Here is a 56,902-nt window from a genome sequence, read left to right as displayed (position 1 = left end):
CGATGACGTGCTGGTGACAGGAGCCTCGGGTTTCCTCGGGTCGGCGATAGTGCGGCAGGCCCTGGCGCAGGGTTTCAGCGTGCGCGTGCTGGTGCGCCCGCAGAGCCCGCGCACCAACCTGGCCGGCCTGCCGGTGACGGTGGCCGAGGGCGACATGCGCGACGCCGCCGCCGTGGCCGCCGCGCTGCAGGGCGTGCGCTACCTGTTCCACGTTGCCGCCGATTACCGGCTGTGGGCGCCCGATCCGGAGGAGATCGTGCGCACCAACGTCGATGGCACGCTGGCGGTAATGGAAGCCGCGCAGCGCGCCGGCGTCGAGCGCGTGGTCTATACCAGCAGCGTTGCCACGCTGCGCGTCGCCGGCGCGCAGGCGCCGGTGGACGAGACCGCGCCGATGCACCCGCACGAGGCCATCGGCGCCTACAAGCGCAGCAAGGTGCTGGCCGAACGCGTGGTCGAACGGCTGGTGGCCGAGCATGGCCTGCCCGCGGTGATCGTCAACCCGTCGACGCCGATCGGGCCGCGCGACGTCCGGCCCACGCCGACCGGCCGCATCATCGTCGAGGCGGCGGCCGGCAAGATCCCGGCCTTCGTAGATACCGGGCTGAACCTGGCGCATGTGGACGACGTCGCCGAGGGCCATTTCCTGGCACTGGAGCGCGGCCGCACCGGCGAGCGCTACATCCTGGGCGGTGACGACGTGATGCTGCAGCAGATGCTGCGCGATATCGCCGAGCTGTGCGGCCGGCGTCCGCCCACCATGCAACTGCCGCGCTGGCCGCTGTATCCGCTGGCGCGTGCGGCGGAAGCGGCGGCGCGGGTGACCGGTAAGGAGCCCCTCATTACCGTCGACGGGCTCAATATGTCGCGCTACCGGATGTTCTTCACGTCGGCCAAGGCGCGCCAGCAGTTGGGCTATGCGCCGCGCGCTTACCGCGAAGGGCTGCGCGATGCGCTGGCATGGTTCCGCACGCAGGGATATCTTGGCAAATGAGCGGCAGGTGAGCGGCAGGTGAGCGGGTGAGTGCTGCGCCTCAGGACCGCACCGGCGCCTGTGCCCGCCCCTTCCACTGCCCGCCGCGGCGCAGCCAGTAGCGCCGCGCCGAGTCGATGGTGGCGCCGAGGTAGAACAGCGCCGTCACCGGCAGCAGCGGCGCCAGCCATGCCGGCTGGCGGTACTCGCGCAGCATCGGCAGGTAGGCAAACGCCATCGCGCCCCATGCCAGCCACGCCGGCCACAGCCGCCAGCCGCCGGCCAGCGCCAGCAGCGGCGGCGCCAGGTAGGTCAGGGCCATGCCGGCCACCGCGCCCGCCAGCAGCAGCGGCGAATAGCGCAACTGCGTATAGGCGCTGCGCGCGATCATGTCCCACAGGCTGCGCCAGTCGTCATAGGGACGCAGCGACAGGCTGTCGTCGGCCAGGTCCAGCCGGATCGCGCCGCCGGGCTTGATGCGCGCCGCCAGGCTGCAGTCGTCGATCAGCTCGCCGCGGATCGCGGCAAAGCCGCCGATGCGCGCCAGCGCCGCGCGCCGGGCCAGCATGCAGCCGCCCGCCGCCGCGGCCACGCGCGAGCGCGGGTCGCGCACGCGCGCGAACGGGTAGAGCTTGGCAAAGAAAAAGACAAACGCGGGCACGACCAGCCGCTCCCACGCCGATTCGCAGCGCAGCCGCACCATCAGCGAGACCAGGTCGCGCCGCTCGTGCTCCGCGCGCGCCACCAGCGATGCCAGCACGCCGGGGCCATGCCAGATGTCGGCATCGGTCAGCCAGACATAGCGGGCGCGCGCAGCGATGCGGTCGGCTTCGGCCAGCCCCTCGGACTGGGCCCAGACCTTGCCGCTCCAGCCGGGCGGCAGCTCGCGCGCGCCGGACACCGCAAGCGCTTGCGGACGCGCGGTCGTCGCGGCAGTGGCGCGGGCGAGATCGGCGGTGCCGTCCTGGCTGTGGTCATCGACCACCACCAGCGAGAGCTGCCCCGGATAGCGCTGGCCGAGCACGCCCGCGACCGCGCGCGCGATCACCGCGGACTCGTCGCGGGCCGGGATGATGGCGACCACGTCCGGCCATTGCGCCGGCGCCGGTGCGGCGGCCGGCTTGTGCACGCGCCAGAAGCCGGCGCGCAGCCACAGCAGCCCGCACCAGATCGCCAGCGTCAGCAGCGACAGCGCCAGCGCGATATCCATGGCGATTTCAGCAAGTGGCGCGCCGGCACGCCTTGGCGGCGAGGCGGCGTGGTTGGCGCGGTGCGGCGCAGGTGTCAGGCGTCTCGGACATTCGGCCCCCTGGCAATGGATTGCCCGGGGCCATTGTAGCGAGGTGCGCTGTCACGCGCACCTCGCGCGCACTCGCGCTCGTTCAGGCGCGGTAGCTGACCGGCCCGCGCGAGCGCATGTCCAGCGCGTAGTAGCAGATTGTCAGCAGCACCAGCCAGCCCGGGCCCACGTACAGCGCCACGCGCGTTTCCGGGAAGTAGGCCATCAGCGCCACCACCAGCGCCAGGAACGCCAGCGCGATGTATGAACCATACGGCCAGAACGGCATGCGGAAGGCCAGCGCCTTGCGCTCGGCCGCCGACAGGCCGCGGCGGAAGTTGATCTGCGTGACCAGGATGATGGCCCAGGTCCAGACCGCGCCGAAGGTGGAGATCGCGGTCACCCAGACGAACACCTTTTCCGGCACCAGGTAGTTGAGCAGCACGCCGCACAGCAGCGCGGCGATCGACACCAGCAGCGCGCGGCGCGGCACGCCGTTGCGGTCTACCCTGGCGAAGGCCGCCGGCGCCTGGCCCTGCAGCGCCAGGTTGTACAGCATGCGCCCGGTGCTGAAGATGCCGCCGTTGCACGACGACAGCGCCGCGGTCAGCACCACGAAGTTGATGATGCCGGCGGCGGTCTTGATGCCCAGGCGCTCGAAGGTCAGCACGAACGGGCTGCCCTGCGCGCCGATCTCGCTCCACGGGTACAGCGACAGGATCACGAACAGCGCGCCCACGTAGAAGATCAGGATGCGCCAGAACACCGAGTTGATCGCGTCCGGGATCGACTTCTTCGGGTTGCGCGCCTCGCCGGCGGTCAGGCCGATCATCTCCACGCCCAGGTAGGCAAACATCACCATCTGCAGCGACATCAGCACGCCCGAGGCGCCATTGGGCATGAAGCCGCCATGCGCCCACAGGTTGGAGATGCCGGTGGCGACGCCGCCGTTGCCGAAGCCGAACACGATCATCGCGCCGCCGCCGAACAGCATCAGCACGATGGTGACGATCTTGATCATGGCGAACCAGAACTCGAACTCGCCGTAGGCCTTGACCGCCATCAGGTTGACCGAGCCCATCGCGGCCAGCGCGGCCAGCGCCCAGATCCAGCGCGGCACGTCGGGGAACCACATGCCCATGTAGATGGCCACCGCGGTGATCTCCGCCACGCAGGTCACCAGCCACAGGAACCAGTAGTTCCAGCCGGTCAGGTAGCCCGCCAGCGGGCCCATGTGGTCCTGCGCGTAGCGGCAGAAGGAGCCGGCCACGGGGTTGTGCACGGCCATCTCGCCCAGCGCGCGCATGATCAGGAAGATCATCGCGCCGCCGATCAGGTAGGCCAGCATGATGGCGGGGCCGGCCATCTTGATGGCGCTGCCGGCGCCCAGGAACAGGCCCACGCCGATGGCCGAACCCAGCGCCATCAGGCGGATGTGGCGTTCGCCCAGGCCGCGTTGCAGATGCTCTGCGCTTGCACTCATGTCTCGTTGTCTCCGTGTGATCAGAATGGCCGCGCCGGCCCTTGTGGGGCTGGCGGGGAGCAGCATATCTTCGCGTTCGCTACGGGCCTGCGCCGAGCCGGCAATACGCCACACCGCGCAATCCGCGTGCGCCGGTGAGGTAGCCGCCGTCAGGAAATGTCCAACAAGAGGTCTGGCCGCAAACGGAAAATAGCGGGCAGGTTAATAAGATCACGGGGGAATTTGTTGCTGAATTGCCGTAGAAATTTAAGAAAAATTGCTATGCCTGCTGTGGTAAATGCTTGTTGCGCAACACCGTGTCGGTACGTTGCACGGCGTTGGGCGCCCATTCCACGCCGCCGTTTGCGCCCGGCAGCATGCGCGCGCCTTGCGGGGTGGGCAGGGTCCACATGTTCTCCTGCGGGATCATCGCCTGCGAATAGCGGATCAGGCGGCCATCGCGGCGATCATGCACGTAGACGTGCCCGGTCTTGCCGCCGTGGATGACGCCCGGGGTCATCTGGCCCTTTTCATCGCGCACGTCGACCAGGATGGCCGCCGAACTGAACGCCACCGACCGCGTCAGCAAGACCGCCATGATCTATGCAGCGGGAGAGGGTCGCACGGTGGTGGTGAAGCAGTTGCTGGACGCCGGCGTCGACAGCAACGCGCGCTATGCGCATGGGCTGACGGCACTGATGTGGGCGGCCGGCTATGACAAGAGCGAGGTCGTGCAACTGCTGATTGCACGTGGCGCCGATGCCTCGTTGCGCGATGACCGTGGGCTGACCGCACGCGAGATTGCCGAGCAGGCTGGCGCGAAGAACGTGGTGTCGATCCTGTCGGGCAGCCCTACCGCGGCGGCGCCGGTGAAATGACGCCGCGCCGCTTACGGCGAATCGATCGAACCCACGCTTTTCGGAAAGGTCACGATGCCCCAGCTCAGCGGCAGCCCGTCGAACTGCTTCACCGGCTTGTAGGTGCGCGCGTCGAAGACCAGGACCGCATTGGAGCGGCCGCACGCCACCAGCAGCCGCGCATCGTCCGGCGTGAAGCTGAAATGCCAGCAGCGCTTGCCGACCGGGATCTCGGTCAGTAGTGCGAAGGTCTGCGCATCGAACACCTGCAGGGAGTCGGCGCGCGACGCGGCGACGAACAGCCGCGCGCCGGCGCGATCGAACGCCACGCCGTAGGGACCGGTGCGCGTCGGCACGGTGCGCTGCACGCGGAAGTCCGTGGCGTCGAGCACCACGAAGGCGTTGGTGTTTTCCAGCGTCACCACGTAGCGGGCGCCGTCGGGGCTTGCCTTGATCCCGCGCGGGCGCGAGCCGGCCGGCATCGGCAGCAGCTTCACTTGCCTGCCGCTGGCTTTTTCGTAGACCGTGACGGTGTCGTCGCCTTCGTTGGTGACCAGCATCAGCTTGCCATCGCGCGAGAACTCGATCCCTTCGGTTTCCAGCCCGCTGCGGATGGTCCGGCTCACACGCCAGTCTTTCAGGTCGATCACGGCGATTTCAGCCGGCAGCGGCTTGTCGTCAGTGCCCTTGCCCTTTGCGGGCGGCGTCGGCGCGGCGCCGGGCGGGCCGGAGCGCTCGCCCGGTTCGAACGTGACGAAGGCCTGGTCGCCCGCCATGCGCACGAACTCCGGGTTCTGACCGATCGGCACGCGCCGGACCGGCTGGCCGGTGGCCAGTTCGATCACCGACACGTCGCCGGTGTCCTTGTTGGCCGCCAGCAGGTATTTGCCATCGGCGGTCACGCCCAGCCCGCGCGGGCCCTTGCCACCCGCCGGCAGACTGGCGACGGCTTCGAGCCGCTCCAGGTCGATGACTGCGATACCGCCGCCTTCGGTCGATACGTAGGCCTGCGCCGCGTGGGCTACGAGCGGGCACGCCAGCGCAAGCAAGGCGGCCGCGAAGCTGCATGGCGTACGGCGTAACAGATGCGAGAGCATGGCGATTCCTCCTCGCCGTCGGTGACTGTCTGGATTGGCGGGAAAAGCCTGTGGCTCGATGCAAGCCTGGCAACGGGGTCGGGCGTGGGCCATGGGGTTCCCCTTTCCCCTCTCGCGCCGCATCGCGCGGGCGGCTGTAACGCAGACTTCGTGGCGTGGCGCAAATGCTACCTAATCTAGTCCAGCGCGCAGGCAGTGCCAAGCGCGATGGCCCGGCAAGCCATTTTTTCGCCTAGAGTTCGTTGGGCGGCCGGTGTGCGGCAGGAGATGCGCATGGTGGCCGCGCGGGCAAGCAATCATCCTGGGAGCGCGCGATGCAAGAGCCGGCCAATGTCTTCAATCCCGAACGTCGCCGCATGCTGCGAACGGGGGCAATGGCCATGGTGGCGCTGAGCTTGCCGCCGTTGAGCGCCTGTGCCCGGAAGCCGGCTGCCGCCAGCGACGCGGGTCCGGGGCGCATCGGCGTGATCGGCTCCGGGCGCATTGGCGGCACCATCGGCGGCCTCTGGGTCAAGGCGGGGCACCCGGTCCTGTTCTCGTCGCGGCATCCTGAAGCGCTCAAGCCGCTGGTCGACGGCCTTGGCCCGCTGGCGCGGGCGGGAACGGTCGCCGAGGCAATCGCCTTTGCCGACGTGCTGTTTCTCGCCACCCCGTACAACGCCTTGCCGCAGCTAAGCCAGGAGAATGCCGGGGCATGGTCGGGCAAGATCGTGCTGGATGCCACCAATGCCTTCGCCCAGCGCGACGGCGCGATTGCCGACGAAGCGCAGCGCAACGGCATTGGCATCACCACGGCGAAATACCTGCGCGGCGCGCGCGTGGTGAGGGCGTTCAACTTCATGGGCGCGACCAACTTTGCCAATGAACATCACCGGCCCGGCGGCCTGATCGCCGTGCCGATCGCCGGTGACGACGAGGCGGCGCTGCAGGTGGCGGCGCGGCTGGTGCGCGACGCGGGGTTCGAGCCGGTGGTGGTGGGGCCGCTGGCCAGCGCGGACAGGTTCGCGCCAGGCGGACCCCTGTTTCGGCAGATCGGCACGGCCGAAGAATTCCGCAGGAAGATGAGCGGGCAATAGGGCTGGTCGCCGCGACCTTACCGCGCGCACGTACCGATCAGCGCTGCCGATCGTGCAAGGCAGCCGCCCGCCAAGCGCCCATGTCAACGGAAACGCGCTTGCCCCGTAACATTGACAGTGGGCATGACAAGGAGGCGGGCATGGATGCGGCGCAACAGGCGGGGCATGGCAGGATGCCGCGGCGGCTGGCCGCCTGGCGCGCCGGCGCAGCGGTGGTGCTGGCCGCCTGCGCAGGCGCCTGTGCCCAGATGCCGGACGCCGGCAGCGACAGCGCGACCGACCTGCGCTGGCTCAATACCGTCAGCTTCGGCGCCGACCAGGCCAGCCTGGCCGAGCTGCGCCGACTGGGACGCACAGCCTATCTGGAGCGCCAGCTCGCCATGCCGCTGGCGGATCCGCCCGAACTTGGGGCCGCCATCGCCGCGCTGCCGGCCCTGCAAGGCGACCCCGGCACGCCGCTGCTGGCTGCGCGGCAGGCGCGCGAGCGCATCGACGCGCTGGCCGACGCAGACAGCAAGCAGCAGGCCCGCCAGGCCCTGAACGAAAAAGGCCGCGAGCTGGTGGCCGATACCGCGCGGCGCCACCTGCTGCGGGCGCTGTACTCGCCGGCGCAACTGCGCGAGCAGATGACGTGGTTCTGGATGAACCACTTCAATGTCTATTCGGGCAAGGGGCAGGTGCGCTGGCTGCTGCCCGACTATGAGGAACGCGCGATCCGCCCCCATGCCCTGGGCCGCTTCCGGGACCTGCTGATGGCCACCGTCACCGCGCCGGCGATGCTGCTCTACCTCGACAACGCGCAAAGCAGCGCCAACCGCATCAACGAGAACTACGCGCGCGAGCTGATGGAGTTGCATACGCTGGGCGTGGCGGGCGGCCCCAGCGGCTCGCGCTACACCCAGCAAGACGTGCAGGAACTGGCGCGCGTGCTGACCGGCGTCGGCGTCAACCTGCGCGGCACGCCGCCGCGGCTGCCGCCCGCGCGCGCGGCGCTGTACCGCAGCGACGGCGCGTTCGAGTTCAATCCGGCGCGGCATGACTTCGGCGCCAAGACGCTGCTGGGCCAGCGCATCGAGCCGGCCGGGTTTGCCGAGGTCGAGCGCGCGGTGGCGATCCTGTCGCGCGAGCCGGCCACGGCGCGATTTATCAGTGCCAGGCTGGCCGCTTATTTCATCGCCGACAACCCGCCGCCCGCACTGGTCGACCGCATGGCCCAGACCTTCGCGCGCACCGATGGCAATATCGCCGCGGTGCTGCGCACCATGCTGCTGGCGCCCGAGCTGGACCGGCTGCCGGCTTCTTCCCCGCGCAAGTTCAAGGATCCGGTGGTCTACGTGGTGTCGTCGCTGCGGCTGGCCTACGAAGGCCGGCCGGTCGCCAACCTGCGCCCGGTGCTGAACTGGCTGAACCAGCTGGGCGAGCCGCTGTATGGCCACGTGACACCCGACGGCTATCCCGCGGCGGAGAGCGCCTGGGCCAGTTCCGGGCAGATGGTGCGGCGCTTCGAGATTGCGCGCGCAATCGGCTCGGGACCGGCCGGATTGTTCGCCGGCGATGCGGGCACGCCGCGCGGCGCGCGCTTCCCGGTGATCGGCAACAAGCTCTACTACGACGGCATCGAAGCCACGCTTGGCCCGGCAACGCGCGCGGGGCTGGCGCAGGCGGCCTCGCAGGCGGAGTGGAATACCGTGCTGCTCAGCTCGCCCGAATGGATGCAGCGCTGACGCGCACGGGAAAGGAAGGAGCTCGCCATGCGACGCAGACAATGGCTCGGCACGATGGGCGCCACCGCGCTGGCGTGGGCGCTGCCCGCCACGGTGTCGCGCGTCTACGCGCTGCCGGCGCAGGCCGACGCCCGCTTCCTGCTGGTGTTCCTGCGCGGCGGCTATGACGCCGCCAGCGTGCTGGTGCCGGCCGGCAGCGACTTCTATTACGCGGCGCGCCCCAATATCGCGATCCGGCGACCGCCCGCCGCCGGAGCGGACCCCGACCCCGGCGCCGCCGTCGCGCTGGCGCCGGCCTTTGCCGCCGACAGCGCCGCGCGCGGCATCGGCGGCTGGGCGATGCACCCGGCACTGGCGCCGGCCATGCTGCCGCTGTGGCAGCGCGGGCAGCTGGCCTTCGTGCCGTTTGCCGGCACGCATGACTTGTCGCGCAGCCACTTCGAGACGCAGGACACCATCGAGGCAGGGCTGCCGGGCGCGGGCGACGATCCACGCGACCACAACCGCAGCCAGCTCGCCGCGCTGCGCGGCAGCGGCTTTCTCAACCGCCTGGCGCAGGTGATGGGCGGCCAGGCCGCGCCGGTGGCCTTCACCGATGGCCTGCCACTGGTGCTGGCGGGGCCGCGCGGCGTGCCCAACGTCTCGCTCAAGGGCAGCGGCCGCACCCCGTTCGACGCGCGCCAGGAACAGATGCTGGCGCAGATGTACCGCGGCACGCGCTTCGAGTCGCTGATCGACGAAGGCTTCGAGCTGCGCCAGGCGGTCGCACGCCAGGCCGAGGCGGCCGCAGGGGACATGGCAGGTGGCAGCAACATGGCCGCGCGCCAGCAGGAGATGCAGGCCGCCAACCGCCGCTCGCTCAGCGCGCGCGGCTTCGAAATCGAGGCGCGGCGCATGGCGGGGCTGATGCGCGAGCGCTTCAACCTCGGCTTTATCGACGTCGGCGGCTGGGATACCCACGTCAACCAGGGCGCGGCGCAGGGCCAGCTCGCCGGCCTGCTCGACAACCTCGGCCGCGGCCTGTCGGCCTTCGCCGACGGTATGGGGCCGGCGTGGGGCAATACCACGGTGGTGGTGCTGTCGGAGTTCGGCCGCACGTTCCGCGAGAACGGCACCCGCGGCACCGACCATGGCCATGGCACCGTCTATTGGGTGGCCGGCGGCGCGGTGCGCGGCGGGCGCATCGCGGGCGAGCAGGTCGCGGTGGAGCGCGCGGCGCTGAACCAGGACCGGGACTGGCCGGTGCGCAATGAGTATCGGGCGGGCTGGGCGGGCTGCTCCAGCGGTTGTACGGCTTGGATGCGGGGCGGCTGGAACAGGTGTTTCCAGGGGGGCGGGCCGGTGATCTGGGACTGATTTGAGTCGTCGACGAGGCACTGCGGCGATTTGAGCCGGCTCTCATTGCAGTACCCCGGCATTTGGCATATGCTTTGGCATATGCGAAGGAGGTTCGATGACGACAACCGACGAAATCCGCCATGTCAGGCTGTTCCGCAACGGTCGCAACCAGGCAATCCGCATCCCGCGCGAGTTCGAGCTGCCCGGGGACGAGGCCATTCTTCGCCGCGAAGGCAACCACCTCATCATTGAGCCGGTCGCGGCCACGCCGTTGCGGGCGCTGCTGTCGCAATGGGAGCCGATCGACGACGATTGGCCGACGATCGACGACTTGCCAGCCGAGGACGTCAATCTCTGATGGCCTTGTTCCTGCTCGACACCAATATCATTTCCGACGCCATTCGCAATACTCGTGGGGCTTGCGCGGCCCGGATCGAAGCGACCGACCCCGATAGTCTCTGCACATCGATCATCGTCGCGGCCGAATTGCGCTTCGGCGCAGCAAAGAATGGCTCATCGGCGCTCAGCCAGCGTGTCGGCCAGGCACTGGCCGGCCTGCGCGTCCTGCCCCTCGGCGGTGACGCGGATCACTGCTACGGCGAGTTGCGTGCAGCACTGGAGCGCAAGGGCACAGTCATCGGAGCCAATGACATGCTGATTGCCGCGCATGCGCTCTCGCTTGGGGCTGTTTTGGTCACCGACAACATGGGTGAATTTTCCCGCGTGAACGGACTGCGCTGCGAGAACTGGATGGCGTAAGCCCGCCAGTGCCTGCTTTAGCCGGGCGCGACGCTGCTCTGGTTATTGCTTTCCGGCGTCACCGGTGCCGGCGGTATTGGCGCTGCGGGTACGGGCGCAGCCGGCGCCGGCCGCCCGGCCGGATACGCAGGCGCCGCAGGCGCATTGGAGCCTGCTGGATCGGGCGGCGGGGCAGGCGGCGTCGCGGGCGTGACCGGTGCCTGCGATGCCGCTGGTGCCTGCGCTGGACTTGCCTCAAAACCCGGCGGCACCGCCATCACTGTTTCCCCCTGATCCAGCGCCAGGCTGGACTCTTCCCCGCCACTGCCCCCACCGCTCCCCGGCGCTGAGGCCGACGCCATCGGCGTGCTCGCCGGCGGCGCCACATCCGCCTCGGGCGCCGGCAGCGCCGGACGGCGCGGTGCCGGGCGCGGCGCGGTGGCGTCGTTGGCCTTGTCGCGGCTGAACAACTGGGCCCACCAGCCGCGCACCTGGTTGCCGAGCGAGGCGAACACATGGGTTTCCTCGTACTCGGCAAAGCGAGCGCTACCGTCGATGATGCGGCCGCGCAGGGCGCGCTGGTAGAAGTCGCCGACCATCGGCAGCGCGCTGTGCGCGCCCTGGCCCCAGTAGTCGCTGCGCAGCGTGACGCGGCTGTCGTTGAAGCCGACCCAGGCGCCGGCGACCAGCTCCGGGTGCATCATGATGAACCAGCCGTCGGCGTTGTCCTGCGTGGTGCCGGTCTTGCCGGCCACGTCGGCGCGGATGCCGAAGCGCGAGCGGATGCCGGCGCCGGTGCCGCGGTCGATCACGTCGCGCATCACGTCGAGCAGGGTCTGCGTGGTGGCGTGGGGCAGGGCGTGCTCGGCGCGCGCCGGGCGGAATACCTGCAGCACATTGCCGTTGCGGTCTTCGATCCGCGTGACCATGGTCGGCGCGATGTAGTTGCCGGCGTTGGCGATGGTGCCGTAGGCGGCCACCATCTCCTTGAGCGTGACCGGGCTGGTGCCCAGCGCCAGCGACGGCACCTCGTCGAGCCGGCTTTCGCGCACGCCCATCTCGCGCGCCAGCCGCGCCACGCGCGCCGGGCCGACCTGCTGCATCAGCTGCGCGGTGATGGTGTTGCGCGAGTAGACCAGGCCGTCGCGCAGGCTCATCGCGCGCCCGGTGGGGCGGCCCTCGTCGGACGGGCGCCAGATCTCGCCGCCGGCCAGCTCGATCTCGACCGGCTGGTCCATCAGCGTGTCGTCGGGCGACTTGCCTTCCTCGAACGCCGCGCCGTAGACGAAGGGCTTGAAGGTCGAGCCCGGCTGGCGGCGCGCCTGCTGCACATGGTCGAAGGCGTCCTGCGTGTAGTCGCGGCTGCCGACCCAGGCGCGGATCTCGCCGTTGCGCGGATCGATGGCGAGGAAGCCCGCCTGGATCCGCGTCTTCTGCTGGTGCAGCGCGCGCATGAAGGCGCCATTGGCCAGCAGCTGCTTCATCGCGTCTTCGGACGGCGTGCCGGCGGCGGTGGCGGCACGGTATTCCGGCGACTCGCGCACGAAGGCCTGCACCAGCGCGCGGTCCGCGGCCCAGCCCGCGCGCGGCGCCCAGGCCGCGTTGGCGATCGCCTGCAGGCGGTTGCCTTGCTGCGCCACCGCCTGCGTGGCCATGGCCTGCAGGCGCGCGTCGATGGTGGTGCGCACCACCAGGCCGTCGGCGTAGATGTCGTAGCCGTTGCGGTCGGCCCAGCCGATCAGCCACTTGCGCAGCTGCTGCGCGAAATGCGGCGCGGGGCCGGGCGGCTCGGTCTGGCGCTCGAAGTCGATACGCAGCGGACGGCGTTTGAGCTGCTCATAGCGGGCCGCGTCGAGCTTGCCGCGCTTGACCATCTGCCCCAGCACGATATTGCGCCGGTCCAGCGCGCGCTCGGGGTTCAGCACCGGGTTGTAGTAGCTGTTGCCCTTGAGCATGCCGATCAGCGTGGCGCTCTGCAGCACATCGAGCGAGCGCGCCGGCTTGTCGAAGTACGTGCGCGCGGCCATCTCGATGCCGAACGCGTTGTACAGGAACGGCACCGTGTTCAGGTAGGTCTCGAGGATTTCGTCCTTGGTGTACAGGGCCTCGATCTTGAACGCGGTGATCGCTTCCTTGAGCTTGCGCGTCAGCGTGGGCGCGCGGCCGATCTCGTCGGGATAGAGGTTGCGCGCCAGCTGCTGAGTGATGGTCGAGCCGCCCTGGCGGTCGCCCGAGAAGGTATGCACCGCGGCCGAGGCAAGGCGGCGCCAGTCGAGCCCGTGGTGCTCATAGAAGCGGTGGTCTTCGGTCGAGATCAGCGCCGCCACCACGTTGGGAGAGATCTGCTTGAGCGGCACCCAGTCGCGGTTGGCCCACTTGAAGAGCGCCAGCTCCTTGCCGTCGGCCGAAAGCACCTGCGCCGGCTGCTCGGACTTGGCCTTGCGGATGTCGCTGATGCCCGGCGTGAACGGCACCAGCACCAGCACGTACAGCAGCAAGGCTGCCGGCACCGCGGCCATGCCCACCAGCACGCCACGTCGCGTGGGGCGCAGCGAGCCGGGCCGGGTCAGGCCCAGGCGCGCGCTGCGCGCGCACAGGCCGGAAAGGCGTTGCTGGATCGAGGCGGGGAGCGGAGCCTGCAGCGAGGCTAGCCGGGTCTTGATCTCTGCCAGCTTCATGACGCGAAGCTGTCGAGGCAAGGGCACATGGCGGCAAGGAGCACTGGCATTACCGTCGTCGGAAAAGCCTGCATCCTACCAAAACGATCCCGTCGGTTGCAGGGAAAACCCCCATGCGAGTGCTATTCGGCACTTTGTGCTGCGTACTACTCGTCACAACGCTTTCATATTGCGCCAGCACAATGCGCCGGCCGCACTTGTGCGGACGTGCGCCGCCGCCGGGTCCTGCGCGGCCAGCCAGCTCAGGCCAGGATGGCCGACCGGTCCCGGTCGGTCCGGCGCGGTGTCATGGAATCACCATAAAACAGAGAAATCACAGTGAAGAAAGCTCTCCTTGCAATGGCGGCAGCAGTGGCCGCTACCGCGGTATCCGGGGTGGCCTCGGCCCAGTCCGCATCGAACATAACGCTGTACGGCATCGCCGATGCCGGCCTCGAAGTCATCAGCCACGTGCCCGGCACCAACGGTGCCCAGGGCACGGCCACCCGCCTGAACTCGGGCAACCTGTCCGGCTCGCGCTGGGGCGTGCGCGGCACCGAAGACCTGGGCGACGGCCTGAAGGGTATCTTCGTGCTGGAAAGCGGTTTCGATATCGATACCGGCACCTCAGGCCAGGGCAACCGCCTGTTCGGCCGCCAGGCCTACGTGGGCCTGCAGGGCGGCTTCGGCGCCGTCACGCTGGGCCGCCAGCAGAACGCGCTGTACGACCTGTTCGGCGCCTTCGACCCGATGGGCGTGGGCCCGCGCTACTCGCTCAACAGCGTCGACTCGGCCTTCAACGGCCGCGCCGACAACACCATCAAGTACACCGGCAAGTTCGGCGGCCTGACCGCCACCGGCTTCTACAGCTTCGGCCGCGACAACAACGGCGAAGTGCCGGGCGAACCCAAGGTCGCGCGCAACTTCGGCGGCGGGCTGACATATGCCGCCGGCGGCTTCTCGGTCGGTGCCGCCTACGACCAGTACCAGGGCGCCACCGTGGCGCTGCAGGACCGCAGCGCCAAGCGCGCCGCGGTGGGCACCGCCTATGCCTTCGGCGACGCCAAGGTGTTCGCCGGCTACCGCTGGCTGAAGGACGATGGCGTCTCCAGCGCCACCGCCGCCGCGACCCGCAGCAACGTCTACTGGGCTGGCGCGCAGTACCGCTTCACGCCCGCCTTCCTGGTGACCGGCGCCGCCTACTACAACGACACCCGCAGCAGCGATGCCGATCCGTGGATGTTCGTGCTGTCGGCGGACTATTCGCTGTCCAAGCGCACCGACGTGTACCTGAACGTGGGCTACGCCAAGAACAAGAACGGCTCGGCCCTGGGCCTGAATGGCGTGGGCACCGTGGTCGCGGGCGAGAACCAGACCGGCGCCACCATCGGCATGCGTCACCGCTTCTGATCACCGCCGCCTGATGCCCGCCCGCGATGGCGCTGCGGCGCCGCGCACGGGCGGGCGCGTGATGTTCATATCGACACCTTGCCTGTGCGGGGTTCGTTGGGCCGGTTCCTCGATCGGCCTTTTTTTCTTGCGCGGCCTACCGGTAGGCCGCGGCACTGATGAATTGCCCGAACCGCTCGCACCAGATCACTACCGCACGGTGCTGGCCGGGATCGACGCCATCCGGCAACGCGACGGTGAAATTGCCGAAGGTCTTCAACGGCGCAACCTGCACCGCGCGGTCCTTGATCGCAAGGAAAGCGGCCTTGGTGTCGACGAACTCCGGCACCAGGTAGATCCGGTAGTCCGGTCCCGGCGCCACGCTGCCTTCGAAGGCAATGGCGCGGTCCGACACATGCAGCCGTCCGCTGGCCCAGTGGAATGCGTCACTGCCGGCCAGGTCCTTGCGGAAGGCGCCGGAAAAGGCCGCCTGCCGCGACACCTCCTGTAACTGCCCGATACTCGCCCCCGCCTGCTCGGTCAGGATCGGCAGCACATAGATCCCGGCCGCGAAGCCGGCCGCCAGCATGGCGAGATGCGTCAGCGCGAGGATTGCGATCTTGCGAGGTGACTTGATCGTCATGTCTGGCTCCGGTTTCCGGCGAGGGGACATCGGTTGGTCGTGGCCGGTGCGGCTTCCTGACAGCAAGTTACAGCCGCAGTCATCAAAGCAACACAGGAATGTGGTTATGATTTGGCGTCCTCATGACGAGAAGCTGCCTATGACACTCCACGTCACGATCCGTACCATCCGTACGGGCGCGCTGCAGACGGCCCGCTACCAGGCCCAGGTCTACCCGACCACCGACGCCGAAGCCCTGCCGCTGCTGGCCACACCCTGGAGCGAACGCGAGGCCGAGGTCTTCCGCGACGCCCAGTTCTGGGCCCAGCGCCACGCCTATATCGTGTCCAACCCGCGGGTAGGGACGTACTACGGCATTCCATGCCGGCGCTGACCCCGGCACGCCGGCGCGGCGCGCTGGCGTTGGCGGCGGCAATGATGCTGGCGGGCTGCACCGCCGAGAACGTGGTCGGCGTCCTGTCCGGCGGGCGCGATGGCCTGTGGCGCAACGTGCAGCAGCGCTGCCTGGCGCCGCCGCAGCCGCAGCATGCCGATTGCGCCAGCGTCGACCGAGCCCGCGGGCTGGTGCTGTACAAGGACGCGATCGGCGTGTCGCACTACCTGGTGATCCCGGCACGGACAGTGACGGGCGTGGAGGATCGCAAGGCGTGGGACGGCACCGGTGCCAACGCCTGGGCCTTCGGCTGGGACGAGCGCGGCATGGTCGGGCAGGCGCTGGGCAAGCCCGTGCCGGACGACATGCTGGGGCTGGCGGTCAATTCCCGCACCTCGCGCAGCCAGGACCAGCTCCATATCCATCTCGATTGCATCAGCGCCGCGGCGCGCGCCTTCGTCAATGGCGCGAGCGGGCCGATCGGCACCGAGTGGACTTCGCTGCGGTTCGACGGTAAGCCGGTGCGGGCCAGGTTTATCCCGGCTGCCACGCCGGTCCTGTCGGCCGACCCGTTCGCGCTGGTCGGGGGCAGGGCTGACGATCCCGGCGCCAGCGCCGCCGCGGTGCCGCCGCCCGACCGGGGCATATTCCTGACCTATGGCCAGGACCGGCAGGGCCGCCCTGGCTTCTTCCTGGTGGACCAGCCGGTCCACGCGGCGGGTGGCAGCAATGGCCATGCGAGCGATTTTCTCGACCGGCGCTGCCGGCTGGCGGCGGAGTTGCCGGCGGCAGGGTAGCGCGAGCGGCGGCTTCCGGGGTTAGCGGGCGGCCGGCCTGGATGCGGTGGCAGCCGGTGCCGACGCGGGTGCCGGTGCCTGAGTGGCCGGTCCTCCGGACCGCTGCGCTGGCGTGCCCGCCGCCAGGCCGTCCAGCACCTTTGCTGCCGCCAGGTGCTGCGGAATCACCAGCCCTTCGCGCGCCGTGGCCACGTTGATCTGCCCGCCCTGGGCGCTGCCGCGCGCGACGAAGTCGCGGCCATGCCGGTACACCAGCCGCGTCAGGTCGGCCACCTCGGTATCCGACAGGTCGGGTCCGGTCACCAGGATCGCCGCGGTGGCGACGGTGCGCACCGGCTCGCGCAGGCCGGGGTACGTGCCGGGTGCGATGCTGGCGCGGAAATACCCCGCCTTCTGCCCGACCATCGCCGCGATAGCGCGCTCGTCCAGTGGCAGCAGTCGCAACGGCAGTTCGCTCAGCGCATCGCGGATGCTGTCGGACGGCACGCCGATCACCTGCATCACGGCATCCACCTGGTTCTGGCGCAGTGCCACCAGCGCCGCGCCCAGGCCCACTTCCTCGGCCTTGAAATCCTTCTCGGCCAGCCCGTGTGCGGCCAGCACGCGCAGCACCGTGCCGCGCGAGGCCGAGCCGCTTTCGCCCACCGCAATGCGCTTGCCGCGCAGGTCGGACACCGAGCGTGCCGGATCGCCGTCGCGCACGAGCACGTGCACCGGTTCCGGGTACAGGCTGCCGACGGCGCGCAGCGACGCGTGCGGCCCGTCTTCGGCAAAGGCGCCCTTGCCCTCGTAGGCATCGAGCGCGGCATCGCCCTGCGCCATGGCCGCCGAGACCTTGCCGGCGCGCAGCAGGCGCAGGTTCTCTTCGCCGCCGCGAGTGACCAGCGCGATGGCGCGCACACGCGCGCCGTCCACCAGCGCGCGCACGAAGCGCAGGTACTGGCCATGCTCGGCGCCGGCGGCAATGGCGTAGCCCTCGTCCACGCGTGCCAGCCGGGCGCGGATATTGGCGTGCGCGGTGGTCAGTTCCTGCTCGATCACCGCGCGCTGCGCCGGCGAGGCGTCCTTCTGCACCGCCTCGATCACCTTGCGCATCGCATCCAGGATCGCTGCCGGGCCGGTGGGCGCGTTGGTGGCCACGGCCGGCGCCTCGGCGGGGCGATAGCCGGCGGGCTGCACGCTGACCCAGCGCTCGCCGTCGCGCCGGTACAGCGCGGTGCCGTGCGCGCGCAGCACGTCGCCCGCCTTGTTGCCGCCGCTGGTGACCCCGGTGATCCCGCGCGGCCCCGCGCCCAGCGCCGAGATCAGCCCGGCCACGCCGGGCGAATCCCACGCGCCGAAGTCGTAGTCGCGCAGCAGCTTCAGTTCCGCATCGAAGTACACCACGCGCCGGGTTTCGCCGGCCGGTGCCTTGGTATCGGACTGCGAGCCGCGCCGGTCGACGTCGACCAGCTGCACGGTGCCCGGCGGCAGCGCCTGCGCCAGGCGCTCGTTGAGATTGGCGCGGATGCCGTCGGCGTTCGGGCCGCCGCCGCAGCCGCCCAGCCACAGGCTGGCCAGCAGCGCAAAGAGGAAGGCAAGGCAGGCGCGGCGCATGTCAGCCTCCGATCAGCGGCAAGGCCAGCAACATGGTCAGCACGAACGCGTTCATCAGGTCGACAAAGAACGCGCCGGCCAGCGGCGTGATCAGGTAGCTGGTGGGCGCCGGCCCGTAGCGCGCGGTGATCGCGCGCATGTTGGCCATGGCGGTCGCCGTGGAACCCATGTTGAAGCCGATGAACGCGGCCGAGGTGACCGCCGCCTCGTAGTCGCCGCCCATGAAGCGGAAGCAGACGAACACCACGTAGAGGATGATGAACACGACCTGCATCGCGATGATCAGCAGGAACGGGCCGGCCGACAGCGCCACCTCGGCCAGGTCCAGCGCCATCATGGTCATCACCAGGAACAGCGACAGGCAGACGTTGGTGATCAGGTCGGTGGCGCGGTCGTCGAAGCGCAGGCCGATGAATGGCAGCAGGTTGCGGATCGCGATGCCGAGCATCATGCACCACAGGAAGCCGGGGATGGTGATCGGGCCCGCCGGCATCTGCGCCGCGATCCAGCGCCCGCCGATCACGGCGGCCAGCATGCCGGCCAGCGCGGCGAGCGCGCCGACCGTGGTGATCGGCGACGCGGCGGCGGCTTCCTCCTCGGTGTCGCCGACCTCGCGCGCGGTCGAGCGCAGCTTGTAGCGCGAGATCAGGTACTGCGCCACGGGACCGCCGATGATGCCGCCGACGACCAGGCCGATGGTCGCCACCGTCATCGACAGGTCCATCACCGCCTGCAGGTTGTTGACCTCGGCGAAGCGCTCGGCATAGGCGGCCCCGGTGCCATGGCCGCCCACCAGCGTGATGGAGCCGCTCACCAGCCCGAAGATCGGGTGCAGGTCGAGTGTCCTGGCCATGGCCACGCCGACGGCGTTCTGCACCACGATATAGGGCAGCAGGATGATCAGGAAGATCACCAGCGCCCTGCCGCCCCGCTTGAGCATGCGCAGGTCGGCGCCAAGGCCGACGCCGCCGAAGAACATCAGCAGCAGCACCGGCTTCATGCCGGGATCGATGACCACGCGGAAATTCGCCGCCGCCGCTGCCACCGACGCGACGATGGCGAACAGCAGCCCGCCGGTGACGGGGTCGGGGATGTTGTAGCGCGACAGGATGCCGACGCTGCGGTTGACCAGGGTGCCGATCAGCAGCACCACCACGGCAGTCAGCAATGAAGCCAGCAGGTCGAGATTCATCGGGGGCGTCCTGGCGGTAAGTCCTGCGGTGGGGCGCCGCTGGCCGTGCCGGTGCGCACTGGCCGCCAGCGAGGCCTGGCGAGTAGCATGCATCACTACGGGTTGTAGACGGACAGTGGGGAGAAGGCAAGGAAAGGATCGGGGCTCTTGGAGACCTGTAGCGAAGCCAACGGCGTTGGGTGCGCCCAAGCCGCCCGAGCCGGGCTAAGCAAGGTGTTCTCCCTCTCCCCTCATTGGGAGAGGGGAGCAAACCGGCAGCGAGCGAGCCGCTCAACGCGCCCGCAGCGCATCCACGATATTCATCCTCGCCGCCCGCACCGCCGGCAGGAAGCCGCCCACCAGCCCCATCGCCATCGCGAACCCGAGCGTCTGCAGCGCAATGCCAGGCGTCAGGATGAAGCGGAACGACAGATCGGCAAACGTCTGGAAATTGGTCGTCGAGAACGACGCGAATTGCATCAGCGCCGCAAACGCCAGCCCGGCCACGCCACCCACCAGTCCGAGCAACGCCGCCTCGATCAGGAAAGCCACCAGCACGTTGGCACGCTTGAATCCCAGCGCGCGCAGCGTGCCGATCTCGGCCACGCGGTTGGCCACCGACGCGTACATGGTGATCATGGCGCCGATCATTGCCGCAATCGAAAAAATCGTGGACAGCGTAAAGCCCAGGATATTGATAAATTTGGACAGCGCCCTGGACTGGTCGCTATAGAAGACCTGCTCGCGCTTGGCCTCGTCGGCAAGGCGTGGATCCACGTCGATATCGGCGCGGAAGCGCTCGAACAGCGTGGGGTTGGCCAGCCGCACCACCATCGACGAATACGCATTGCGCCGGAACGACTGCATCAGCTGGTCGACATCGCCCCAGATCTCCGAGTCGAAACCGCTGCCGCCGGCGTCGAAGTGGCCCACCACAGTCCACTCGCGCTGGGCGAAGCGCAGGTGTTCGCCGATCTGCACGCCGGCAAAGCCGTCGGCAATGCTGCTGCCGACAATGATTTCAGCCGAGCCCGGACGGAACATGCGCCCCGCCACGAGCCTGACCTGCGGACGCAGGTCCATGCCCAGCGGCGAGATGCCGCGGATCACCACGTTGGAGGGCTGCCCGGTGCTGGACTTGGTCAGCGAGATCAGCACCACGGCCTCGCGCGAGGCCATCGGCTGGCCGGCGCCGGTCATGGCCACCGCCGGGTGCATTTCCATGATGCCGGCCTGGCCGCGCTCGACGGCGCTCTGGATTTCGGTCTCGGCGCCTTTGCGGATCACTACCACGTTGTCGCGCTCGCCGGTGGTGACCAGCGTCTTCTTCAGGCCGGCATCCAGCATCAGCATGGTGGCGAAGACAAAGACCACCAAAGCCAGCCCGCCCGCGGTCAGCGCGGTGGTCAGCCGCCGGGCCCACAGGTTGCGCGCGATATAGGTGAGCGGGATCGCCATGGTCGAACGCGTCAGCCGATTGCCCGCAGGCCTTCGACGATGCGCACCCGCGCGGCCTGCACCGCGGGCACGATGCCGGCGGCGATGCCGACCGCCAGCGCGCACGCGGCCTGCGCGCGCATCGTTTCCTGCGACACTGTAAACACCGGGAATACGCCGCCCACCGCCTGCTTGAACGCCGCCGCCATCGGCGGCGTAGCCAGCATGCCGAGCGCGCCGCCCGCCACGCAGATCGCCAGCGACTCGCCGAACACCAGCAGCGCCAGGAATCCTGGTCCGAAGCCCAGCGCCTTGAGCGTGGCGTATTCCGCGGTGCGCTCGCGCGCACTCATCGCCATCGCATTGGCCATCACCGCCATGATGATCACGATCACCACATAGGAGACCACGCGGATCGCCGCGATGATCTGGTTCGACATGGCGACGAAGCCGAGCTGGAACGCCTGCTCGGTCTCGGTCAGCGTCTCGGCCAGCGAGTTGCGGAACACGGCATCGACATTGCGCGAGATCGCCGCGGTGTTGTCGGGATTGTCGACGCCCAGCACATAGACCCCGACCTGGTCGGCCTGCCGCGGCGACTTCTTGCGGATGGTCTCGTTCAGGTATTCCCAGTGGAACACCATCTGCTTCGTGATGATGCTTTCGTCGCGGCCGTCCATGATGCCGCGCACCACGAACTCCCAGGTGCCGGGGTAGATGGTGCCCTTGATCGGGATCACGTCGCCGATCCTGAAGCCGAACTGGTCGGCCAGCTGGCGGCCGACCAGCGCCCCTTTGCGGTCGCGCTGGTATTCGGCACGCTGCTGTTCGGGAACGATGAATTCCGGGTAGAGATCGAGATAGTTGTCCGACACTGCGAACTGCGCGAAGAAATTCTTGCGGTCGCGATAGACGCCGCCGAACCAGTTGGAGCGCGCCACCGCGGTCACGCCGTCGACGCCGCGGATGCGGCCCTCGTAGCTGAGCGGCAGCGGGAACACCAGCGAGATCGCATTGCGCGTCACCAGCCGCGCGCTGGACGCGGCCGACGCGCCGGCGTACCACGCATCGATCACGGTCTGCAGCAGCCCGAACGCCAGCACCGCGATCACCAGCCCCAGCACGGTCAGCGCGGTGCGCAGCTTGTGCCGCAGTGCGTTGCGAGTGATCAGCTTGAGCGCGTACATGACGGATCAGGCCACCTCGCCGCGGATCAGCTCGCCCTTATCGAGGTGCACCAGCGAGCCCGCCGCGGCCGCGGCATGGGCATCGTGCGTGACCATGATGATGGTCTTGCCGAGTTCCGCGTTCAGGCGCTGCATCATCGCCAGGATTTCCGCGGCAGAGGTGCGGTCGAGGTCGCCGGTGGGCTCGTCGGCGACGATCAGCGACGGGTCGGTGATCAGCGCCCGCGCGATCGCCACGCGCTGCTGCTGCCCGCCCGACAGCTCGGACGGGTAGTGGCTCATGCGGTCGGCCAGGTTGACCATGTCCAGCACCAGCTCCACGCGCGCGCGCCGTTCCGCGCGCGGCAGGCTGGTCAGCATCAGCGGCAGCTCCACGTTCTCGAATGCGGTCAGCACCGGCATCAGGTTGTAGAACTGGAAGATAAAGCCGACGTTGGCCGCGCGCCAGTCCGCCAGCGCGGCCTCGGGCAGCTGCGTGATATCGAGCCCGCCCACCTGCAGCGTGCCGCTGTCGGGGCGGTCGATGCCGGCGATCAGGTTCAGCAGCGTGCTCTTGCCGGAGCCGGACGGGCCCATCAGCGCGACGAAGTCGCCCTCGCCGATATCGAGCGAGATATCGGTCAGCACGGGCACGGTCTGCATGCCGCGCCGGTAGGACTTGGCGACGTGGCTGATGCGGACCAGCGGCGCGGTGCTCATGCGCTCACCCTCATGTGGTTACTTCAAGGCTTGGCCGGCGTGACGCGGTCGCCGTCGCCGACTTTGTCGCCGGGGGACAGCACCAGCACGTCGCCGGTCTTGACGCCCTGTACCGCGACCAGCTCGCCGAGCTTGTCGCCGGTCTTGACCTGGGTCTCGTGCGCCTTGCCGTCCCGCACCACGTAGACCACCTGCCGGCCATCGCGCATGACCACCGCGGCGGGCTGCACCGCCACCATCGGCTGGCGGTCGCGCGCCGTGGCCGCGCGCGACAAAAAGGCGATCTTGGCGCTCATGTCCGGCAGCACGCGCGCGTCGCGGTCGACAAAGCGCACCTTGACCAGCACCGTGGCCTTGGAGCGGTCCACCGTCGGCACGATGCGCGACACCTGCCCGGCCAGGCGCACGCCCGGCAACGCATCGAGCAGCAATTCGCACGGCTGGCCGGCGCGGATCCTGGCGATATTGGATTCGGCGACGTCGGCCTCGACCTCCAGCGTCTCCATGTCGGCAATGGTCACGATCGCGCCCTTGGTGTCGGCGGCGGCCGAGAACGGCGTGATGTTGTCGCCGACGTTGGCATGCTTGACCAGTACCACGCCGTCGAACGGCGCGCGCACCACGGTCTGTTCCACCGCCACCTCGGCCGCGCGCGCATTGGCCTGCGCCGACGCGATCGACGCCTGCGAGCTGCTGACCGAGGCCCTGGCCTTGTTGTAGCGCGCAACATCGGCGTCGTACTGGGTGCGCGAGATCGCGTTCGGCCCGATCAGGATCTGCGAGCGGCGCAGGTTGACTTCTGCGTCCTTCAGCTCCGCCTGCTGCAGGGCCAGGTTGGCCTGTGCCACCTTGACCTGCGCCTGCGCCTGGGCGAAGGACGCGGACACGTCCTTGCTTTCCAGCCGCGCGATGACCTCGTCCTTCTTCACGCGCGAGCCTTCCAGCACGCCCAGCCATTCGAGCCGGCCCTGCGCCTTGGATGCGACCGCCGCCTTGCGCTGCGGAACGACATAGCCGGTGGCGTTGAGCAGCGTGAAATTCTGCGTGGGGTAGGCCGAGGTAACCGTTGTGGTCTGCACCGACTTCGGGCCGGCGAGCCTGACAGCGATGCCGAGCACGGCCAGCAGGATCAGCGCGATGACCGCATAGCGCAGCCATCTGCGCCGGGGGCGGACGCGGGCGCCGGTCGCGGCGGTGGCGCTGCGGTCGATTTTCAGCCTGGACAGGTCGTGGTCAGCCAATTGCGCGCTTCCTCCGGCAGGCCTGGCGCGGGCGCGGCCTGCGTTGCCGTGGTGGTGAGGCGGGGGGCTTCCCAGTATAGCGGGGTGCGCGGGGGATTACATGTTGCGGTGTCGTCTACAAACTGTGTGCTCCCTCTCCCGCTTGCGGGGTAGGGGAGCAAACAGGTGACGTGCGGGACGTCGGTTTGGCTAGTGATTCGTCTCTACCGCCAGCTTCAGCTTGCCCAGCGCAAACTCCCACTGCCTTCCAATCGCCTCCAGCGAGCGCCGCGCCGCCTCGACCTGCCCGGGCTCGAACATCCACAGCCGCTCGCGCCCGGCCTTGCTGTCGCGCACCAGCCCGGCCTGCGACAACACCTGCAGGTGCTTGGTCACCGCCTGCCGCGTCATCGCGCTGCCGGCGGTCAGCTGCGCGATCGACATCGCGCCGCCCGCGCACAGCGCCGCCACCAGCCGCAGCCGGGTCTCGTCGCCCAGCGCGGCAAAGACCGCGGCCGACTGTTTCAGATCCAGCGCTTCAGGCGCCGGTGACATGCTTGCGGACATTGTTCATCTGTGCGTCCCAGCCGCCGCTGTTGAGGCGGAACGCTTCCATGCGTCGTTCGGGCGGGATCTGGTCGAAGCCAGACTCGACCACCGTCAGCATGGTGCCGCCGTCGACTTCGCGCAGGGTGAATTCCACCAGCGTGCTGGGTTCGCCGGAATAGTCGCGCCCGCGTTCCACCGGAGCGGGGTGCCAGCGCCAGGACAGCAGCCTTTCGGGCTCGATGCGTTCCACCTGCACATCGAATCTCAGGTACTCGTAGCCGGGGTGGGTGATGCTGCCGATGGCGCGCCGGCCGGGCGTGAAGGTGGCGCCGTCGAATTTGACGCCGAACCAGCTGCCGAAGGTATCGGCATCGGCCAGCGCGTGCCACACGCGCGCCACGGGGGCTTCTATCAGGATGCTGCGCTCGATGCGGTCGGTTTCTGAGGGCATGTCCGGTCTCCTGTTTCGGGGGTTGATATGCAACGGTGTGGTTGCATGTTAGGAGACCGGGGAGGGAGATGCAACCAAAAAGTTGCGAATGGCGATCAGAGATCCAGTACCAGCCGCTGCCCCTTGCACCGCGACACGCACAGCATCATCGTTTTCTGCGCCGTCTTCTCCGCATCGGACAGGTACTGGTCACGATGGTCCGCTTCGCCCTCCAGGATCGCGGTTTCGCACGAGCCGCAGATACCCTCGCGGCACATGCAATCCACCTGGACGCCGGCTTTCTCGATCGCGCGCAGCAGCGATTCCTCTGCGCCCACCTGCAGCGTCAGCCCGCTCTTTTGCAGCACGGCCTCGAAGGCGCCGCCGGTGGTGTCGACCTCGTTGCGGAACTGCTCGAAGTGGATACGGCCGGCATCCCAGCCGGCGGCGCGCGCGGCGTTGACCACGGCATCGTTCAGCGGGCCGGGGCCGCACACATAGACATGGGTATCGGCGGGCTGCGCGGCGAGCAGCGCGGCGATGTCGAGCATGGTGCCGGTATCGCTCTCGTACAGGTGCAACTGGCCCGGCTGCAGCGTGGCCGGCAGTACGTCGAGGAACGCCGCGGACTGCGCGTTGCGGAAGCAGTAGTGCAGCTCGAACGCGGCGTGGCGCGCCCGCAGCGCCTGGATATGCGTCATGAACGGCGTGATGCCGATGCCGCCGGCGATCAGCAGGTGGCGGCCGGCGCCGTGGTCCAGGCCGAACAGGTTGCCCGGCGCGCCGATGTGCAGTTCATCACCCTCTTGCACCTGCTCATGCATGTAGCGCGAGCCGCCGCGCGAGGCTTCTTCCAGCCGCACTGCGATCTGGTAGTGGGCCGGGTTGTCCAGCGCGCTGGTCAGCGAGTAAGCGTTGCGCAGCCGGCCACTGTCCATATGGACCACGACGTGGCTGCCGCTGGAGAAAGCGGGCAGCGCGCCGCCGTCGCAGGGTTGCAGGGTGAAGCGCTTGATGCCGGCGGCCAGCGGCTCGACGCGGCCGACGCGTACGCGGAGCGTGTCAGTCATGGCAATACCTCGGAATGCAGGGAATGTCGGGAAGAGAGAGGGCAGGCGAGCCAGGCGCCGCCTGCCTCGCCAGATCAGGAGATCACGGTCAGCCGCGCGGCGATCCACACCACCGCCGCGCCGGCGATCAGCGCCACGTAGGGCAGCTTGCCGGCACGCGCATGCGGCAGTTCCATGTCGCGGCGCATCGACTCGGGGAACTGGCCCTTGTCCTGGACGTAGTGGCGGTAGACGAAGACCGGCACGATCAGCAGCGCGGCGATCAGGCCATTGCGCAGCGTGTTCTCGCCCTGGAAGTTGGCGCCGGCGCCGACAAAAGCCAGGTCGAAGAAGCCGCAGAACGCGCCCAGTGCCAGCAGCCAGTTCTTGCACTTGTACGGGCGGGCCCAGTCCGCGCGGTCCATGCGGTGGATCCAGCCGGCCTGCAGGTTCAGGAACACGAAGATCATGTAGCAGACATTGCTGATCGACAGCACCGCCATGTAGTTCGACATCAGCAGCAGGAACAGGTTGAACAGCAGGTCCGTCCACATCGCGCGCGTCGGGGAGCCGTGCTCGTTGACGTGCGAAAGGTAGCGCGGCAGCCAGCCGTCGAGCGAGGCCTGGTACAGCGTGCGCGACGAACCCATCATCGAGGTCATCACGATCAGCAGGATCGCCAGCACCAGCATCACCACGATCACGTTGAACACCACCGCGCCGCCGCCGACGAACTTGGCCATTGCCGCGCCCACGCCGGAGCCGTCGACGATGTCGGGCGCCAGCATGCCCTGCAGCCCGAGCGAGCCCTGGAAGGCGATCGGCACCGCGATGAACATGAACAGGCACAGCACGCCGGACCAGAAGATCGCCTTGAAGGTGTCCTTCTGCGGGTCCTTGAACTCGCGGGTGTAGCAGACCGCGGTCTCGAAGCCGAAGGTCGACCAGCAGGCCAGGAACATCGCGCCCATCGCCGTGCTGATGCCGGCCGCGTTCCAGCCGCCCAGCACCGCGGCGCCGGTGGCGTCATGCGTCAGCGGCAGCAGCGGCAGGAAGTTGGTCGAGGGCATGTCGCCGGTGAACAGCGGCACCAGCGCGATCACCACCAGCGGCGTCAGCGAAGCGATGCCCAGGATGCGCTGCGTGGTAGCCGCGGCCGAGGCGCCGCTGTGCTGCAGCTTGAAGGTGATCAGCAGGAATGCCGTCGCCAGCAGGAAGGTGGAGTTCACCCGCAGCGTCAGGCCTTTGCTGACGAAGCCCAGGTCGACCAGCGTCAGCTGCCACGTGTTGATGACCGAATCGGGCGGGAACAGCGCGCTCAGCATGTAGCCGGCGGCCAGGCTGGTGCCCAGCGCCAGCATCGGCGACCACGCCACCCAGTTGCACCACACCGAGACCGGCGCGACGAACTTGCTGTAGCGCACCCAGCCGAGCGCGCCGTACACCGAGGCGCCGCCCGACTTGTGCGGATACAGGCCCGAGATCTCGGCGTAGACGAAGCACTGCGCAAAGCCGATCAGGATGGCCAGGATCCAGATCACCCACGCCGGGTTGCCGATGGTGGCGGACACGCCGCCGATGGTGAAGAGCACGCCGGCGGGCACGCCGCTGGTGACCCAGAAGGCGTCCTTCCAGGTCAGGGTGCGCTGCAGTTCATGGGTTTGGGTTGGCTGGGTCTGTTGCTGCGCAGGGGCGAGCGGCGCCTGCGCGCCGATCGACAGCACGTCTTTTTGCGAATACACGAAATGTCTCCTTGCTTCCCGGTGCCGTTTGTCTGGAGCGCTAGCTCCGTCACGGTCTGCCGTCTGCGGTGGGTAGGTACTTGGGTACTGCCTGCCGGTCGTTACGACGGTCGGGAATCTGTGGCGGGAATTTTGGGGGCGTTTCTCATCCTTGTCTCCTGTTGTCATCCCGGGGTTGCCGCGATCCCCGAATGCAGGTCTCGCAACTTCCGGTGTCTTATCAATTCACCAAAAGTAAATTACAGCACTAATGGTGTTTCGAATGAGTATAGGAACGGCGCTGTGCCATGGCAACGGAAGTTTTGTATCGCGTTGCAATCGGCACCGGCCGCGCCGTGGGTTACTGCTGCACGGGCTGCCCCGGACGCGGGCCACCCAACGTTTCAACCACCGCGCGCCCGGTCCGCCGGTTGCGCCACCATCCCAACAGCGTCAGCCCCAGCCAGAAGCACTGGGTCAGGAACGAGGCCAGGTTGAAGGCGCCGGTCAGCGAGATCAGGATGCAGCTCGGCCCGATCACGTTGAGGACGACCGCCAGCCGGCCGGTCGGGGATTTGTGCAGGACCTGCACGGCAAAGTGCGCGGCGACGTAGGCGGCTACGCCGACAAGTCCGGTCGCATCGGTAAGACCCAGGGAGGCCATGGTGGTGTGCTTCGTAAGGCAGTGGTACAGCGGTTGGTGAATGCCGTCAGAACGTCTTGGTCAGCGAGACCAGGAACGTGCTTTTCAGCGGGTTGGACACCGCCGGGTTGCCGGAGGAATCCAGCGCGCCGGTGGTGTAGTTGTCGTAGACGTTGGTGCGGCCCCAGCCGCGGGTGTAGGCGCCCGTCAGGGTCCAGCCGCCTTCGAACGCCTTGGAAACCGCGACGCGCACGTCGCGGAAGCTGTAGGCGGCAAAATTGCGCACGCGCTCCTGACCGTAGTGCAGCAGTAGCGAAACGCCGTGGCCGAGGTCGAAGGTGCCGTTGATGTCGAGGTAGCCCGAGCCGCGGCTGTGCAGGTTGTTGCCGGTCAACAGCGAGGCGCTGTTATAGCCGAAGTAGTCGGGCGTATAGGTCAGCCAGTACTTGACGTTGAACCACTTGTAGGTCAGCGAGGCGACTGCCTCGCCATAGTTGTATCTGGTCTGTGCGTACTGCAGTTTCGCGCCCGGATACAGGTAGTAGTAAACCTGTCCGGCGTAGACGAAGTCGCCGACTGTGCCGGTGTAGCCGGCATACAAGTCCCATTCGACCGTGCCGCCCTCGATGAACTTGTCGCTGATGCTCGACATCCAGGTGCCCGCGGAAAAGCCGCTCGGATGGGCGTAGTCGATGCCGCCCTGTACGGCAGGCTTGCCCCAGGTCTGGCGGAAGCCGCGCGAGACGTACTGCGAGGTCAGCGTCATGTTGGCGCTCCACGGCGACGCTACCGCAGCGGCTTCTGCCGGCGGCACGGTCGCGGTGACCTGCGGCACCGGCGCGACCGCCAGCGTGGTGTCGCCGTCGGCTTGAGCCAGCGCCGGCAGCGCCTGGCACAGCAACAGGGGCAGGGCGCCTTGCAGGGCCCGTCTTGCGGGAAAGCATTTGCGCAGCATGGAAGTTGTCTCCTCCTTGCAGCCGGTCTGGGTTTGTTGATGGGTCGCCGGCTTTTGGTGGTGTGGGAGGCGCGACGCGTCCGGCCGGGCGCACGCTGCCCGCCGGGACCTTGGTCCCGGCAGCACATGTGCCGCAGTCAGGGTTCGGGCGGTAGGCCCGCGAGTCGCGCCGCTCGGGTCAGGCAGGCATAGGCACGGGGACGCGCGCGGTGGGTGGCTGCGCTCGCTCCGCACTCGCCTGCCTGCGCGCCGGCGCCGCCTTGTAGTAAGGCGCCGTCGAGCGCTGCAGCGGGGCGCGACCGCGGATCACGTCGGCCAGCTTCTCGGCCATCATGATCGTGGGCGCGTTCAGGTTGCCGGTGACGATCCTCGGCATGATCGAGGCATCGACCACGCGCAGGCCAGACAGGCCATGCACGCGGCCCTGGTTGTCGACCACGGCCATCGGGTCGGACGCGTCGCCCATCTTGCACGTGCACGACGGGTGCAGGGCGGTCTCGGCATGCTCGCGTACGAAGGCATCGATCTCGGCATCGCTCTGTATCATCATGCCGGGCTTGATCTCGCGGCCGCGGAACTGGTCCATCGCCTGCTGGCCGATGATCTCGCGCGTCAGGCGCACCGCGGCGCGGAACTCGCGCCAGTCCACGTCATGCGCCATGTAGTTGAACAGCAGGCGCGGCTTGACGCGCGGGTCGCGGCTGGCCAGCTTGACGAAGCCGGTGCTGGGCGAGCGCATCGAGCCCACATGGCACTGGAAGCCGTGCGACTGCACCGGGTTGCTGCCGTCGTAGTTCATCGCCAGCGGGATGAAGTGGTACTGCAGGTTGGGCCACGCAAACTCGTCGCTGCTGCGGATAAAGCCGCCCGCTTCGAAGTGGTTCGACGACGCGATGCCCGTGCCGCGCAGGTACCACTCGATGCCGATGGCCGGCTTGTTCCACCACTTCAGCGCGGGGTACAGCGACACGGGCTTAATGCATTCGTACTGCAGGTACATCTCCAGGTGGTCCTGCAGGTTTTCGCCGACGCCTTTCAGGTCCGCGACGGGATCGATGCCGAACGCGCGCAGCTCATCGGCATTGCCCACGCCGGAGCGCAGCAGCAGTTGCGGCGAGGCCACCGCGCCATTGCTGACGATCACTTCGCGGCGCGCGCGCGCTTCACGCACGTGATCGCCCTGGATGTATGACACGCCGATGGCGCGCTGCCCGGAGAACAGGACGCGGTCCGCGAGCGCACGGGTGTGCACGGTCAGGTTGGGCCGGTCCTTCGCCTGGTCGAGGTAGGCCAGCGACGTGCTGCAGCGGCGGCCGCGCGCGGTGGTGGTGCGGTCCATCGGACCGAAGCCTTCCTGCCTGTAGCCGTTCAGGTCGTCGGTCTTGCCATAGCCAGCCTGCTCGCCGGCCTTGATAAAGGCGTCGAACAGCGGGCTGATGTTCGCCTTCGGGGTGGTCACATGCAGCGGGCCGTTGCCGCCGTGGTAGTCGTTGGCGCCCTTGTCGTAGGTCTCGGCCTTGCGGAAGTAGGGCAGGCAGTCGGCGTAGCTCCAGTCCTCCAGCGACCGGTTCTCCGCCCAGCCGTCATAGTCCATCGCGTTGCCGCGGATATAGACCATGCCGTTGATCAGCGACGACCCGCCCAGTCCCTTGCCGCGGCCCTGCGTCATGCGGCGGTTGTTCATGTGCGGCTCGGGCTCGGTCACATAGGCCCAGTTATAGGTGGTGCCCTGCAGCGGATACGCCAGCGCCGCAGGCATCTGCGTGCGCCAGTCCAGGCGCCAGTCTGGGCCGCCGGCTTCCAGCAGCAGCACCGAGACACCGGCGTCCTCGGTCAGCCGCGCCGCCAGCACGCAGCCCGCGGAACCTGCGCCGACGATGATGTAGTCGTACTCTTGGATTGCCTGCATGGTGCAATCTCCTTGTGTGCTTGACGCCGTGCGTGGCAGCCCGGGGACGGTACCGCCGCGCACGCGATTGCGAAGTCAGCTGCGCTCAGGCGCCAAACCAGCCCATCGCCTTGGGGGCCAGGTTGATATAGCTGTGCTTGAGCTCGGTGTACTCGTCCAGGCCGATGCGGGCCAGCTCGCGGCCGATGCCGCTCGCCTTGTAGCCGCCCCACGGCGCTTCCGGGAAGTACGGGTGGTAGTCGTTGACCCACACCGTGCCGAAGCGCAGCGCGCGCGACATGCGGTTGGCCTTGTCCAGGTCGCGGGTCCAGACCGCGGCGGCCAGGCCGTACGGCGTGTCGTTGGCGGCACGCAGTGCCTCTTCTTCGGAGCGGAAACGCTCGGCCGTGATCACCGGCCCAAAAATCTCCTCCTTCGCAATCTTCATGTCTGCCGTCACGTCGGCCAGCAGCGTCGGCTCCAGCCAGTAGCCCTTCTTGTACACGTCGCCGGCCGGCCGCTTGCCGCCGTGGACCAGGCGCGCGCCTTCCGCAATGCCGGCCTGCACCATGCCAAGGATCTTCTCGTGCTGTTGCGCCGACTGCACCGGGCCCATTTGCGTTTCGCCATGAAAGCCGTTGCCGATCACGATGCGCGGCAGGCGTTCGGCCAGCCGGCTGATGAATGCATCATAGATGCTGTCCTCGATCATCAGGCGCGAGCCGGCGGAGCAGACCTGGCCGGCGTGGAAGAACGCGGCGTTGAGCGCGTAGTCCACCGCGGCATCCAGGTCGGCATCGGCAAAGACGATGTTGGGGTTCTTGCCGCCCAGCTCCAGACCGATGCGCTTGAAGTTGCCGGTGGCGGCCTTCATGATGCTCTCGCCGGCAAAGGCGCCGCCGGTGAAGGACACCAGGTCCACATCCAGGCTCTCGGCCAGTTCGGCCCCGACTTCGGCGCCGCCGGTCACCAGGTTGAACACGCCTGGCGGCAGGTCCAGCTCGGCCACCAGCTGCGTGAAGTGGTGCGTGGTCAGCGGCGTCAGGTTGCTGGGCTTGATCACCACGGTGTTGCCCGCACCCAGCGCCGGCGCGATCTTCCATGCGGCCTGCAGCAGCGGGTAGTTCCACGGCGTGATCAGGCCGCACACGCCGACCGGCTCGCGCAGCGTGCGGCTGATGACGTGGTGCGGCGCTTCGTTGACGGCGCCCGATTCCGACGCCACCAGCCCGGCAAAGTAGCGGAAGGTGGCGGCGATATCGCCCATGTCGGTGCGGCTCTCGGCCAGCGTCTTGCCGGTGTTGAGCGACTCCAGGTGGGCGAGCTTCTCGGCATCGCGGTCGATCAATCCGGCGATCTTGTTCAGCAGTCTGGCGCGGTCACGGATCGTCGTCTGGCGCCACGGGCCGTCGAAGGCCTTGCGCGCAGCTGCGATGGCCAGGCGCGCGTCGGCGCGGGTGGCTTCGGCGGCCTGGGCGATCACGGATTCGTCGGCCGGGCTCACGATGGCGCGCGTGCCGTGGTCGACGGGCGACTGCCACTGGCCGTCGATATAGAGCTGGGTCTGGATCATTGCTGCGGTTCCTCGTTATCTTGTTGGTTCAGGCGGCCAGCGCGTCGAGCACCATCTGCTGGAAGTGCTGCACGCCGTGCTCGCCGATGGCGGAGGTCTTGTCGTCGGTGACCAGCAGCGGACCTTGCCCGTTGCGGTAGCCGCGCGACTTCAGGCCGCGCTGCACCGATTCGACGATGCTGAGGTCTTCCGGCTTGAGCACGTTCTTGTAGTACTCGATCAGCTGTTCCTGCTCGGCCGTGGGCGTGCTGTCGCGGAAGTAGAACTCGAAGTGCTGGATGGTGGTGTCGGCATCCACCGGGAACATGTAGAACACGCCATAGTTGCCGTCGCCCGGCAGCACGTTCAGCGTGACGTTGGGCCACAGCCAGTACGCGGCGAAGTCGGTATTGGGCGCATCGCTGTCATACGTGAAGGCGTCGCTGCCGGAGCGGGTCTGTCCGACCTGGCTGGTGTAGAGGCCGCGCACTTCGTGCTTGTAGGTCTCCATCCTGATCGACTCGACCAGCGCCGGGTGCGCGGTCTGGCAGTGCAGGCACTCCAGGTAGTTGTCGACCACCACCTTCCAGTTGGCCTTCATTTCGTAGGTGAGCTTGTGCGCCGGTACCAGCTTGTCGACGTCAGGGCAGCGCGCGCGGATCTCGTCGTTCAGGCCGGCGGCCAGTTCCGACAGCGGCTTCGCATCCATGTCCAGGTTGACGAAAATCAGGCCGCAGAACTCTTCCACGCGCACCGGCGTCAGCCCGGCGTTGTCCTTGCAGAAGCCCGGCACGTTTTCGGCGTTGCGCACATGGATCAGCTTGCCGTCCAGGCCGAACGACCACGCGTGGTACGGGCAGGTGATCACGTTCTTTGCCTTGCCGGCGCCATCGGCGAACAGCTCGTGCGCGCGGTGCGGGCACACGTTGTAGAACGCGCGCAGCACGCCGTCGCGGCCGCGCACCACGAACACGTTCTCGCCCGCCACCTTGGCGGTGGCGTACTGGTTGTTCTCGGCGACCTGGCTCTTGTGCATCACGCAGACCCAGCTGCGCGCGAAGATCGTCTTCTTTTCGTGCTCGAAGATCTCCGGCGAGGTGTAGTAGTGGGCCGGCAGCGTGTAGGCCAGCGGGGTGGTGCTGCAGGCGGCGGCGGTGGTCTCTTGCATGGGGGTGTCTCCTCGTTTGTCTCGGTCTGTGCGGTGACTTGTCGATTCACTGAAAGTAAATTAAATTACCACCAGTGATGTGGAATGAAGTCTAGTGACGAGAGCGGGAGCGGCGCAATATGGTAAAAGCGATCGATAACACATACACAATTGATCCAAGCTATCAAGTCACGCGATTTACCCCGATGGTGTAAGGTTCGAGTTACTCAATTCACCATCGGTTGAAAAAAAGTAGAGGGGATGCCATGACCGAAGACACTTTTGCCACCCGCCTGAAAGGCGTGCTGGAGGGCAAAAGGATCATGCTCAAGCAGGTGGCCGAGGCCCTGTCGGTCTCGCCATCGGCGGTACACAAGTGGACCCGCGGCGGCGAGATCGAATATGAGCGCCTGCTGGCGCTGGCGCGCTTCCTGGGCGTGAACTGGCTGTGGCTGCGATATGGCGAGCAGGCCATCGCCGACCTGGAGGCAAGCAGCGCGTCCGATCCGCACATCAAGGAACTGCGCCAGAAGCACCTGGCCGAGATCATGGAAAGCGAGGCGCGTATGAAGTTCGCGCAGGAGGTCTCGGGCATCGTCACGTGGGAATGGAACGTGCTGACCGACGGCCTGACGTACTCATCCAACGACGTCACGCTGTTCGGCCGGCATATCCGCAACATGGACGACTTCTGGGCCTGCGTGCATCCGGCCGACGTGGCGCGGCTCAAGGAAGTGCTGGCGCGCACGCTGGGCGCGCAGGAAATGCACGAGTGGGAATTCCGCGTGGTGCACGAGGGCACCACGCGCTGGATCTCGTCGCGGGCCACGCTGGTGCGCGATTTCGACCAGCGCCCGGTGAAGATGATCGGCGTCAGCCTGGACATCACCGAACGCCGCCGCGCCGAGGCCGCGCTGCGCCAGAACGAGGCGCTGCTGGCCAAGGCGCAGGAGATCGCGCACCTGGGCGGCTGGTACTGGAACATCCAGACCGACGACTGCGCCTGGACCGACGAGGCCTATCGCATCTTCGGGTGGGCGCCGCAGGCGTTCAAGGTGACGATGGACCGCTACCTGGCCTCGATCGTCGAGGAGGATCGCCCGCGCGTGCAGGCCGCCATCCGCGCGGCCACCGTCGACAAGGCGCCGTACCGCGTGGACTACCGCATCACGCTGCCCGACGGCAGCCTCCGCGACATCCACGAGGAAGGCGAGGTCACGCTGGACGAGCACGGCAATGCGCTGACCATGGTGGGCGCGTCGCAGGACGTGACCGAGCAGAAGCGCGTCAAGGCCGCGTTGGTGGAGGCGTTGGCAGAGGGGGAGGGTGGCACGGAGGGGCCGAAAGCGGCGAAGAGCAGGCGTTGAGGGGCATCCGTCAGGTGCGACGCTACGCGCTGTGGTGAAACAATCGTTTCGCACCGGGTGGCTTTCGGGTGATGCCGGCGTACTTTTCGGTGAAAACGTCTTGATTGCATGGGAAATCGTAAATGCAACAAATGTTGCGCAAATCCCCGCCAAGTCCTTATACTGTTTCGCACCGCGCCACGATGCGTGTCGCCCGTGCCGCGCAGCCGTAGCGTCCGGCCATTGCCACCACCACGCCATCATGACCCACGTATTCCATCGCAATCCGCGTCAGAAACTGCCCGTCGCCGTTGCCGGGCAGGGGATCGAACTGATCGACAGCGAAGGCAAGCGCTACCTCGATGCCTCCGGCGGCGCCGCCGTATCGTGCCTCGGGCACGCGCACCCGCGTGTGATCGAGGCGATCAAGTCGCAGCTCGACACCATTGCCTACGCGCATACCTCGTTCTTCACCACCGAGGTGTCGGAAACGCTGGCCGAAACGCTGGCGCACGCCGCGCCCGGAGATCTCGACCATGTGTATTTCGTCTCGGGCGGCTCCGAAGCCGTGGAATCGGCGCTGAAGCTGGCGCGCCAGTATTTCGTCGAGGTGGGCCAACCGGGCCGCCGCCATTTCATCGCGCGCCGTCAGAGCTACCACGGCAACACGCTCGGCGCGCTGGCGATCGGCGGCAATGCCTGGCGGCGCGAGCCGTTCTTGCCGCTGCTGGTGCCGGCGCATCACGTCTCGCCGTGCTACGCCTATCGCGACCAGCAGGCTGGCGAGACCGACGCGCAGTACGCACAGCGGCTCGCCGACGAGCTCGAAGCGAAGATCCTGGAACTGGGGCCGGACACCGTCGCCGCTTTCGTCGCCGAGACGGTGGTCGGCGCCACCGCCGGCGCGGTGCCGCCGGTGGGCGACTACCTGAAGCGCATCCGCGCCGTGTGCGACAAGTACGGCGTGCTGCTGATCCTGGACGAAGTGATGTCCGGCATGGGCCGCACCGGCCACCTGTTCGCGTGCGAAGAGGATGGCGTGGTGCCGGATATCGTCACCATTGCCAAGGGCCTCGGGGCCGGCTACCAGCCGATCGGGGCGATGCTGTCGACGCGCCGCATCTATGACGCCATCGTCGGCGGCAGCGGCTTCTTCCAGCACGGCCATACCTACATCGGGCATGCCACCGCCTGTGCAGCGGCGCTGGCGGTGCAGCGCACGATTGCCGAAGACAGGCTGCTGGCCAATGTGCTGGCCCGCGGCGAGCAATTGCGCGCGCGGCTGCGCGAAGCACTGGGCGACCATCCCAACCTGGGCGACGTGCGCGGACGCGGGCTATTTGTCGGCGTGGAGTTTGTCGCGGACCGCGACAGCAAGGCGACGCTCGATCCCGCGCTGAAGACGCATGCGCGACTCAAGTCTGCGGCGATGCAGAACGGGTTGCTGGTCTATCCGATGGGTGGCACGGTGGACGGCGTGCGTGGCGACCACGTGTTGTTTGCGCCGCCGTTTATCAGTACGGAGCAGGATATCGACAATATCGTGGGGCGCTTTGTAGCGGCGGTGCGGGCTGTGCTGCCGGCGGGGGTGGTTGCTGCAGTGTAGGGCGTGGGCGCGCGAGCGCTGCCTCGCCATCAAGTGCGGTGGTGCGCCGGCGCGCTAATACGCAAGCCTCCACCGCTGGCGAAGGCTCCCCTCTCCCGCGAAGTGGGAGAGGGGAGCAAACCATCGGTAGGGATGCGTCGTCGCAGCCCCGCTCAAGCCTCCAGCTTGAACTCCCCCACCACCTGCTGCAACTCCGTAGCCTGCCCCGCCAGCGCACTCGAAGCACTGGCCGCCTGCTCCACCAGTGCGGCGTTCTGCTGCGTCACGCTGTCCATCTGCGCCACCGCTTCATTCACCTGCGCGATCCCCGCGCTCTGCTGTTCCGACGCCACGGTGATCTCGCCCAGCAGCGCCGTGACGCGGCTGACTGACTGCACGATTTCATGCATGGTCTCGCCCGCCTGCCCGACCAGCGCCGAGCCGCTGTCCACCTGCTGCACCGAGGCGTCGATCAGCTGCTTGATCTCCTTGGCCGCCGCGGCGCTGCGTTGCGCCAGCGTGCGCACCTCGCCCGCCACCACGGCGAAGCCGCGGCCCTGCTCGCCGGCGCGCGCGGCTTCCACCGCGGCGTTTAGCGCGAGGATGTTGGTCTGGAAGGCAATGCCTTCGATCACTTCGATGATGTCGGTGACCTTGCGCGAACTGGCGCTGATCGCCGACATGGTCTGGACCACGTTGCCGACCACCTCGCCGCCGCGCTCGGCGATGCCGGATGCGGCTTCCGCGAGGCCGTTGGCCGCGCGTGCGCGTTCGGTGTTCTGGCGCACCATCGCCGTCAGCTCGCCCATGCTGGCCGCGGTCTGCTGCAGCGAGGCGGCCTGTTCCTCGGTGCGCTGCGACAGGTCGGTATTGCCGGCGGCGATCTGGTGCGAGGCCGCGCCGATGGAATCGGTGGCGGCCTTGATGCGCGTCACCAGGTCGGTGAGCATGTCTTCCATCTCGCCCAGCCCGCCCAGCAGCCGGCCGAATTCGCCGCCGCGCTCGGTCTCGAAGTCCTGGCTCAGGTCGCCGGCGGCCACTGTCTCGGCGATGTAGACCGCTTCGGCCAGCGGCGCCTCGATGCTGCGCGCCAGGGCCCAGGTGGCCGCCACCGCCACGCCCAATCCGGCCACGCCAAGCGCCACCAGCAGGTTGCGCGCGTTGCCGTCGGCGGCGCCCTGCATGCGCGGCAGTGCGATCGCGATGCCGACCGCCGCCAGTGACCACATGGCGCCGAACGCCGCGCCGAGCTTCATCCGTATTCCCAGGTTCTGCATGTCTCCTCCGTTCCCCCGCTGTCCAAGTCGGCTGTCATGGCGCCTCGCCGGTGCCGGTTCGCCGGCACGCACGCTTGACGCCTCAACCTACTGTTATCGACGGCGGAAGGCGGGGCTTTAGGGAATTTTTTGCGGACGGGGGCCAAAGGCACCGCCGGGCGGCACGGCTCACCCTTCGCGGTAGCAGAACGTCTCGAACGACGACGCCAGCGCCGCGCGCCCCGGCGCGCTCAACGATGCGCCAGGCACCGCCACCGTGCCCGTCCGGCAGGCCTGCACGGCATAGTGGCGCACGCCATGCGCGGCCAGCGAGCGTGCCAGCGCCAGCAAGCGCGGCTCGCTGAGGCAGGCGGGATCCCACGTTGTCCGGCATTCGAACGGGACGCCGGCGCCGATCAGCAGCGCCAGGCTGGCCTGCACGCGCGCCAGGCCGCCGGGCCGTCCAACCAGCGCATCGTGGCCGGCGGCGTCCGCCTTGATATCCAACCCGACCCAGTCCAGCAGTGGCAACAGTGCGGCGAGACGGCGCGGGTAGATGCCGGCGGTATGTAGCCCCACCTTGAAACCGAGCGCGCGCACCGCCGCGGCCAGGTCCGGCAGGCGCGCTTCGCTGAGCGGCTCGCCGCCGGAAAACACTACGCCGTCGAGCAGCCCGGCGCGGGTCTTCAGCCAGTCCAGCACTGCAGGCCAGGCATAGGCCGCATGGCGCCGCTGCAGGTGGGCGTTGTGGCAATAGCCGCAGCGCCACGGGCAGCCGGCGATAAACAGCACCGCCGCCAGCTGGCCGGGCCAGTCCACGCTGGAGAATGGCACCAGGCCGGCGAGCGCCGGCCCGCCCAGCAATGACGCGGTGGCCGCCGGCGCGGGCACCGGTATGGCCGTGAGGCAGGGGCTGTCAGCGACAGGCGCTTTCGGTGAAGAAAAGCCGCTCATTGAACTCCCCCTGCTTGCCGGTGTTGAAGGACGTCACGGGCCGGTGATAGCCCATCACCCGGGTCCAGACCTCGCAGCGGGTACGCAGGGCGGGATCGAGGGCCGGCGTGGCTGGCTGGCGCGATTCGGTATTCATGAGAGCTCCTCTTCAGGTTGGGTTTGCGGCGCGCTCGCCGCGGCTGGGGCGCGTGCCAGCAACTCGGCATCGCACCGGGGACAGAACTCGTGGCGCCCGCTCAGGTAGCCGTGCTTCGGGCAGATCGAGAACGTGGGCGTGACGGTGAGGTACGGCACGCGGAAGCGCGACAGCGCGCGCCGGACCAGCGCCTTGCAGGCCTGTGCGCCGGACAGGGCTTCGTTCATGTACAGGTGCAGCACGGTGCCGCCGGTGTACTTGCCTTGCAGCGCCTCCTGCATCGACAGCGCGGTGAACGGATCGTCGGTATAGCCGGCCGGCAACTGGCTGGAATTGGTGTAGTAGGGCTGCTCGGCGGTGCCGGCCTGCAGGATGTCGGGCCAGCGCTTGCGGTCTTCACGCGCAAAGCGGTAGGTGGTGCCTTCGGCCGGCGTTGCCTCCAGGTTGTAAAGGTGGCCGGTCGCCTCCTGGAACTCGCCGATGCGCGCGCGCACATGATCGAGCAGCCGCAATGCCATGGCATGCCCGCCCGGCGTCGTGATGTCGTCGGCGTCGCCGGAGAAATTCCGGATCATTTCGTTGATGCCGTTGACGCCGAGCGTGCTGAAGTGGTTGCGCAGCGTGCCGAGGTAGCGGCGCGTATAGGGATACAGCCCCGCGTCGATGTAGTGCTGCACCACGCGGCGCTTGTCTTCGAGCACGTCTCGGCCCAGCGCCAGCAGGCGGTCCAGTGCTGCCGTCAGCCCGGCCTCGTCGCCCGCGTGCAGGTAGCCCAGGCGCGCGCAGTTGACGGTGACCACGCCGACCGAGCCGGTCTGCTCGGCCGAGCCGAACAGGCCGTTGCCGCGCTTGAGCAGTTCGCGCAGGTCCAGCTGCAGGCGGCAGCACATGGAGCGGACCATGTGCGGCTCCAGGTCGGAATTGATGAAATTCTGGAAGTAGGGCAGCCCGTAGCGCGCCGTCATCTCGAACAGCGGCTCGGCATTGGCATGGTCCCAGTCGAAGTCCGGCGTGATGTTGTAGGTGGGGATCGGGAAAGTGAAGGCGCGCCCGCGCGCATCGCCCTGCATCATCACCTCGATGTAGGCGCGGTTGATCATGTCCATCTCCGGCTGCAGGTCGCCGTAGGTGAACGGCATTTCCTCGCCGGCGATATACGGCACCTGGCCGGCCAGGTCCTGCGGGCAGGTCCAGTCGAAGGTGAGGTTGGTGAACGGCGTCTGCGTGCCCCAGCGGCTTGGCACGTTCAGGTTGAATACAAGCTCCTGCATCGCCTGGCGTACCGCGCGGTAGTCCATGCGGTCGTGCCGCACGAACGGCGCCATGTAGGTATCGAAGCTGGAAAATGCCTGCGCGCCGGCCCACTCGTTCTGCAGCGTGCCGAGGAAGTTGACGATCTGGCCGACGGCGGCCGACATATGCCTGGGCGGGTTGGCCTCGACCTTGCCCGGCACGCCGTTGAAGCCTTCCGCCAGCAACTGGCGCAGCGACCAGCCGGCGCAGTAGCCGGACAGCATGTCGAGGTCATGGATATGCAGGTCGCCGTCGCGGTGCGCCTGCCCGGATTCAGGGCTGAAGATTTGCGACAGCCAGTAGTTGGCCGTGACCTTGCCGGCGACGTTGAGGATCAGTCCGCCCAGGCTATAGCCCTGGTTGGCGTTGGCGCGCACGCGCCAGTCGCGCTGGGCCAGGTATTCCTCCATGGCGCTGGCCACGTCGACCTGGCCGCCGGGCTGGGCCGGCGGCAGCGTGCCGGCTTGCTGTGCGTCGCGCATGTTTACCCCTTTATGTAGTGTGTGACGCACAGGTTAGCACTACATATAGTGGTCATGAGCTGCCGGAGTCATGTGTTCTGCGTCTAGGTTGACGGCTGTCAACCGACATAACCGGCGCCTGGCTGGCTGGGGCAGCGCTTGCGCGCGCGCAAAGCCATATTTCCGGGCGGGGCATTCCCGCTGCGGTGCAACGCACGTCTCCCAAAACGCAAACCGGCCCCGAAGGGCCGGCAGGCAGTTCACGCGCGAGGCGTGGTGAGGGGTCAGGCGGCCTGCTTCAGTTCCGCCAGCGCGCGCCGGCCTGCCACCAGTTGTTGCGCCACTTCAGCGACGCGCGCACCGAGGTGCTCGGCGGTGCGCAGGTCCGCCAGCGGCGGCACCACGTCGGCGCTTTCATCGGCGTTGGACTGCGCGGCGGCGCCGAGGAAGAAGCCATGGCGGTTCAGCGAGTCCTCGGTCGACTTGGAGTTGTTGTGGCCCGGGGGCAGGCCCAGGTTGACCCAGTGCATGCCGTGCTGTGCCGCGAAAATGGCGATCTGCTGCAGCGTTGCCAGCTTGTCGCCCGAACGCGAGGCGGCGTTGGTGAAGCCGGCCGCGACCTTGTTGGCCCACTTGCCGCCCTTGGCGAAGACGTTGCGCGAGGTGGCGTCCATGAAGCCCTTGAACTGCGCCGAGGCGCTGCCCATGTAGGTCGGCGCACCGAAGATGATGGCGTCGACCTGCTCCAGCGTGTCCCAGTGCTGGTCGATGTCTTCCACCGGAATCAGCAGGCTTTCGGCACCCGCCACGCTGCCGGCGCCGCGGGCGACGGCCTGGGCCTGCTTGGCGGTGTGGCCGTAGCCGCTGTGGTAGACGATGGCGACGCGGGTAGGTTGGGTATGCATGGTGTCTAGTCCCTTGATTTTAAAAATCTGAATGACCGTTTGCTGCGCTGCGCTGTGGCGTGTCTGCCTTTTAGTATCGCGCGTTGTGTCGGCCGGTGAAGAGAGTTTAGGCACGCGGTTACCCCTGCGTGAGGCCATTCATTAAACAAATTATTGAAATATTTTGAAGTTTCGATCGTGCCGCGCTGGACGATCGTCGACGCAGCGCTATCCCGGGTTTTCCCCGCAGCGGCGGCCATGGAAAAGCGCCCCGGGACGCGATAAAGTTGCGGCACCACCACTTGTGGCCCACGCCCCCGACCATCATGAGACCAGGCGGCACGCAGCCTTCGTCGGTCTTGCATCAGCGCCGTCCCTGCCTCCGCGTGCTGGTGCCCAGGGCATTGGCGCTGGCAGCCTTGCTGCTCACATGCGCCGGCGTGCGCGCCGCAGATGCGCCGGACAGCGCGGTGGCCGCCGCCACCGGCGAAACCCTCTCCGACATCGTGGTCACCGCCACCCGCAGCGAGCAGCGCCGCTTCGACGCGCCCGCCGCGGTAGACAGCGTGCCGGTCGATCCGCTGCGCGGCGCCACGCCGCTGGTCAATCTGTCCGAAGTGCTGGCGGGTGTGCCGGGCGTGGCCGTGCGCGACCGGCAGAACTATTCGCAGGACCTGCAACTGGCGGTGCGCGGCTTCGGCACGCGTTCCACATTCGGCGTGCGCGGCGTTCGGCTCTATGTCGACGGCATCCCCGCGACCATGCCGGACGGGCAGGGCCAGGCCTCCACCGCCGACCTGCCCAACGCCGGCCGGGTCGAGGTGCTGCGCGGCCCGTTTGCGCAGATGTACGGCAATGCCTCGGGCGGCGTGGTGCAGGTGTTTACGCCCGACCCGCCCAAGGACGGCTTTACCGCGCGCGCGTCGACCGGCTTCGGCTCGGACGGCCAGTGGCAGGCCGGGGTGGCGCTGGCCGGCGGCAACGAGCGCCTGGGCGGCTCGCTCGATGCCTGGACCTACCAGACCGACGGCTACCGCGACCATTCGGCGGCGCGCCGCTACCAGCTCAATGCACGCGTGGTGGCGCAGCCGGCCAGCGGCACGCGCGTGACCGGCCAGTTCAACTACTTCAACCAGCCGCTGGCGCAGGATCCGCTCGGGCTGACGCGCGCGCAGGCCGATGCCAACCCGCGCCAGGCGGTGCCGGCGGCGACCCAGTTTGACACCGGCAAGAACGTCGAGCAGGCGCAGGCGGGCGTGGTGGCGGAGCACCAGCTGACCGACCTCGACAGCCTCTCCGGGCGTCTCTACGGCGGCACCCGCAACCTGTACCAGCGGCTCGGCTTCAGCGGCGCCGCGCCGACGTCGTCTGGCGGCATCGTCGACCTGGATCGCATCTTTGGCGGCGGTGCGCTGTCCTGGAGCCGGCGCACTACCGCCAACGGCCTGCCGCTGCGGTGGACTGCCGGGGTGGAAGCCAACGGCATGCGCGACGGCCGCAACGGCTATGTCAACCAGGATGGCAGCCAGGGCGCGCTGCGGCGCGACGAGACCAATACCGCGACCGACCTGGGCGCCTTCGCGCAGGTCGACTGGACCTTCCACCCCGCCTGGCAGGTGGTCGGCGGCGTGCGTGCCAGCCGCGTGCGGCTCGGCATCGACGACCAGTTCATCACCGCGGCCAGCCCGGACGACAGCGGCACCGCCACCTACAGCAACGTCAGCCCGGTGCTGGGACTGGTGTGGCATGCGCTCGATACCCTGAACGTCTACGCCAACCTCGGGCGCGGTTTCGAGACGCCGACGCTGACCGAGATCGCCTATGGCCCCGGCGGGGTCGGCAGCAACCTTGGCCTGCGCGCCTCGACCAGCCGTCAGGGCGAGATCGGCATCAAGTGGCAGGCTGACGGGCAGCGGCTGGAGGCCGCGCTGTTCGATGCCGACAGCCACGACGAAGTGGTGCCGCAATCGAACAACGCGGGCCGCACCGTCTACCAGAACGTCAACGGCGTGCGCCGGCGCGGCTTCGAGCTGGGCTGGCGCGGCGGCTTCCTGGGGCAGGTCGGCACGCCGGGGCAGGGCGGCGGCAGCCGCGTCGAGGCCGGGCTGGCCTATACCTGGCTCGATGCCTATTTCGGCGATGCCTTCGTCAACGCGCAGGGCCAGACCGTGGCCGCGGGCAACCGGCTGCCCGGCACCGCGCGCCACAGCCTCAGCGCAGAGGTGGCCTGGCGGCCGCTGGCGCCGCTCACGCTCGGCGCCGAGATGCGCGTCGACAGCCGCGTCTATGCCGACGATCTCAACACGCAGGCCGCGCCCGGCTACGCGGTCTTCAACCTGCGCGCGGGCTATGAGTTCCGCATCGGCCCGACTCGCGCCTACCTGTTCGGCCGCATCGACAACGTGACCGACCGGCGCTATATCGGCTCGGTGATCGTCAACGAGGCCAACGGGCGTTACTTCGAGCCGGCACCGGGCCGGCGCTTCTTCATCGGGCTGCGCGCGGCCTTGTAGGCTCGGCACGCTTCGGGCGGTCGCGCCCCGGTTTCGCTGACTGCCTGTTGATTGCCTGTTGATTGCCTGTTGCGCCATTGCCCTTTAAGGTGTTGGCTTTGGCTGCGTCCGCCTGCATGCCCAACCAGTCATTGCCGGCGGCAGCGCGCGCCAGAACGGAGTTTGCGTAATGACCGCGCCCATGCCAGACCTTCCCGTCGTGCCGTCGCCGGACGACCGTACCCGCCGCATCATGCTGTGGGTCGTGGCGGTCGGCTTCTTCATGCAGACGCTGGACTCGACCATCGTCAACACCGCCTTGCCGTCGATGGCGCGCAGCCTCGGCGAGAGCCCGCTGCGGATGCAGTCCGTGGTGATCGCCTACTCGCTGACCATGGCGGTGATCATCCCGGCCTCGGGCTGGCTCGCCGACCGCTTCGGCACGCGCACCATCTTCCAGACCGCGATCGGCCTGTTCGTGGCCGGCTCGCTGCTGTGCGCGTACGCGCCCACGCTCAACTTCCTGGTCGGCGCACGCGTGGTACAGGGCGTGGGGGGCGCCATGCTGCTGCCGGTCGGACGGCTCTCGGTGCTGCGCACCTTCCCGCGCGAACAGTACCTGCAGGCGCTGAGCTTCGTTGCCATCCCGGGCATGATCGGTCCGCTGATCGGACCCACGCTGGGCGGCTGGCTGACGCAGGCGCTGTCGTGGCACTGGATCTTCCTGATCAACGTGCCCGTCGGCCTGCTCGGCGCGATCGCCACGATCCGGTATATGCCGAACGCAAAGCTGTCCGGCATCGGCCGCTTCGACATCGCTGGCTACCTGCTGCTGGCCATCGCCATGCTGGCGCTGTCATTTTCCCTCGACGGCCTGGCCGGCCTCGGCTTCCAGCACGCCACCGTGCTGTTGCTGCTGATCGCCAGCATGGCCGCGCTGACCGCCTACGGCCTGCATGCCAACCGCCGCAAGCAGCCGCTGTTCCCGCTGCGCCTGTTCCGCATCCACAGCTTCAGCGTCGGCCTGCTGGGCAACCTGTTCGCCCGCATCGGCAATGGCTCGATGCCGTTCCTGATCCCCCTGACGCTTCAGGTCAGCCTGGGCTATTCCCCTTTCGACGCAGGCCTGATGATGCTGCCCGTCACCGCCGCCGGCATGGCCTCCAAGCGGCTCGCCACGCGGCTGATCCAGCGCCACGGCTATCGCCGCGTGCTGGTCTCCAATACTTTCGTGGTCGGCCTGGTGATGGCCGCCTTCGCGCTGATCACGCCGCAACTGCCGCTATGGCTGCTGATCCCCTTGCTGGCCGTGTTCGGCATGGTCAATTCGATCCAGTTCACGGCGATGAATACCGTGACGCTCAAGGACCTGAGCGGCGCCGGCGCCAGCAGCGGCAACAGCATGCTGTCGATGGTGCAGATGCTGTCGATGAGCCTGGCGGTGACGTCGGCGGGCGCGTTGCTGGCGACGTTCCAGAATCGGTTTGGCGGGGACACGGCCGCGGTGTTGCCGGCGTTTCATGCCACCTTTGTCTGCATGGGGCTGATCACTTGTGCGTCGGCGTGGATCTTCATGCAGCTGGGGAGGCAGGAGGCGGCGCCGGCGTTGCCGGTCAGGCATGGGGAGAAGGAGGTGTGAGGGCAGTTGGCGGACCGGCGTTGGGAGCCGGCCTCGGGTCAGGCGGGCCAGCAGTTCTGCATGTGCTGGGACGCTGCCGACGAGGTCGTCGCGGCCCGGCGACAGGTCGAGCGTCGGTGCCAGCTGCGCCAGCGCGTCGTACCTGGCGGCGGAGCGGCCACCGACCACGATCAGCTGCGGGGCCAGGGCGCGGATCGCCGCCAGGTCGGGCTCACTCACCGGGCCCAGCCGGGCGTAGCGCGCATCCTGGTACATCGTGAGCTTGCCGGGGAACTGGCCTTCGGGCACGCCGGCGACCGGGACCTGCAGCACACGCAGCGTGTCGAGCGTGGCCATGTCGAAGACGGCAATGCGCGCGGGATGGTCGGGTACTTCAGTGGTGCCTTTAGCATGCTTCACCGTCATTGCCAGCGCAGGCAAGGCGGGGGCGAGCAGGGCCGCGGCACCGGCGGCGAGCAGGCGGCGCCTGCCCGGTTGGAATCGGTTCATCAGAGTCCCTGGTTGAATGCACAGCAACGCCCGGGATCCTGCAACCAGGACCACCGGGCCGTTGACAAGCCGAAAGATCAGAACTTGACCGATACGCTCATCCAGTAGCGCCGGCCATCCTCGACATAGCCGTAATCGGTGTAGTTCACCTGCTTGTCGAAAAGGTTGTAGATGCCGGCGAACACCGACACGTGCTTGGTCACCGCGTAAGTCGCCCCAAGGTCGACGAACGTGTACGACGGCGCCACCACGGTGCTGGACGACGGCCCGGTGATCGGCTGGCTTTCCTTGCCGCGATAGTTGACGCGCGCCCAGCCGTTGAGCTCTCCGGTCGGGCGCCAGTTCAGCGTGGCGACGAACAGGTGCATCGGCAGCTGGTTCAGCGGCTGGCCGGCGTACTGTCCGCTCTTCTGTTCCGACTTGGTGTACGTGTAGCTGCCGGTCAGCGACAAGGTGCGCGCGATCGGCCAGCGCAGGCTGGCTTCCACGCCGCGCGAGTAGGCGCTGTCCACGTTCATGTACGTGGTCGGGTTGGCGCCGAACCGGTTCGCGCCATCGGTGCACTGCGTGTTCGGGCAGGCGACGCGCGTGATCTTGTCCTTGAAGTCATTGTTGAACAGTGTCACGCCGGCCTGCAGGCCATTGCCCTGGTCATACAGCAGGCCGAGTTCCTGCGACAGCATGGTCTCGGGCTTCAGGTCCGGATTGCCATACATATTGCCGCCGCGGCTGGTCTGGCCCCAGCCGGCCACGGTCTGGCGCAGGTCCGGCGCGCGGAAGCCGGTGGAAACGCCGCCCTTGACGGTCCAGCGCTCGGCCGGCTGCCACACGCCGTACAGGCGCGGGCTGTAGTGCTGGCCGAAGTTCTCGTCATAGTCCATGCGCGCGCCGCCGGTCAGCGCGAAGCTTTGCGACAGGCGCCATTCGTCCTCGGCGAAAAGCGCCCACTGGTAGCGGTCAACCTTTTCCGGGCCGTTGGCGATCTGGTTGCCGGTCTGGTCGTGCAGGCGCTGGCTCAGGTACTCGGCGCCGACCGACAGCATGTGGTTGCCCAGCGGCATGGCCCAGCTGGTGCGCAGGTCCAGGTTCCTGATCTTCATCTGGCGGCTGCGGTTGTCGAACTCCTCCTGCTGGATATAGCTGTTGGAGACGCCGAAGCCCCAGCGGCCGGTATGCGACAGCGCGAACTTCTCGCTGCGGTAGTCGGCCTCGGACGAGGTCGGGCAGCCGGTGCGCGGACAGCTGGCGCCGGGCGCGAGCGGCGGCACGGTCTTGCCGACGGTCTCGTTGCGCAGCTGGCGCATGGTGGTGGCTTCCAGCACGATGTCGTGGTCGCGCGTGGGCGTGAGCGCCAGCTTGGCGGTCAGGCTCTCGGCGCGGCGGCCGCGAAAACCGTTGTCAATATCGTCTTCCTGGCGATGGTAGCTCTGGCCGTACAGTTGCAGGCCGAGCAGGTCGTTCTTGAGCGGGCCGGCGAGGTAGAAATTGCCCTGGTAGATGTCGCCGGAGTCGCTGTTCTGCTGCAGCGTGGCGTCGCCGCGCAGTTCGCCGGTCCATGTCCTGGGTACCTTGCGCGTGATGATGTTGACTACGCCGCCCATGGCATCCGAGCCATACAGCGACGACATCGGCCCGCGCACCACCTCGACGCGTTCGATCGCCGACAGCGGTGGCGTCCAGCTGCTTTCAACCCCGGACGAGTCGGAGTTGGTGCGCGTCTCGCGCGAGCTCTGGCGCTTGCCGTCGATCAGGATCTGGGTGTACTTGGGACCCATGCCGCGCAGGCTGATGTCGGTGGTGTCGCCGCCGCCGCTGATGATGACGCCGGGCACTTCCACGAGCGCGTCGTTGAGGTCGCGATAGGCCTTGTTTTCAAGCTCATCGCGCGTGACCACGCTGATCGACGCGGGTGCGTCGCGGATGTCCTGCGCGCTGCCGGCGGCGGTGACCACCACCGTGGGCAGGTTCTTCGCTTCGGCGTCCGGCTGGCCTGACTGCGCCCAGGCTCCTGTCATTCCCGTCATGCCGGAAGCCCCGCAAAGCGCCGCCACGATCCGGCCCCACGATCCTGCGCTCATTGCCGTCGAACCTGCCGACGTACCGGCCGCCGTGTTTGCCGCCACGGTGTGCCCCATGGCTTGCCTGTCCTTCATTATTTTCCCCGCGCAATGTGAATAACAATCATTCTCATATTAGAATTCGCGATACAAAGTGCTTACCAGTCACTTTGGATAGGTTTTGTTTTCTTGACGTTTCTTGACGGAACCCGGGCGCGCGGCAGCATCAAACGCCGTCACCGGGAAGGCTGGATACAGATGTGCTTCAACATGGGCGCCGCGCGCGTGCTGCTGATCGACGACGACATCGAGCTTGCGCAGATGCTGCGCGAATACCTCGAACCCGATCACTGCACGGTCACGCTGGCGCACACCCGCGAGCAGGGCGAAGTCCTGCTCGCGCGCAACGACCATGATGTGGCGCTGCTCGACCTGATGCTGCCGGACGGCAACGGGCTGGACCTGCTCAGGCAGCACCGCAGCCGCTCGCAGCGGCCGGTGATCATGTTCACCGCACATGGCGATGAAACCGACCGCGTGCTGGGCCTGGAGCTCGGCGCCGACGACTACCTAAGCAAGCCATTCAGCCCGCGCGAGCTGAAGGCGCGCATCCACGCCGTGCTGCGCCGTTTCCGCACGGGCGTGGAGGCTGCGCAGCCGGAGCAGGACACCTGGCTGCAGGCCGGCACGCTGCGTCTGAATCTGGCTACGGGCGTTGCCATGCACGGCAACATCCAGGCGATGCTGACCGGAGCAGAACAGCGCGTGCTCGAAATCCTGCTGCGCTCCGCGGGCCGCGTGGTCGAGCGCGCAGAGATTGGCCAGTTTGCGCTGGGCCGCGCGCCCGAGCGCTTCGACCGCAGCATCGACACCCATATCAGCGCACTGAGGCGCAAGCTGGCGATCGACGGCACGGCCCCGCCGCTGCTGATCCGCAACCTGCGCGGCCGCGGCTACATGCTGGTGCAGTCGCCATGACTCCGTGGCGCCGCGTGCGTGCGCTGTTCCCGCTGCCGCTGTTCTGGCGCAATTTTCTGACGTTCTGGCTGGGCGTGGCTGCCATTGTCGGCATCGGCATGGCGCTGACCGCCGCGGTGGAGTGGTTCAACGGCGGCCGCGGCGTGCCTGACGATGCACTGCCGAGCCTGTTCGAGCCCTTTTTCCGCGTACGCAGCGGCGCCGGGCATCCGGCTGGCGCGGGACTGGGGTTGAGCATCGCGCAGGCGGCGATCGCCGCGCATGGCGGTGCCGTCACCGCGCACAATGCTGCACCGCATGGCCTCGCGGTGCGGATCTGTCTGCCGTGCCATGTCGTGCAGGCACCGGAAGACGCAGTTGCCGACCTCGCCGCACTACACTGAATCCACACCTTGACGGGCGAACTTCGCTGCGCCTGGCCGCTCCTGCCATCATGCGCCGGCGGCGTACAGGATGCCGGCATCAACGCGAGAAGGCGCCAAGGCTTCGGCCGTCATGAATACGTCAGTGACCGGCAGCCTGCACTGGACCTATGCACAACAATGACGACCGCCGCGCCGCAAGCGCGGGCGCCTACACGGTGCCGCGCACTGACCCGGCCACGCCCGATGGCGCCGGGGCGGTCTCCGGCGCCGTCGCCGCGCCGGCCAAGGTCCACGCGGTGGCTCATCCGCCGCTGGCCGCGCATCGCGAATGCCCGCAGCCACATGCCCTGGCGAGCTGTCCGCAGGCCGACACGCTGTCGCCGGCGGTGCGCTACGGCGAACTGTTCGTCGATGTCCAGCACAGCGGCCTGTTCGCCGACAGCAAGACCTTTCCTGATTGCATTCCCGGCTGCGACCCCGAGTGGATCGTCGCGCGCTATCGCCAGACACGCGTCGAGCCTGGCTTCTGCCTGGCCGACTTCGTGCAGGCCCACTTCACCCGCGCGATCGTGCCGGACAGCCACTATGTCTCCGATCCCGCCAATACGCTGCGCGAACATATCGACGGCCTGTGGCCGGTGCTGACGCGCGAGCCGGGCGCGCATCCGCCGCTGTCGTCGCTGCTGCCGCTGCCGCATCGCTACGTGGTGCCTGGCGGGCGCTTCGGCGAGCTGTACTACTGGGATTCCTATTTCACCATGGTGGGGCTGTCGGCAAGCGGGCGCGGCGACCTGCTGCTGGAAATGGCGCGCAATTTCGCCTACCTGATCGACACCTACGGGCTGGTGCCAAACGGTACGCGCAACTATTATCTGAGCCGCTCGCAGCCGCCCGTATTCGCGCTGATGGTCGACCTGCTCGAGCGCGAACAGGTCGCCAGCGCGCGCGACTTCGTGCCGCAGCTTCGGCGCGAGTACGACTTCTGGATGGACGGCGCCCAGGCCCTGCGTCCGGGCTGCGCACACCGGCGCGCGCTGTGCCTGCCCGACGGCGCCGTGCTTAACCGCTACTGGGACGACCGGCCTTGCCCGCGCGAGGAAGCTTTCCTGGAAGACGTGCAGACCGCCGAGCGCAGCGGCCGGCCGCACCACCTGGTGTTTCGCGACCTGCGCGCCGCCGCCGAATCGGGCTGGGATTTCAGCTCCCGCTGGCTCGAGCTGCCGCTTGCGGGGCAACCCGCCGATCTCGCCACTATTCGCACTACAGCGGTCCTGCCGGTCGACCTCAACGCGTTGTTGTGGCACCTAGAAACGCGCCTGGCCGAATTGTGCGACCAGGCCGGCGATGCCGATGCCGACCGCTTCCTTGCCGCCGCGCGCCGGCGCGAAGCCGCCATCCGCCAATACATGTGGGACGACGCAGCCGGCATCTTCGTCGACTACGACTGGTGCTGCGGATCGCCGCGACCATGCCTGACAGCGGCGACGATGATGCCGCTATACCTCGGCCTTGCACGGACGGAAGAAGCCGGCGGCGTTGCCAGTGCTGTGGCTGCACGCCTGATGGATTCAGGAGGACTGGCCACCACCGAACTCACCTCCGGCCAGCAGTGGGACCATCCCAACGGCTGGGCGCCATTGCAATGGCTCGCGGTGCGCGGACTGACGCGCTACGGCCATGAAGGCTTGGCGCGCGACATCGCGCAGCGCTGGCTCGCCACGATCGCCGGTGTCTATGCCCGGGAATGCAAGCTGGTGGAGAAATACCGGATCGAGGCCACCGGCGAGCGTGCCAGGGGTGGCGGAGGCGGCGAGTATCCGCTGCAGGACGGGTTCGGCTGGACCAACGGCGTTGCCAGTGCGTTGATGGCGTTGTATGGCGATCTGCCGGCGATGTGCCTGAACGTCTAGCCTAGCTCGATCCCATCGACAGCGCGTGGTCATGGACGGCACGCCCGAGGTTGGGCGGGCCGTCCTTTCCCGGAGGCGAGCCGGCGGTGGAAGGTACCTGACGCGGTTGGCGTTGCTTGCAAACTGGCTTCACGCCCGGGGCCGCAGCTCCCGTCGCAACACCTTGCCTACTGTCGACTTCGGCAGTGCCTCGACGAATTCGAAGGATTTCGGCACCTTGTATCCGGTCAGTTGCCCGCGGCAATGCGCCTGCAATGCCGCTGCATCCAGCGTCGCGCCGGCGGCCATCACCACGTAGACTTTCAGTGCTTCGCCGGAGTGGCCGTCGCTGATACCCACGCACGCGCATTCGATCACGCCGGGACAGTCGCTGACCACGGCCTCGATCTCGTTGGGGAACACGTTGAATCCGGAGACGATCACCATGTCCTTCTTGCGGTCGACGATCTTCAGGTAGCCCTGTTCGGTCAGCATGCCGATGTCGCCGGTACGGAAGTAGCCATCGGCGGTGAACGCATCGGCGTTGGCGCCTGGCTTGTTCCAGTAGCCGCGCATGACCTGCGGCCCCTTGACGCAGACTTCGCCCGCCGCGCCGGGCGGCACGTCACGGTCGTCGTCGCCCAGCAGCCGGATATCGGTGGACGGCAGCGGCAGGCCGGTGGTGCCGTTGAAGGCTTCGGCCGTCGGTGGATTGAAGCTGACGATCGGGCTAGTCTCTGACAGGCCATAGCCCTCGCGGATGAAGACACCCGTCAGCGCCTTCCACCGCTGCGAGGTGGCCGGCACGATGGCCGCGCCGCCGCCCGCGGCCAGGCGCAGCGACGAGAAGTCGACCTCGCCGATGCGCGGGTGCGCAACCAGGCCGGCGTAGAGCGTGTTGACCCCGGTCAGCACGGTGCAGCGCGAGGCCTTGAGCACGTCGATGAAGGCATCCATGTCGCGCGGGTTCGGCACCAGCCAGTTGCGCGCCCCGACCGTGAAGAAGGTGATGAAGTTCACCATCAGCGCGAAGATGTGATACAGCGGGATCGCGGTCACGACCACTTCCTTGCCGTCGACCAGGTTGTCCGTCACCATCGCCTTGAACTGCGCCACGTTGGCGACGAGGTTGCGGTGCGACAGCGCCGCGCCCTTTGACACGCCGGTGGTGCCGCCGGTGTATTGCAGGAAGATCAGGTCGTTGCCTTCGATTTCCACGGCCTGCAGCGGCAGCGCACGACCCTGGGCGACGGCTGCGTCGAAGGCGATTGCCTGCGCCAGCCGGGGATCGACCGGCGGCGACGGCAACGCCGCCCCGGTGCCGTCGCCGGGTCCGGCGGTGACGATGGTCCTGAGCGGGGTCCGCGCCATCACTTCTGCGACGGTGGCACTGATGCCGCTGTAGGCCACCAGGATCTCGACCCCCGCGTCGTTGAGCTGATGCTCGAGCTCGCGCGCCGTGTACATCGGGTTGATGTTGACCTGCACCGCACCGATGCGCGCGATCGCGATCAGGGCGATCGGGAAGGCGATGAGGTTGGGCAGCATCACGCCGATGCGGTCCCCCTTGCGCACGCCGAGTTCGGACTGCAGATAGGCGGCGAAGTCGCGCGACTGCGCGTCGAGACCGGCGTAGCTGACGGTCTGCCCGAGGCAGGTGAAGGCGGGCCGGTCGGCATGCTGGCGCAGCGCGGTATCCAGCAGTGCGGTCAGAGAACGGGGCGTGTCCGCATCGATCTCGGCGGGGATGTCGCCATAGCTGGCGAGCCAGGGTTTCGTGGTCATGGTGCCTTGGTCAAGCAGGGTTTGAAAGCGGAGAAAGTCGCGCGCCGTCGGCGGGTATCACGGCGCCACGATCTCGAATTGCGGGTCGAACTTGTCGAGCATGCCGAACAGCGTCTGCAGCGCGGCGGGATCGCCGTCAAGCTTTGCTTGCCCGGCAGCCGTTGCCGCCTGCAGCGTGGTCTGGCCAAGCAGCGCGCCGACCAGCACTGCGCGCGGCGCGGTCAGCGTGACCTGTGCGTCGGCGTGCTGGCGTTCCGCGCGATACATGAAGACCGAGTTGTCGACGGACAGGGCGTATCGCTTGCCGGTGTCGGGCTGGACCCAGTTGATCTTCACCAGCTTGCCGGCCGCGCGTTCGCTGTTCAGGCGCACGGCGAGGAAGTCCAGGAACATGGTGTCGGTCATCGCGCGGACCATGTCGGGACTGGCGGTCTGCGTGGACTGCGTCTTCGGCACGCCGTTGCGCAGCTCGTAGGCGCCCACCAGGTAGGCGCTGCGCCAGGCTGCGGATTCGGCCTGGTAGCCCATCTGCTCGAGCGCGTCGGCCAGCAGCTTGCGTGCCGCCTGGTTCTTCGGATCGGCGAAGACCACATGCTTGACCACCTCGGCCACCCAGCGGTAGTCGCCTTGCGCGTACGAGGCGCGCGCCTGCTCCAGCGCCTTGTCGGCGCCGCCCATGAATCGCACGTAGCGCTGCGCGGACTGCTCGGGCGGCAGCGGGTGCAGGTCGGCCGGATTGCCGCTGTACCAGCCGAGATAGCGCTGGTAGATGGCCTTGGCATTGTGGTTCACGGTGCCGTAGTAGTCGCGCAGGTCCCACTGGCTGGCCAGCGACGGCGGCAGCTTCACCATTTCCGCGATCTCGGTCATGGTGTAGCCCTGGTTGGCCAGCCGCAGCGACTGGTCATGGATGTACTTGTAGCCGTCGCGCTGCTTGCCCAGGTACGCGAGGATGTTCTGCTGGCCCCACATCGGCCAGTGATGCTGGGCAAAGACCACTTCGGTGCGATGCCCGTAGCGGTCTGCGGTCTCGTCCAGCGCGCGCCACCACTGGTTGGCGTCGCGCACCTGCGCGCCGCGGATGGTGTAGAGGTTATGCAGCGTGTGGGTGGCGTCCTCTGCAGCGCACAGGGCCTTCAACTGCGGGAAGTACATCAGCATCTCGGCCGGCGCCTCGGTGCCGGGAGCCATCTGGAATTCGATCTGCACGCCGTCGATGGTGCGGGTCTCGCCGGTCTTGCCGACCAGGTCGGTGGGCGGGATCAGCGTGACGGTGCCGAGCGACACCGTCTTGCCCAGCCCCGCGTCGACCTGCCCGCGCGGCCCCTTAGGCAGCAGCGGCCCATACATGTACTGCGCGCGCCGGCTCATGGCGTTGCCGGCGTAGATGTTCTCGCTGACGGCTTCTTCCATGAAGCCTTCGGGGGCAATAATCCTGACGCGGCCGGCCTTGACGTCGTCTTCGCTGACCACGCCCTTGACGCCGCCGAAGTGGTCGGCGTGGCTGTGGGTATAGATCACCGCGACGACCGGCGTCTTCGGGCGGTGCTTGTAGTACAGGTCGAGCGCGGCGCGCGCGGTTTCGGCGGTGAGCAGCGGGTCGATGATGATGAGGCCGGTGTCGCCTTCCACCACGGTCATGTTGGACAGGTCGAAGCCGCGCACCTGGTAGATGCGCTCGGTCACGCGGTACAGGCCATGGTGCAGGTTGAGCTGCGCCTGGCGCCACAGGCTCGGATTGACCGAGGCCGGCGCGGCGTCGTCCTTCAGGAAGGCGTAGGCGTCTAGGTTCCAGACGACGCGGCCGCTGGCGTCGCGGATCTCGCCGCGCTCGATAGTGCCGATAAAGCCGCGGCGCGCGTCCTCGAAATCCTGCCGGTTGGCGAAGGGCAGGTGCTTCAGCACCTCGGCGTTGGCCTGGCGCGTGGCCGCGGTGGCATCGCCCGGAGCTACCGGCGCTTCGCCGGCGACGGCGGGCAGCGGCAGCAGCAGGGCGCACGCGATGGAGATCGCGGAAGCGGCGGACTTGCGAAGCATAAAGTCTCCAGTGTTGCTTGGTAGGGTCGTTGTCGGGGAAGCAGGCAGCCGTCGCCGGCGTATCGATGATGGCCGGCGGGCGTGTGGCTCAGCGGGGCGTGGCCGGCGGAACCGCCTTCGTGCCGGAAGGCAGGGGAGCATCCGCGGCGGACGAATGCGGCTTGCCGAGAAACAGGCGCAGAGCGAGCCGCTGGATCCGGCCGCCGTATGGCGGGTGGAACAGCGTGATCGGGAACCAGCGGCGCTCGCTGAACACCGCCTTGGCGTGCGACAGCTCGCGGAAGCCTTCGGCGCCGTGGTAGTTGCCCATGCCGGAGGTGCCGGTGCCGCCGAAGGGCAGGTCGTGGTTGACCACATGCCAGCCCCAGTCGTTGAGCGTGACGCCGCCGGCGTGGGTGCGCTCCAGCAGCGGACCGGTCTCGGCCTTGTCATGGCCGAAGTAGTACAGCGCCAGTGGCCGCGTGCCGCGCTGCACGCAGACGATGGCCTCGTCGAAGGTGCGGTAGGTCATGACCGGAAGGATCGGCCCGAAGATTTCCTCTCGCGCCAGGCGCATCTGCGGCGTGACCCCAAGCACCACGTGCAGGGGCAGGCGCCGTCCGTCCGCCGGCATCGCCGCGGCGAGGATCCGCGCGCCGTGCGCGCGGGCATCGTCGAGCAGCGCCCGCTGGCGGGCCAGCGCGTCGTCGTGGATGACGGCCGTGTAGTCGTCGCTGCCCTGTGGATGCATGCGGGCCGCGGCGGCGAGCACTGCTTCGGCGAAAGCGCCGGCAAGCTCTTCCGGCACCAGCGCGTAGTCGGGCGCGACGCAGATCTGGCCGCCGTTCAGGGTCTTGCCATGGGCGATGCGCGTGGCCGCCGTCGCCAGCGCCGCGCTGCGGGAAACGATTGCCGGCGACTTGCCGCCCAGTTCCAGCGTCACGGGGGTCAGGTTGTCGGCGGCGGCTCGCATGACGTGGCGGCCCACCTCGGGCGAGCCGGTGAAGACGATATGGTCGAACGGCAGGCTGGTGAAGGCGCGTGCCACCGCGGCATCGCCCTCGACCACGGCCACCTCGTCTTCATCGAAGGCTTCGGCCAGCAGCGCGCGCAGCGCGGCCGAGGTGTGCGGCGCGTATTCGGAGGTCTTCACCATGCAGCGGTTGCCGGCGGCCAGCGCGGTCGCCAGCGGGCCCAGCGCGAGGTAGACCGGGAAATTCCACGGCACCACGATGCCGACCACGCCCTTGGGCTGGACCATCACGCGCGCGCCGTTGCCGAGGAACAGCAGCTCGGTGTGCCGGCGCGACGGCTTCATCCAGCGCCGCAGGCCGCGCAGCAGGTGGTTGATATGCAGCACCGACGGTAGTACGTCGACCATCAGAGTCTCGGCGTCGGCGCGCGCGCTGAAGTCGCGCGCCGCGGCGGCGGCGAGCCGGTGGGCATGGCCGCGAATCGCCCGGCGCAGCCGCTGCAGTGCGCTTCTGCGTTGCGCCAGCGAGGGGAAGGGCGACGCCATGAAGGCTGACTGCTGCATTGCCAGCAGCGCCTCCAGGCGTGTTGGTTGTGCTGCATTCACCATAATCATAATCCCCTAAAATTATTCTGAACAGTCGGTACAATTTCAAGT

General features: G+C 68.1%; 44 protein-coding genes and 4 pseudogenes (1 of these 48 running past the window's edge). 18 read left to right on the top strand and 30 right to left on the bottom strand.

The annotated features are described in order from the left end of the window. Positions 1-994, top strand: partial view of a hopanoid-associated sugar epimerase gene (hpnA, locus tag E0W60_RS04435; protein ID WP_135703152.1) — the 3' portion only. Its footprint begins 11 nt before the window's first position; the window shows 994 of its 1,005 coding nt (coding positions 12-1,005); its start codon lies off the left edge, out of view; its stop codon occupies positions 992-994. A gap of 40 nt (positions 995-1,034) precedes the next feature. Here hpnA and E0W60_RS04430 read toward each other — a convergent pair whose 3' ends face one another. The 3 genes and pseudogenes from E0W60_RS04430 to E0W60_RS04420 all read right to left on the bottom strand — a co-directional run. After that, positions 1,035-2,183 (bottom strand): glycosyltransferase, encoded by a 1,149-nt coding sequence (locus E0W60_RS04430; RefSeq protein WP_135703151.1) that lies wholly within the window; start codon positions 2,181-2,183, stop codon positions 1,035-1,037. Between the two features lie 172 nt (positions 2,184-2,355). Further along, positions 2,356-3,735: an amino acid permease gene (locus tag E0W60_RS04425; RefSeq protein WP_135703150.1), complete on the bottom strand. Its 1,380-nt coding sequence runs from the start codon at positions 3,733-3,735 to the stop codon at positions 2,356-2,358. 313 nt (positions 3,736-4,048) lie between these two features. Continuing rightward, positions 4,049-4,276, bottom strand: a pseudogene (locus tag E0W60_RS04420) (quinonprotein alcohol dehydrogenase); the annotation flags it as partial. Between E0W60_RS04420 and E0W60_RS04415 the strand changes: the two are divergent. Continuing rightward, positions 4,272-4,592 (top strand): annotated as a pseudogene (locus E0W60_RS04415) (ankyrin repeat domain-containing protein); the annotation flags it as partial. The pseudogenes E0W60_RS04420 and E0W60_RS04415 overlap by 5 nt on opposite strands. 11 nt (positions 4,593-4,603) lie before the next feature. Here the strand turns inward: E0W60_RS04415 and E0W60_RS04410 are convergent. After that, the gene (locus E0W60_RS04410) at positions 4,604-5,668 is read right to left on the bottom strand and encodes a beta-propeller fold lactonase family protein (RefSeq protein WP_135703149.1); all 1,065 of its coding nucleotides are present in this window, start codon (positions 5,666-5,668) and stop codon (positions 4,604-4,606) included. 314 nt (positions 5,669-5,982) lie between these two features. Between E0W60_RS04410 and E0W60_RS04405 the strand changes: the two genes are divergently transcribed. The 5 genes and pseudogenes from E0W60_RS04405 (at position 5,983) to E0W60_RS04385 (ending at position 10,565) form a co-directional block, all read left to right on the top strand. After that, positions 5,983-6,744 (top strand): NADPH-dependent F420 reductase, encoded by a 762-nt coding sequence (locus tag E0W60_RS04405; protein ID WP_133095856.1) that lies wholly within the window; start codon positions 5,983-5,985, stop codon positions 6,742-6,744. A gap of 173 nt (positions 6,745-6,917) precedes the next feature. Beyond that, positions 6,918-8,468, top strand: a complete 1,551-nt coding sequence (locus E0W60_RS04400) for a DUF1800 domain-containing protein (protein ID WP_431189877.1) — start codon at positions 6,918-6,920, stop codon at positions 8,466-8,468. 27 nt (positions 8,469-8,495) lie between these two features. Then, positions 8,496-9,829, top strand: a pseudogene (locus E0W60_RS04395) (DUF1501 domain-containing protein). A gap of 92 nt (positions 9,830-9,921) precedes the next feature. Next, a complete protein-coding gene (locus E0W60_RS04390) occupies positions 9,922-10,164 on the top strand; it encodes an antitoxin (protein WP_133095853.1) in 243 nt (80 codons plus the stop codon). Beyond that, complete coding sequence (locus tag E0W60_RS04385) at positions 10,164-10,565, top strand: type II toxin-antitoxin system VapC family toxin (RefSeq protein WP_135703148.1); 402 nt, start codon at positions 10,164-10,166, stop codon at positions 10,563-10,565. Before E0W60_RS04390 ends, E0W60_RS04385 begins: the two co-directional genes overlap by 1 nt. Before the next feature lie 17 nt (positions 10,566-10,582). Here the strand turns inward: E0W60_RS04385 and E0W60_RS04380 are convergent, their stop codons facing one another. Continuing rightward, positions 10,583-13,222 (bottom strand): penicillin-binding protein 1A, encoded by a 2,640-nt coding sequence (locus E0W60_RS04380; RefSeq protein ID WP_133095851.1) that lies wholly within the window; start codon positions 13,220-13,222, stop codon positions 10,583-10,585. Between the two features lie 318 nt (positions 13,223-13,540). Here E0W60_RS04380 and E0W60_RS04375 point away from each other — a divergent pair, with 318 nt between their 5' ends. Continuing rightward, positions 13,541-14,611: a porin gene (locus E0W60_RS04375; protein ID WP_135703147.1), complete on the top strand. Its 1,071-nt coding sequence runs from the start codon at positions 13,541-13,543 to the stop codon at positions 14,609-14,611. A gap of 136 nt (positions 14,612-14,747) precedes the next feature. On the opposite strand, the gene E0W60_RS04370 is transcribed toward E0W60_RS04375, so the two are convergent. After that, positions 14,748-15,233: a DM13 domain-containing protein gene (locus E0W60_RS04370; protein ID WP_135703146.1), complete on the bottom strand. Its 486-nt coding sequence runs from the start codon at positions 15,231-15,233 to the stop codon at positions 14,748-14,750. 139 nt (positions 15,234-15,372) lie between these two features. Between E0W60_RS04370 and E0W60_RS04365 the strand changes: the two genes are divergently transcribed. Further along, positions 15,373-15,606, top strand: a complete 234-nt coding sequence (locus E0W60_RS04365; RefSeq protein ID WP_063237348.1) for a hypothetical protein — start codon at positions 15,373-15,375, stop codon at positions 15,604-15,606. Further along, positions 15,594-16,403 carry a CDP-diacylglycerol diphosphatase gene (locus E0W60_RS04360; protein WP_133095849.1) on the top strand — a complete coding sequence of 270 codons (810 nt, stop codon included), beginning with the start codon at positions 15,594-15,596 and terminating at the stop codon, positions 16,401-16,403. Before E0W60_RS04365 ends, E0W60_RS04360 begins: the two co-directional genes overlap by 13 nt. Before the next feature lie 21 nt (positions 16,404-16,424). Here the strand turns inward: E0W60_RS04360 and E0W60_RS04355 are convergent, their stop codons facing one another. From E0W60_RS04355 to E0W60_RS04285, 15 genes are all read right to left on the bottom strand, one after another. Then, positions 16,425-17,999, bottom strand: a complete 1,575-nt coding sequence (locus E0W60_RS04355) for a TAXI family TRAP transporter solute-binding subunit (RefSeq protein ID WP_135703145.1) — start codon at positions 17,997-17,999, stop codon at positions 16,425-16,427. 1 nt (position 18,000) lies between these two features. Next, positions 18,001-19,191 (bottom strand): sodium/glutamate symporter, encoded by a 1,191-nt coding sequence (gltS, locus tag E0W60_RS04350; RefSeq protein ID WP_133095847.1) that lies wholly within the window; start codon positions 19,189-19,191, stop codon positions 18,001-18,003. A gap of 270 nt (positions 19,192-19,461) precedes the next feature. Then, positions 19,462-20,628: an ABC transporter permease gene (locus E0W60_RS04345; RefSeq protein ID WP_135703144.1), complete on the bottom strand. Its 1,167-nt coding sequence runs from the start codon at positions 20,626-20,628 to the stop codon at positions 19,462-19,464. Between the two features lie 11 nt (positions 20,629-20,639). Beyond that, positions 20,640-21,794: an ABC transporter permease gene (locus E0W60_RS04340; RefSeq protein ID WP_133095845.1), complete on the bottom strand. Its 1,155-nt coding sequence runs from the start codon at positions 21,792-21,794 to the stop codon at positions 20,640-20,642. A 6-nt stretch (positions 21,795-21,800) separates the two neighbouring features. After that, positions 21,801-22,493 (bottom strand): ABC transporter ATP-binding protein, encoded by a 693-nt coding sequence (locus E0W60_RS04335; RefSeq protein WP_133095844.1) that lies wholly within the window; start codon positions 22,491-22,493, stop codon positions 21,801-21,803. 23 nt (positions 22,494-22,516) lie between these two features. Next, the gene (locus E0W60_RS04330) at positions 22,517-23,734 is read right to left on the bottom strand and encodes an efflux RND transporter periplasmic adaptor subunit (RefSeq protein ID WP_135703143.1); all 1,218 of its coding nucleotides are present in this window, start codon (positions 23,732-23,734) and stop codon (positions 22,517-22,519) included. 189 nt (positions 23,735-23,923) lie between these two features. Then, the gene (locus E0W60_RS04325; RefSeq protein ID WP_240745836.1) at positions 23,924-24,268 is read right to left on the bottom strand and encodes an ArsR/SmtB family transcription factor; all 345 of its coding nucleotides are present in this window, start codon (positions 24,266-24,268) and stop codon (positions 23,924-23,926) included. Continuing rightward, complete coding sequence (locus E0W60_RS04320; RefSeq protein WP_133095841.1) at positions 24,252-24,713, bottom strand: SRPBCC family protein; 462 nt, start codon at positions 24,711-24,713, stop codon at positions 24,252-24,254. The genes E0W60_RS04325 and E0W60_RS04320 overlap by 17 nt, the downstream gene beginning before the upstream one ends. Positions 24,714-24,808: 95 nt before the next feature. Continuing rightward, positions 24,809-25,762, bottom strand: coding sequence for a PDR/VanB family oxidoreductase (locus tag E0W60_RS04315; RefSeq protein ID WP_133095840.1), 954 nt, complete (start codon positions 25,760-25,762; stop codon positions 24,809-24,811). A gap of 74 nt (positions 25,763-25,836) precedes the next feature. After that, positions 25,837-27,456 carry an APC family permease gene (locus E0W60_RS04310; RefSeq protein WP_431189876.1) on the bottom strand — a complete coding sequence of 540 codons (1,620 nt, stop codon included), beginning with the start codon at positions 27,454-27,456 and terminating at the stop codon, positions 25,837-25,839. A 367-nt stretch (positions 27,457-27,823) separates the two neighbouring features. Next, positions 27,824-28,126, bottom strand: a complete 303-nt coding sequence (locus E0W60_RS04305) for a CBU_0592 family membrane protein (RefSeq protein ID WP_133095838.1) — start codon at positions 28,124-28,126, stop codon at positions 27,824-27,826. 46 nt (positions 28,127-28,172) lie between these two features. Beyond that, positions 28,173-29,060 (bottom strand): TorF family putative porin, encoded by an 888-nt coding sequence (locus tag E0W60_RS04300; RefSeq protein WP_135703140.1) that lies wholly within the window; start codon positions 29,058-29,060, stop codon positions 28,173-28,175. Positions 29,061-29,238: 178 nt separating this feature from the next. Further along, the gene (gene betA, locus E0W60_RS04295) at positions 29,239-30,969 is read right to left on the bottom strand and encodes a choline dehydrogenase (protein ID WP_133095836.1); all 1,731 of its coding nucleotides are present in this window, start codon (positions 30,967-30,969) and stop codon (positions 29,239-29,241) included. A gap of 85 nt (positions 30,970-31,054) precedes the next feature. After that, positions 31,055-32,521 carry an aldehyde dehydrogenase family protein gene (locus tag E0W60_RS04290; RefSeq protein ID WP_135703139.1) on the bottom strand — a complete coding sequence of 489 codons (1,467 nt, stop codon included), beginning with the start codon at positions 32,519-32,521 and terminating at the stop codon, positions 31,055-31,057. 28 nt (positions 32,522-32,549) lie between these two features. Beyond that, a complete protein-coding gene (locus tag E0W60_RS04285) occupies positions 32,550-33,668 on the bottom strand; it encodes an aromatic ring-hydroxylating oxygenase subunit alpha (protein ID WP_135703138.1) in 1,119 nt (372 codons plus the stop codon). Positions 33,669-33,913: 245 nt separating this feature from the next. Here E0W60_RS04285 and E0W60_RS04280 point away from each other — a divergent pair, with 245 nt between their 5' ends. After that, positions 33,914-35,014 carry a helix-turn-helix domain-containing protein gene (locus E0W60_RS04280; protein WP_240745835.1) on the top strand — a complete coding sequence of 367 codons (1,101 nt, stop codon included), beginning with the start codon at positions 33,914-33,916 and terminating at the stop codon, positions 35,012-35,014. Between the two features lie 241 nt (positions 35,015-35,255). After that, positions 35,256-36,599 carry an aspartate aminotransferase family protein gene (locus E0W60_RS04275; RefSeq protein ID WP_135703137.1) on the top strand — a complete coding sequence of 448 codons (1,344 nt, stop codon included), beginning with the start codon at positions 35,256-35,258 and terminating at the stop codon, positions 36,597-36,599. A gap of 152 nt (positions 36,600-36,751) precedes the next feature. Here the strand turns inward: E0W60_RS04275 and E0W60_RS04270 are convergent, their stop codons facing one another. The 5 genes and pseudogenes from E0W60_RS04270 to E0W60_RS04250 form a co-directional block, all read right to left on the bottom strand. Continuing rightward, entirely contained in the window at positions 36,752-37,855 is a 1,104-nt protein-coding gene (locus E0W60_RS04270; RefSeq protein ID WP_135703136.1) for a methyl-accepting chemotaxis protein, read from the bottom strand. Positions 37,856-38,023: 168 nt separating this feature from the next. Then, positions 38,024-38,788 carry an anaerobic ribonucleoside-triphosphate reductase activating protein gene (locus E0W60_RS04265; protein ID WP_135703135.1) on the bottom strand — a complete coding sequence of 255 codons (765 nt, stop codon included), beginning with the start codon at positions 38,786-38,788 and terminating at the stop codon, positions 38,024-38,026. Continuing rightward, the gene (nrdD, locus tag E0W60_RS38035; RefSeq protein ID WP_135703134.1) at positions 38,751-38,924 is read right to left on the bottom strand and encodes an anaerobic ribonucleoside-triphosphate reductase; all 174 of its coding nucleotides are present in this window, start codon (positions 38,922-38,924) and stop codon (positions 38,751-38,753) included. Before nrdD ends, E0W60_RS04265 begins: the two co-directional genes overlap by 38 nt. Then, positions 38,921-40,645 (bottom strand): annotated as a pseudogene (locus tag E0W60_RS04255) (ribonucleoside triphosphate reductase); the annotation flags it as partial. The pseudogene E0W60_RS04255 and the gene nrdD, both read right to left, overlap by 4 nt. A 317-nt stretch (positions 40,646-40,962) precedes the next feature. Further along, on the bottom strand, positions 40,963-41,583 hold the full coding sequence (locus E0W60_RS04250) for a flavodoxin family protein (RefSeq protein WP_133095830.1): 621 nt from the start codon (positions 41,581-41,583) through the stop codon (positions 40,963-40,965). A 305-nt stretch (positions 41,584-41,888) separates the two neighbouring features. On the opposite strand from E0W60_RS04250, the gene E0W60_RS04245 reads away from it, so the two are divergent. From E0W60_RS04245 to E0W60_RS04235, 3 genes are all read left to right on the top strand, one after another. Beyond that, positions 41,889-44,075 carry a TonB-dependent receptor family protein gene (locus tag E0W60_RS04245; RefSeq protein WP_135703133.1) on the top strand — a complete coding sequence of 729 codons (2,187 nt, stop codon included), beginning with the start codon at positions 41,889-41,891 and terminating at the stop codon, positions 44,073-44,075. Positions 44,076-44,256: 181 nt separating this feature from the next. Further along, positions 44,257-45,693 (top strand): multidrug transporter subunit MdtD, encoded by a 1,437-nt coding sequence (mdtD, locus tag E0W60_RS04240; RefSeq protein ID WP_135703132.1) that lies wholly within the window; start codon positions 44,257-44,259, stop codon positions 45,691-45,693. A gap of 60 nt (positions 45,694-45,753) precedes the next feature. Next, complete coding sequence (locus tag E0W60_RS04235) at positions 45,754-46,290, top strand: hypothetical protein (protein WP_135703131.1); 537 nt, start codon at positions 45,754-45,756, stop codon at positions 46,288-46,290. Here E0W60_RS04235 and E0W60_RS04230 read toward each other — a convergent pair. Continuing rightward, positions 46,260-48,260 (bottom strand): ligand-gated channel protein, encoded by a 2,001-nt coding sequence (locus tag E0W60_RS04230; RefSeq protein ID WP_135703130.1) that lies wholly within the window; start codon positions 48,258-48,260, stop codon positions 46,260-46,262. The two genes, E0W60_RS04235 and E0W60_RS04230, sit on opposite strands and share 31 nt — an antisense overlap. 237 nt (positions 48,261-48,497) lie before the next feature. Between E0W60_RS04230 and E0W60_RS04225 the strand changes: the two genes are divergently transcribed. The 3 genes from E0W60_RS04225 to treF all read left to right on the top strand — a co-directional run bounded on the left by E0W60_RS04225 (position 48,498) and on the right by treF (position 51,492). Next, positions 48,498-49,217, top strand: coding sequence for a response regulator transcription factor (locus E0W60_RS04225; RefSeq protein WP_240745833.1), 720 nt, complete (start codon positions 48,498-48,500; stop codon positions 49,215-49,217). Then, complete coding sequence (locus E0W60_RS04220) at positions 49,214-49,600, top strand: ATP-binding protein (protein WP_135703129.1); 387 nt, start codon at positions 49,214-49,216, stop codon at positions 49,598-49,600. The genes E0W60_RS04225 and E0W60_RS04220 overlap by 4 nt, the downstream gene beginning before the upstream one ends. A gap of 149 nt (positions 49,601-49,749) precedes the next feature. Continuing rightward, positions 49,750-51,492: an alpha,alpha-trehalase TreF gene (gene treF / locus E0W60_RS04215; RefSeq protein WP_135703128.1), complete on the top strand. Its 1,743-nt coding sequence runs from the start codon at positions 49,750-49,752 to the stop codon at positions 51,490-51,492. 129 nt (positions 51,493-51,621) lie between these two features. Here the strand turns inward: treF and E0W60_RS04210 are convergent, their stop codons facing one another. The 3 genes from E0W60_RS04210 to E0W60_RS04200 form a co-directional block, all read right to left on the bottom strand. Beyond that, the gene (locus E0W60_RS04210) at positions 51,622-53,256 is read right to left on the bottom strand and encodes an AMP-binding protein (protein WP_135703127.1); all 1,635 of its coding nucleotides are present in this window, start codon (positions 53,254-53,256) and stop codon (positions 51,622-51,624) included. A gap of 57 nt (positions 53,257-53,313) precedes the next feature. Continuing rightward, positions 53,314-55,293, bottom strand: coding sequence for an alkyl/aryl-sulfatase (locus tag E0W60_RS04205; RefSeq protein WP_135703126.1), 1,980 nt, complete (start codon positions 55,291-55,293; stop codon positions 53,314-53,316). A gap of 88 nt (positions 55,294-55,381) precedes the next feature. Next, on the bottom strand, positions 55,382-56,809 hold the full coding sequence (locus tag E0W60_RS04200) for a coniferyl aldehyde dehydrogenase (RefSeq protein WP_240745832.1): 1,428 nt from the start codon (positions 56,807-56,809) through the stop codon (positions 55,382-55,384). Positions 56,810-56,902: the final 93 nt, after the last annotated feature.

This window comes from Cupriavidus oxalaticus, from assembly GCF_004768545.1.
Taxonomy (GTDB): Bacteria; Pseudomonadota; Gammaproteobacteria; order Burkholderiales; family Burkholderiaceae; genus Cupriavidus; species Cupriavidus oxalaticus_A.
Note: the sequence above shows the minus strand (reverse complement) of the source record. Positions and strands in the feature narration are given on the sequence as shown.

What these genes read in the sequence shown, in the direction of transcription:
- E0W60_RS04430 (WP_135703151.1), bottom strand. Translation starts at nt 2,183, where the DNA reads ATGGATATCGCGCTGGCGCTGTCGCTGCTGACGCTGGCGATCTGGTGC.
- E0W60_RS04425 (WP_135703150.1), bottom strand. Translation starts at nt 3,735, where the DNA reads ATGAGTGCAAGCGCAGAGCATCTGCAACGCGGCCTGGGCGAACGCCAC.
- E0W60_RS04410 (WP_135703149.1), bottom strand. Translation starts at nt 5,668, where the DNA reads ATGCTCTCGCATCTGTTACGCCGTACGCCATGCAGCTTCGCGGCCGCC.
- E0W60_RS04405 (WP_133095856.1), top strand. Translation starts at nt 5,983, where the DNA reads ATGCAAGAGCCGGCCAATGTCTTCAATCCCGAACGTCGCCGCATGCTG.
- E0W60_RS04400 (WP_431189877.1), top strand. Translation starts at nt 6,918, where the DNA reads ATGCCGCGGCGGCTGGCCGCCTGGCGCGCCGGCGCAGCGGTGGTGCTG.
- E0W60_RS04390 (WP_133095853.1), top strand. Translation starts at nt 9,922, where the DNA reads ATGACGACAACCGACGAAATCCGCCATGTCAGGCTGTTCCGCAACGGT.
- E0W60_RS04385 (WP_135703148.1), top strand. Translation starts at nt 10,164, where the DNA reads ATGGCCTTGTTCCTGCTCGACACCAATATCATTTCCGACGCCATTCGC.
- E0W60_RS04380 (WP_133095851.1), bottom strand. Translation starts at nt 13,222, where the DNA reads ATGAAGCTGGCAGAGATCAAGACCCGGCTAGCCTCGCTGCAGGCTCCG.
- E0W60_RS04370 (WP_135703146.1), bottom strand. Translation starts at nt 15,233, where the DNA reads ATGACGATCAAGTCACCTCGCAAGATCGCAATCCTCGCGCTGACGCAT.
- E0W60_RS04365 (WP_063237348.1), top strand. Translation starts at nt 15,373, where the DNA reads ATGACACTCCACGTCACGATCCGTACCATCCGTACGGGCGCGCTGCAG.
- E0W60_RS04360 (WP_133095849.1), top strand. Translation starts at nt 15,594, where the DNA reads ATGCCGGCGCTGACCCCGGCACGCCGGCGCGGCGCGCTGGCGTTGGCG.
- E0W60_RS04355 (WP_135703145.1), bottom strand. Translation starts at nt 17,999, where the DNA reads ATGCGCCGCGCCTGCCTTGCCTTCCTCTTTGCGCTGCTGGCCAGCCTG.
- gltS (WP_133095847.1), bottom strand. Translation starts at nt 19,191, where the DNA reads ATGAATCTCGACCTGCTGGCTTCATTGCTGACTGCCGTGGTGGTGCTG.
- E0W60_RS04345 (WP_135703144.1), bottom strand. Translation starts at nt 20,628, where the DNA reads ATGGCGATCCCGCTCACCTATATCGCGCGCAACCTGTGGGCCCGGCGG.
- E0W60_RS04340 (WP_133095845.1), bottom strand. Translation starts at nt 21,794, where the DNA reads ATGTACGCGCTCAAGCTGATCACTCGCAACGCACTGCGGCACAAGCTG.
- E0W60_RS04335 (WP_133095844.1), bottom strand. Translation starts at nt 22,493, where the DNA reads ATGAGCACCGCGCCGCTGGTCCGCATCAGCCACGTCGCCAAGTCCTAC.
- E0W60_RS04325 (WP_240745836.1), bottom strand. Translation starts at nt 24,268, where the DNA reads ATGTCACCGGCGCCTGAAGCGCTGGATCTGAAACAGTCGGCCGCGGTC.
- E0W60_RS04320 (WP_133095841.1), bottom strand. Translation starts at nt 24,713, where the DNA reads ATGCCCTCAGAAACCGACCGCATCGAGCGCAGCATCCTGATAGAAGCC.
- E0W60_RS04315 (WP_133095840.1), bottom strand. Translation starts at nt 25,762, where the DNA reads ATGACTGACACGCTCCGCGTACGCGTCGGCCGCGTCGAGCCGCTGGCC.
- E0W60_RS04305 (WP_133095838.1), bottom strand. Translation starts at nt 28,126, where the DNA reads ATGGCCTCCCTGGGTCTTACCGATGCGACCGGACTTGTCGGCGTAGCC.
- E0W60_RS04300 (WP_135703140.1), bottom strand. Translation starts at nt 29,060, where the DNA reads ATGCTGCGCAAATGCTTTCCCGCAAGACGGGCCCTGCAAGGCGCCCTG.
- betA (WP_133095836.1), bottom strand. Translation starts at nt 30,969, where the DNA reads ATGCAGGCAATCCAAGAGTACGACTACATCATCGTCGGCGCAGGTTCC.
- E0W60_RS04290 (WP_135703139.1), bottom strand. Translation starts at nt 32,521, where the DNA reads ATGATCCAGACCCAGCTCTATATCGACGGCCAGTGGCAGTCGCCCGTC.
- E0W60_RS04285 (WP_135703138.1), bottom strand. Translation starts at nt 33,668, where the DNA reads ATGCAAGAGACCACCGCCGCCGCCTGCAGCACCACCCCGCTGGCCTAC.
- E0W60_RS04280 (WP_240745835.1), top strand. Translation starts at nt 33,914, where the DNA reads ATGACCGAAGACACTTTTGCCACCCGCCTGAAAGGCGTGCTGGAGGGC.
- E0W60_RS04275 (WP_135703137.1), top strand. Translation starts at nt 35,256, where the DNA reads ATGACCCACGTATTCCATCGCAATCCGCGTCAGAAACTGCCCGTCGCC.
- E0W60_RS04270 (WP_135703136.1), bottom strand. Translation starts at nt 37,855, where the DNA reads ATGCAGAACCTGGGAATACGGATGAAGCTCGGCGCGGCGTTCGGCGCC.
- E0W60_RS04265 (WP_135703135.1), bottom strand. Translation starts at nt 38,788, where the DNA reads ATGAGCGGCTTTTCTTCACCGAAAGCGCCTGTCGCTGACAGCCCCTGC.
- nrdD (WP_135703134.1), bottom strand. Translation starts at nt 38,924, where the DNA reads ATGAATACCGAATCGCGCCAGCCAGCCACGCCGGCCCTCGATCCCGCC.
- E0W60_RS04250 (WP_133095830.1), bottom strand. Translation starts at nt 41,583, where the DNA reads ATGCATACCCAACCTACCCGCGTCGCCATCGTCTACCACAGCGGCTAC.
- E0W60_RS04245 (WP_135703133.1), top strand. Translation starts at nt 41,889, where the DNA reads ATGAGACCAGGCGGCACGCAGCCTTCGTCGGTCTTGCATCAGCGCCGT.
- mdtD (WP_135703132.1), top strand. Translation starts at nt 44,257, where the DNA reads ATGCCAGACCTTCCCGTCGTGCCGTCGCCGGACGACCGTACCCGCCGC.
- E0W60_RS04235 (WP_135703131.1), top strand. Translation starts at nt 45,754, where the DNA reads ATGTGCTGGGACGCTGCCGACGAGGTCGTCGCGGCCCGGCGACAGGTC.
- E0W60_RS04230 (WP_135703130.1), bottom strand. Translation starts at nt 48,260, where the DNA reads ATGAGCGCAGGATCGTGGGGCCGGATCGTGGCGGCGCTTTGCGGGGCT.
- E0W60_RS04225 (WP_240745833.1), top strand. Translation starts at nt 48,498, where the DNA reads ATGTGCTTCAACATGGGCGCCGCGCGCGTGCTGCTGATCGACGACGAC.
- E0W60_RS04220 (WP_135703129.1), top strand. Translation starts at nt 49,214, where the DNA reads ATGACTCCGTGGCGCCGCGTGCGTGCGCTGTTCCCGCTGCCGCTGTTC.
- treF (WP_135703128.1), top strand. Translation starts at nt 49,750, where the DNA reads ATGCACAACAATGACGACCGCCGCGCCGCAAGCGCGGGCGCCTACACG.
- E0W60_RS04210 (WP_135703127.1), bottom strand. Translation starts at nt 53,256, where the DNA reads ATGACCACGAAACCCTGGCTCGCCAGCTATGGCGACATCCCCGCCGAG.
- E0W60_RS04205 (WP_135703126.1), bottom strand. Translation starts at nt 55,293, where the DNA reads ATGCTTCGCAAGTCCGCCGCTTCCGCGATCTCCATCGCGTGCGCCCTG.
- E0W60_RS04200 (WP_240745832.1), bottom strand. Translation starts at nt 56,809, where the DNA reads ATGCAGCAGTCAGCCTTCATGGCGTCGCCCTTCCCCTCGCTGGCGCAA.